Source organism: Pseudodesulfovibrio sp. (assembly GCF_028692895.1).
Classification (GTDB): domain Bacteria; phylum Desulfobacterota; class Desulfovibrionia; order Desulfovibrionales; family Desulfovibrionaceae; genus Pseudodesulfovibrio.
In genome coordinates, this window is sequence record NZ_JAQUWN010000028.1 from 1 (window position 1) to 42,875 (window position 42,875).

36 protein-coding genes are annotated in these 42,875 nt (G+C 66.0%); 18 read left to right on the forward strand and 18 right to left on the reverse strand.

Features of this window, described 5'->3' with window-relative positions; all coding sequences use genetic code 11:
• Positions 1 to 56 precede the first annotated feature (56 nt).
• Positions 57 to 1,667 carry a LysM peptidoglycan-binding domain-containing protein gene (locus tag PHP91_RS08820; protein ID WP_300139663.1) on the reverse strand — a complete coding sequence of 537 codons (1,611 nt, stop codon included), beginning with the start codon at positions 1,665 to 1,667 and terminating at the stop codon, positions 57 to 59.
• A gap of 249 nt (positions 1,668 to 1,916) precedes the next feature.
• On the opposite strand from PHP91_RS08820, the gene PHP91_RS08825 reads away from it, so the two are divergent.
• From PHP91_RS08825 to PHP91_RS08840, 4 genes are read left to right on the forward strand one after another with little or no spacing between them, the layout of a single operon-like run.
• Positions 1,917 to 2,639 carry an RNA methyltransferase gene (locus PHP91_RS08825; protein WP_366141555.1) on the forward strand — a complete coding sequence of 241 codons (723 nt, stop codon included), beginning with the start codon at positions 1,917 to 1,919 and terminating at the stop codon, positions 2,637 to 2,639.
• A gap of 8 nt (positions 2,640 to 2,647) precedes the next feature.
• On the forward strand, positions 2,648 to 3,760 hold the full coding sequence (locus PHP91_RS08830; RefSeq protein ID WP_300139667.1) for a glycosyltransferase family 4 protein: 1,113 nt from the start codon (positions 2,648 to 2,650) through the stop codon (positions 3,758 to 3,760).
• The gene (locus PHP91_RS08835) at positions 3,757 to 4,350 is read left to right on the forward strand and encodes a histidine phosphatase family protein (RefSeq protein WP_300139669.1); all 594 of its coding nucleotides are present in this window, start codon (positions 3,757 to 3,759) and stop codon (positions 4,348 to 4,350) included. The genes PHP91_RS08830 and PHP91_RS08835 overlap by 4 nt, the downstream gene beginning before the upstream one ends.
• Positions 4,350 to 5,513, forward strand: a complete 1,164-nt coding sequence (locus tag PHP91_RS08840; RefSeq protein WP_300139671.1) for a glycosyltransferase — start codon at positions 4,350 to 4,352, stop codon at positions 5,511 to 5,513. Before PHP91_RS08835 ends, PHP91_RS08840 begins: the two co-directional genes overlap by 1 nt.
• A 31-nt stretch (positions 5,514 to 5,544) precedes the next feature.
• Here PHP91_RS08840 and PHP91_RS08845 read toward each other — a convergent pair whose 3' ends face one another.
• Positions 5,545 to 6,030: a hypothetical protein gene (locus PHP91_RS08845; protein ID WP_300139673.1), complete on the reverse strand. Its 486-nt coding sequence runs from the start codon at positions 6,028 to 6,030 to the stop codon at positions 5,545 to 5,547.
• 157 nt (positions 6,031 to 6,187) lie between these two features.
• Here PHP91_RS08845 and PHP91_RS08850 point away from each other — a divergent pair, with 157 nt between their 5' ends.
• Positions 6,188 to 7,342, forward strand: coding sequence for a geranylgeranyl reductase family protein (locus PHP91_RS08850; RefSeq protein WP_300139675.1), 1,155 nt, complete (start codon positions 6,188 to 6,190; stop codon positions 7,340 to 7,342).
• Between the two features lie 642 nt (positions 7,343 to 7,984).
• Here PHP91_RS08850 and PHP91_RS08855 read toward each other — a convergent pair.
• Genes PHP91_RS08855 through PHP91_RS08865 form a run of 3 tightly spaced genes read right to left on the reverse strand, consistent with a single transcriptional unit; the run spans position 7,985 to position 9,799 of the window.
• Positions 7,985 to 8,653 carry an HAD-IA family hydrolase gene (locus PHP91_RS08855; protein WP_300139677.1) on the reverse strand — a complete coding sequence of 223 codons (669 nt, stop codon included), beginning with the start codon at positions 8,651 to 8,653 and terminating at the stop codon, positions 7,985 to 7,987.
• Positions 8,654 to 8,661: 8 nt separating this feature from the next.
• Entirely contained in the window at positions 8,662 to 9,507 is an 846-nt protein-coding gene (locus tag PHP91_RS08860; RefSeq protein WP_300139679.1) for a deoxyribonuclease IV, read from the reverse strand.
• A gap of 10 nt (positions 9,508 to 9,517) precedes the next feature.
• Entirely contained in the window at positions 9,518 to 9,799 is a 282-nt protein-coding gene (locus tag PHP91_RS08865; protein WP_300139681.1) for a hypothetical protein, read from the reverse strand.
• A gap of 345 nt (positions 9,800 to 10,144) precedes the next feature.
• Here PHP91_RS08865 and PHP91_RS08870 point away from each other — a divergent pair, with 345 nt between their 5' ends.
• A complete protein-coding gene (locus PHP91_RS08870; protein ID WP_300139683.1) occupies positions 10,145 to 10,405 on the forward strand; it encodes an RNA-binding protein in 261 nt (86 codons plus the stop codon).
• 297 nt (positions 10,406 to 10,702) lie between these two features.
• Here the strand turns inward: PHP91_RS08870 and PHP91_RS08875 are convergent, their stop codons facing one another.
• Positions 10,703 to 12,109 carry a lytic transglycosylase F gene (locus tag PHP91_RS08875; RefSeq protein WP_300139685.1) on the reverse strand — a complete coding sequence of 469 codons (1,407 nt, stop codon included), beginning with the start codon at positions 12,107 to 12,109 and terminating at the stop codon, positions 10,703 to 10,705.
• A gap of 126 nt (positions 12,110 to 12,235) precedes the next feature.
• Here PHP91_RS08875 and PHP91_RS08880 point away from each other — a divergent pair, with 126 nt between their 5' ends.
• Together PHP91_RS08880 and PHP91_RS08885 are read left to right on the forward strand one after the other, a co-directional pair.
• Complete coding sequence (locus tag PHP91_RS08880) at positions 12,236 to 13,741, forward strand: serine hydrolase (RefSeq protein WP_300139687.1); 1,506 nt, start codon at positions 12,236 to 12,238, stop codon at positions 13,739 to 13,741.
• A 334-nt stretch (positions 13,742 to 14,075) separates the two neighbouring features.
• Positions 14,076 to 14,246, forward strand: a complete 171-nt coding sequence (locus PHP91_RS08885; protein WP_300139689.1) for a transcriptional regulator — start codon at positions 14,076 to 14,078, stop codon at positions 14,244 to 14,246.
• 208 nt (positions 14,247 to 14,454) lie between these two features.
• Here the strand turns inward: PHP91_RS08885 and cydB are convergent, their stop codons facing one another.
• The 3 genes from cydB to PHP91_RS08900 all read right to left on the reverse strand — a co-directional run bounded on the left by cydB (position 14,455) and on the right by PHP91_RS08900 (position 18,295).
• A complete protein-coding gene (gene cydB / locus PHP91_RS08890; protein WP_300139691.1) occupies positions 14,455 to 15,504 on the reverse strand; it encodes a cytochrome d ubiquinol oxidase subunit II in 1,050 nt (349 codons plus the stop codon).
• Positions 15,505 to 15,535: 31 nt separating this feature from the next.
• Complete coding sequence (locus PHP91_RS08895) at positions 15,536 to 16,849, reverse strand: cytochrome ubiquinol oxidase subunit I (protein ID WP_300139693.1); 1,314 nt, start codon at positions 16,847 to 16,849, stop codon at positions 15,536 to 15,538.
• A 108-nt stretch (positions 16,850 to 16,957) separates the two neighbouring features.
• Complete coding sequence (locus PHP91_RS08900; RefSeq protein ID WP_300139695.1) at positions 16,958 to 18,295, reverse strand: ATP-dependent 6-phosphofructokinase; 1,338 nt, start codon at positions 18,293 to 18,295, stop codon at positions 16,958 to 16,960.
• 109 nt (positions 18,296 to 18,404) lie between these two features.
• Here PHP91_RS08900 and PHP91_RS08905 point away from each other — a divergent pair, with 109 nt between their 5' ends.
• The 4 genes from PHP91_RS08905 (at position 18,405) to PHP91_RS08920 (ending at position 21,751) form a co-directional block, all read left to right on the forward strand.
• Entirely contained in the window at positions 18,405 to 18,806 is a 402-nt protein-coding gene (locus PHP91_RS08905) for an Hsp20/alpha crystallin family protein (protein ID WP_300139697.1), read from the forward strand.
• 85 nt (positions 18,807 to 18,891) lie between these two features.
• A complete protein-coding gene (locus tag PHP91_RS08910) occupies positions 18,892 to 19,749 on the forward strand; it encodes a zinc metalloprotease HtpX (protein ID WP_300139699.1) in 858 nt (285 codons plus the stop codon).
• A 7-nt stretch (positions 19,750 to 19,756) separates the two neighbouring features.
• Positions 19,757 to 21,100 carry a trypsin-like peptidase domain-containing protein gene (locus tag PHP91_RS08915; RefSeq protein WP_300139701.1) on the forward strand — a complete coding sequence of 448 codons (1,344 nt, stop codon included), beginning with the start codon at positions 19,757 to 19,759 and terminating at the stop codon, positions 21,098 to 21,100.
• A gap of 12 nt (positions 21,101 to 21,112) precedes the next feature.
• Positions 21,113 to 21,751 carry a class I SAM-dependent methyltransferase gene (locus PHP91_RS08920; RefSeq protein ID WP_300139703.1) on the forward strand — a complete coding sequence of 213 codons (639 nt, stop codon included), beginning with the start codon at positions 21,113 to 21,115 and terminating at the stop codon, positions 21,749 to 21,751.
• A 226-nt stretch (positions 21,752 to 21,977) separates the two neighbouring features.
• On the opposite strand, the gene PHP91_RS08925 is transcribed toward PHP91_RS08920, so the two are convergent.
• The 9 genes from PHP91_RS08925 to sat form a co-directional block, all read right to left on the reverse strand.
• Positions 21,978 to 22,643, reverse strand: coding sequence for an ABC transporter ATP-binding protein (locus tag PHP91_RS08925; protein WP_300139705.1), 666 nt, complete (start codon positions 22,641 to 22,643; stop codon positions 21,978 to 21,980).
• A 9-nt stretch (positions 22,644 to 22,652) separates the two neighbouring features.
• Positions 22,653 to 23,816, reverse strand: a complete 1,164-nt coding sequence (locus PHP91_RS08930; RefSeq protein ID WP_300139707.1) for an ABC transporter permease — start codon at positions 23,814 to 23,816, stop codon at positions 22,653 to 22,655.
• Positions 23,813 to 24,265, reverse strand: a complete 453-nt coding sequence (locus PHP91_RS08935; RefSeq protein WP_300139709.1) for a DUF2318 domain-containing protein — start codon at positions 24,263 to 24,265, stop codon at positions 23,813 to 23,815. Before PHP91_RS08935 ends, PHP91_RS08930 begins: the two co-directional genes overlap by 4 nt.
• Before the next feature lie 320 nt (positions 24,266 to 24,585).
• On the reverse strand, positions 24,586 to 26,481 hold the full coding sequence (locus PHP91_RS08940; RefSeq protein ID WP_300139711.1) for a SurA N-terminal domain-containing protein: 1,896 nt from the start codon (positions 26,479 to 26,481) through the stop codon (positions 24,586 to 24,588).
• A 67-nt stretch (positions 26,482 to 26,548) separates the two neighbouring features.
• Entirely contained in the window at positions 26,549 to 28,468 is a 1,920-nt protein-coding gene (locus PHP91_RS08945) for an aconitate hydratase (RefSeq protein WP_300139713.1), read from the reverse strand.
• 111 nt (positions 28,469 to 28,579) lie between these two features.
• Positions 28,580 to 28,900 carry a hypothetical protein gene (locus tag PHP91_RS08950; protein WP_300139715.1) on the reverse strand — a complete coding sequence of 107 codons (321 nt, stop codon included), beginning with the start codon at positions 28,898 to 28,900 and terminating at the stop codon, positions 28,580 to 28,582.
• Positions 28,869 to 30,608, reverse strand: coding sequence for a chorismate mutase (locus PHP91_RS08955; RefSeq protein ID WP_300139716.1), 1,740 nt, complete (start codon positions 30,606 to 30,608; stop codon positions 28,869 to 28,871). Before PHP91_RS08955 ends, PHP91_RS08950 begins: the two co-directional genes overlap by 32 nt.
• A gap of 459 nt (positions 30,609 to 31,067) precedes the next feature.
• Entirely contained in the window at positions 31,068 to 31,904 is an 837-nt protein-coding gene (locus PHP91_RS08960) for a DMT family transporter (protein ID WP_300139718.1), read from the reverse strand.
• A 263-nt stretch (positions 31,905 to 32,167) separates the two neighbouring features.
• Positions 32,168 to 33,454 carry a sulfate adenylyltransferase gene (sat, locus tag PHP91_RS08965; RefSeq protein WP_300139720.1) on the reverse strand — a complete coding sequence of 429 codons (1,287 nt, stop codon included), beginning with the start codon at positions 33,452 to 33,454 and terminating at the stop codon, positions 32,168 to 32,170.
• 612 nt (positions 33,455 to 34,066) lie between these two features.
• On the opposite strand from sat, the gene aprB reads away from it, so the two are divergent.
• The 6 genes from aprB to PHP91_RS08995 all read left to right on the forward strand — a co-directional run bounded on the left by aprB (position 34,067) and on the right by PHP91_RS08995 (position 42,301).
• Complete coding sequence (gene aprB / locus PHP91_RS08970; RefSeq protein WP_300139722.1) at positions 34,067 to 34,567, forward strand: adenylyl-sulfate reductase subunit beta; 501 nt, start codon at positions 34,067 to 34,069, stop codon at positions 34,565 to 34,567.
• Positions 34,568 to 34,630: 63 nt separating this feature from the next.
• Positions 34,631 to 36,628 carry an adenylyl-sulfate reductase subunit alpha gene (gene aprA, locus PHP91_RS08975; protein ID WP_300139724.1) on the forward strand — a complete coding sequence of 666 codons (1,998 nt, stop codon included), beginning with the start codon at positions 34,631 to 34,633 and terminating at the stop codon, positions 36,626 to 36,628.
• Between the two features lie 127 nt (positions 36,629 to 36,755).
• Positions 36,756 to 38,030 (forward strand): CoB--CoM heterodisulfide reductase iron-sulfur subunit A family protein, encoded by a 1,275-nt coding sequence (locus PHP91_RS08980; RefSeq protein WP_300139726.1) that lies wholly within the window; start codon positions 36,756 to 36,758, stop codon positions 38,028 to 38,030.
• Between the two features lie 3 nt (positions 38,031 to 38,033).
• The gene (locus tag PHP91_RS08985; protein ID WP_300139728.1) at positions 38,034 to 40,313 is read left to right on the forward strand and encodes an FAD-dependent oxidoreductase; all 2,280 of its coding nucleotides are present in this window, start codon (positions 38,034 to 38,036) and stop codon (positions 40,311 to 40,313) included.
• A 10-nt stretch (positions 40,314 to 40,323) separates the two neighbouring features.
• Positions 40,324 to 41,595: a quinone-interacting membrane-bound oxidoreductase complex subunit QmoC gene (gene qmoC, locus PHP91_RS08990; RefSeq protein ID WP_300139730.1), complete on the forward strand. Its 1,272-nt coding sequence runs from the start codon at positions 40,324 to 40,326 to the stop codon at positions 41,593 to 41,595.
• Positions 41,596 to 41,647: 52 nt separating this feature from the next.
• Positions 41,648 to 42,301, forward strand: a complete 654-nt coding sequence (locus PHP91_RS08995; RefSeq protein ID WP_300139732.1) for a hypothetical protein — start codon at positions 41,648 to 41,650, stop codon at positions 42,299 to 42,301.
• Positions 42,302 to 42,875 lie beyond the last annotated feature (574 nt).

A 42,875-nucleotide genomic window follows, 5' to 3' on the forward strand; every position in this document is an offset into this window, starting at 1 on the left:
AAGAAAAGCCCCGTCCCCTTGCGGGGGCGGGGCCGGAATGGACGGTGCTGTGCGGGCTACTGGACGTAGACCTTGAGGCGCTGGCCCGCGTAGATGGTGCTGCGCGAGCTCAGGGCGTTCCAGCGTTGCAGGTCCTGGACCGAGACGCCGAACTTGCGGGCGATGGATGTCAGGTTGTCGCCGCTGCGGACCTTGTAGCGGACCATCTGGCTCTTGGTGGCCTGGGCGTCCTTGGCGGCCTGCTTGGTGGCCACGTCGGAGTTGTTCGGGATGTAGAGTTTCTGGCCGGCCTTGAGGGCGCTCGAGCGCAGTCCGTTGGCTTTCTTGATGGTGGAGACCGTGGTCCCGAAGCGCTGGGAGATGTTCCACAGGGTATCGCCGTCGCGGACCACGTAGTTGCCGCGCTGGGCCGCGATGGCCCTGGTCTTGGCCGACGATCCCGCCTTGGCGAAGTCGGCGGCGGGCACGGAGTCGCTGGACCCGTTGCCGGGAACCATGACGTACTCGCCGGGGTGCAGGGTGTTGGAGCGCTGGTCGTTGACCTTCTTGAGCACGGCCACGGGCACGCCGTAGCGGCGGGAGATGCTCCACCAGGACTCGCCGGAGCGGACACGGTGGCGGGCGTATCCCGCATAGGGGCGGGAACCGGGATTGGCCAGGTAGGCCATCATCTTGTCCGCGCGATCCGTGGGCAGGTAGGCCGTGGCCTCCATGTTCGGCGGGCTGACCTGGCGGCGGAAGGCCGGGTTCAGGTCGTGAAAGTCGTTCCAGGTCATGCCGCCGGACCGGGCCAGGGCGAGGAGGTCCGTGCCGCCCGGCACCTTGACGGAGACCACCTCGAGCCCCATGTCCCAGGAGACCGGCTCAAAGCCCAGGGTGTCGAGGTTCTGGAAGATCTTGGAAATGGCGATGAACTTGGGCACGTAGTGCTTGGTTTCGGTCCGCAGGCGCGCCCGGCGGGAGAGCTGCGTGTTCTTTTTGGTCAGCTCGAAGAAGTCGTTGCACCCGGCCTGTTGCAGGGCGCGGGCTATCTTGCCCTCGCCAGCGTTGTAGGCGGCCAGGGCGAGGTACCAGTCCCCGAATTTGTCATAGAGGTCGCGCAGGTGGCGCGCGGCGGCGTCCGTTGACTTGAACGGGTCGCGCCGCTCGTCGATCCACCAGTCGGACTTGAGGCCGTAGAGGCTGCCCGTGCCGCGCATGAACTGCCACATGCCGCCCGCACCGGCCCAGGAATAGGCCCGGACGTTGTAGCCGGACTCCGTGAAGGGCAGGAGCACCAGGTCCTGCGGCAGGCCGTACTTGGTGAAGACCCGGCGTACGTAGGGCAGGTAGGGCTGGGAGCGTTCCAGCCACCGCTCCATGGTCTTGCGGGCCTTGTGGGTGAAGTAGTTGAAATAGATCTCGACGTCTTGGTTCTCGTGGGCTTCAAGGTCGAAGAGCAGACCGAAGCGGGAGTTCAGGACCGCCTGTTCGGTGGTGGTCAACTGGTCGCCCTTGACGTCGGGCTCGGCCTTGACCTCGGGCTCCAGGGGCACGGCGTCAGTGGGCACCTCGGCCTCGGAGGATTCGGCGACCATGGCGTCCATGGGCTTTTTGGCGCAACCGAAGAGCAGTCCCACGGCGAGCAGGACCGGCAGAAATTGACGCAGGGATTTGAATATGTCCAAATTTTCCTCCGGCTTCCCGAACCCCATTATCAGATAAGTTAACGTGTGGGAAGTCTAGAAAATATCTTAAACGTAACAAAAGCGGTGTCAGAGAGCTATCCCACCTTGCGGGGAATTGCAATACCGCGATAAACCTCCTACATAGTCGGCGCAAGGGAATCAACCTTGTGCAACAAAATTTGCCGGGGAAAACGGCCGAAAACATCAATGCAAGAAAACGATCGAGACAAAAAAGATTCGAAAACCTACGTGGTTGGCAACAAACCGGTGAAGGAATTGCTGGAGAGCGAACCTTCCCGGGTGGACTTTGTGGCCTTTCGCAAGGGTCGGCGGGACGGAGGCATGGAGGAGATCCTGGAGCTGTGCCGCAAGGCGGGCGTGCCTTTCCGCTCCGTGACGCCCAAGGAGCTGGACTTCATGTACCGGGGCAACCACCAGGGCGTGGCCGCACGCTGCGCCGCCCTGTCCTACGTCTCCCTGGAGTCTCTGCTGGAGTCCGCGCCGTCCGCGCCCCTGCCGCTCATCGTGGCCCTGGACCAGGTCCAGGACACGGGCAACGTGGGCGCCATCGCCCGGACGGTCTACGCCATGGGCGGGGCCGGACTCATCGTCTGCCAGCACCACGGGGCCTACCTGGGGGCCGGTGCGGTGCGCGCCAGCGCCGGGGCGCTGAACCTGCTTCCCGTGGCCAAGGCGGGCAACCTGGCCGCCGCCATCAAGGACTGCGTCAACTACGACTATACCGTGTACTGCGCCCAGGCCTGCGAGGGCGCGCTGGACGCCTTCCGGGCCGAGCTGCGCACCCCGGCCGTGCTGATCCTCGGCAACGAGGAGAAGGGCGTCCGGCCCGGCGTGTCCAAGCTCTGCCACGAAAGCCTGCGCATCCCGCTGTTGCGCGATTTCGACTCCCTGAACGTGTCCAACGCTGGCGCGGTGCTCGTCGCGGAATTCGCGCGGCGGCTGGCCGGGTAGGAGCCCGCGTGAACATAGCCCTGTGCACCCCGTTCAAGCCCCTGAACCATCCCAAGATTTCGGGCGATGTGACCATCGCCCGCGACCTGGCCGCCGGGCTGGCCGGGCTGGGCCATACCGTGAACGTGCTGCCGCACTTCCCGGCGCGGCTCATCTGGGAGCGGCCGAGCCTTTGGCCGGGCGCGTTCCTGGCCCTGGGCCGCATGGTCCGGGCCGCGCGCGGGGCGGACTGCTGGCTGACCTACGGCAGCTACTACAAGGTCCCGGACGTGTTCGGGCCCGGCGGGGCCCGCCGCCTGGGCATCCCCTATTTCATCTTTCAGGCCAGCTATGCGCAAAAGCGCGGCCAGCGGCCGGCCACCTGGCCCGGCTACCGGCTCAACCGTCGGGCCATGCTCCGGGCGGACCACGTTTTCCTGAATCGCGCGGCCGACGGGGAGGGATGCGCCAAGCTGCTCCCCGCCCACCGCTTTTCCCTGGTCCGGCCCGGCCTCCCCGCCGGGCTCTTTGCGCGCGACGAGGCGGCCCGCGACCGGCTGCGCGCCGAGTGGGCGGCCGGGGACGCGCTGGTGGTGGCCACGGTGGCCATGATGCGGCCGGGGGTCAAGGTCGAGGGGCTGCGCTGGGTCGTGGAGACCTGCGCCGAGCTGGTCGGCCGGGGGCGCGACCTGCGCCTCGTGGTGGCGGGCGACGGCCCCTGTCGGGCCGAGGCCGAGTCCGCGGCCCGCGAGCGGCTCGGGGACCGGGTCCGTTTCCTGGGCCGGATGGCCCGGGCCGAGCTGGCCGGATTTTTCAGCGCGGCCGACCTTTTCGCCTTTCCCGGCCTGCGCGAGAGCGTGGGCATGGCCTACCTGGAGGCCCAGGCCTGCGGCCTGCCCGTGGTCGCCACGGACGACGAGGGCGCGCCCCAGGTCGTGGCCCACGAGCGCTCCGGGCTGATCTGCCCGGCGGACCCGGCGGCCTTCACCGAGGCCGTGGACCGGCTGGCCGGGAGCCCGGACCTGCTGGCCCGGCTGGCTGCCCAGGCCCCGCGCTACGTCGTCGAACGGCACGACCTGGAGGCCAACTACCGGGTCATGGCCGAAACCATGCAATCCATCGTCGCCGGAGGGCGCCAATGACCACCTTTTTCCTTCTGCGCCACGGCCCCACGGCCTGGAACGCCGAAAAACGCATCCAGGGCCGCACCGACACCGAACTGAGCCCCGAGGGCCGCGCCCTGGCCGGGACCTGGGCCCAGGCCCTGGCCGACCTGGAGGTCGACGCCGTGCTGACCAGCGACCTCGTCCGGGCCGTGGAGACGGCGGACCTGGTCACGGCCGGGCGGGACCTGCCGACGCATCGCGACCCCCGGCTGGCCGAGCAGGACTGGGGCGAGTGGACCGGCCTGGTCAAGCCCGAACTCAAGAAACTGGGCAAGGAGCTGACCCGCCGGGAGAAGCAGGGCTTCGACTTCCGCCCGCCGGGAGGCGAAAGCCGCGAGGAGGTCCTGTGCCGGGCCTGCGACGCGCTCATGGACTTTGCGGCCGAGCACCCGCACGGCCGGGTCCTGGTGGTCACACACAACGGGGTGCTCAAGGCGCTGCTTGCCGCCCTGTCCGGCCTGGAATTCCTGCCGAACGACCCGCCGCTGCCGCAGGGCTACCGGCTGCACCGCATCGAGTGCCTGGACGGCGAGCTGGCCCTGGGGGGCAGCGGCCCGGAGCTCTGATGCGCGTCGTCTTCTACTGCCAGCACGTCCTGGGCGTGGGCCACGTCTTCCGCAGCCTGGAGATCGCCCGTTGCCTGGCCCCGCACGAGGTCGTCCTGGTCACCGGCGGGGGCGGGGTGGAGTTCGACCCGCCCGCCAACGTGGTCCGCGAGCAGTTGCCCGGCCTGATGATGAGCCCGGACTTCAAGGCCTTCATCCCCCTGGAGCCCGGCGCACGGGACGTGGACGAGGTTCTGGCTCGGCGGCTGGAGCGCTTCGAGGCGATCATGGACCGCTGGCGGCCCGACGTTTTCCTGGTGGAGCTCTATCCCTTCGGCCGCCGCAAGTTCCGCTTCGAGCTGCTGCCCATCCTGCGCGGGGTGCGCGAGGGGCGGTGGGGGCGGTGCAAGTCCGTCTGCTCGGTGCGGGACATCCTGGTGGAGAAGGACGACCCGGTCAAATACGCCGGGCGGGTCAATCCGGTGCTCAACGAGTGGTTCGACGCCGTGCTCTGCCACGCGGACCCGGCCGTGGTCCGGCTGGAGGAGACATACCCCGGCGCGGCGGGCGTCCGCATCCCGGTGCGCTACACCGGCTACGTGGCGCGCGGCCCGGAACCCGGCGCGGGCGCGGCCCTGGCGCGGGAGCTGGGCCTGGCCCCCGGCGAGCGGCTGGTGGTGGCCAGCGCGGGCGGCGGCGGAGTTGGCGGCGAGCTCATTGCGGGCGCGCTCGCGGCCTCGCCCCTGGTCCGGGACCGCTACCCGCACCGGCTGGCCGCCTTTGCCGGACCCTATTGCCCGGACGACGAATTTTCGCGCCTGGCCGAGCTGGCCGGGGATGACCCCTGGATCAGGCTGCGCCGCTTCACCTCCCGCTTCCCGGCCTACCTGGACGCGGCGGCCCTGTCCCTCTCCCTGGCGGGCTACAACACGACCATGAACCTGCTGGCCGCCCACACCTACGGCCTGGTCCTGCCCTTTGCCCAGAACCGGGAGCAGCGCATGCGGGCCGAGCGGATGGAGCGGCGGGGGGCGCTGGGCGTCCTCGACCCGGCCGACCTCGCGTCGGAGCGGCTGGCCCGACGCATGGCCGAAGCCCTGGAGCGGCCCGTGGCCGACCACGGCGTGGACCTGGACGGCGGGCGGAACAGCGCCCGTGCTCTGGAGGCGCTGGCGGCCGGCTGACCCGGCGCGTCGGCCCGGAAGGAAGCCCGCGTCACATGACGTTGAGGAGGGTGTCCACGTCCTTGCCCCGCTTTTTCAGCGAAAGATAGGCCTTCATGTCCTTGTTCAGCTTTTCCAGGATGGCGGAGACGAGCTGGCCGCGCGGTGAGCGGCGCACCGGCGTGTCGATGGTCGCGCCGTCGGCCATGACCATCTGCAGCTCGAAGAGGATGGACGTGTCGCGGTCGATCTTGCCGTAGGCGTCCTGGGTGGAGGCGCGGACGGTCAGGGACTCGATGTCCTTGTCGTACCGTCGGATGAAGGCGAGGAGCCGGTCGATCTCCGGCGCGGCGTAGGATTTGCGGGCCAGTTGCCCGGCGAAGCGCAGCTTGCGGTCCGCGTTCTTGCTGAACACGGACTCGCCCTTGCGCATGACGTCCAGGTTGAAGAAGATGACCACCAGGCCCACGGCCAGGATGACGAGGAAGATGTTGCGCGCCCGCTCCTTGGCGCGGTCGCGATGATGGCGGGACTTCATGGGGGCTCCTTGGTCGTTTCGCGGCGATGATTTGCCCCTATCCCAGATTCGCGCGATTGGCAAAGGTTGGCGGCCCCGCGTGAACGCCGGGCCGGGCGGGGTCGCCCCTTGCGCTGACCGGGGCCGAGCGTGTATGCAAGTCGACCGGGAAGACCACATGACACAGCGATACGACGCCATTATCTGCGGCGGCGGCCCTGCGGGGTCGGCGGCCGCCCTGGCCCTGGCCCGGCGCGGCCATGCCGTGGCCGTGCTCGACCGGGCGCGGTTCCCGCGCCCCAAGCTCTGCGGCGGCCTGCTGACCTGGAAGACCGTCCGCCTGTTGGAAACGGCCCTGGGCGAGACCGTGGACTGCCTGGCCCGCGCCGGGGCCGTCATCCACCGCTCGGACCGCTACGTCATTCGCACCTTCGACAAGCCCCTGGCCGAGGGGGCGCTGCCGTTCCCCTTCCACTTCGTGGACCGCGCGGCATTCGACAACCATCTGCTACGAAAAGCCGAGGCAGAAGGCGCCAGCGTCATCCAGGGAGTCGAAGCGGCAAGCGTAGACACTGAAAAAGGTGTCGTTATGGCCGTTGACGGCAGGACATGGGCGGGCGACTGGATCATCGGGGCCGACGGGGCCAACTCGGTCGTGCGCAAGGCCTTCGCCGGGGTGGACCGGGAGCGGATGCGGCGGCTCATGGCCCCGGCCCTGGAGATCGCGCTGCCTGCGGCGGAGTTCCGGCCCGTGGCGTGCCCGGAGCTGTATGTCGGATTCCTGGACGCGGGCTACGGCTGGGTATTCCCCCACGGCGAGGCCGTGGTGGCGGGTATCTGCGGCCTCAGGCGGGAAAAAATCAATTTTTCCGCCATGTTTAAAGAATATCTCGAATTTCTCGGGGTCGATCCGGCGGCGGTCCGGCCGTTCCGGGGGCACCCGCTGCCTTACGGCAACTATCTGGAGGAGCCGGTCGAGGGGCGGGCGCTGCTGGCCGGGGACGCGGCCGGGCTGGTGGAGCCGCTTTTTGGCGAAGGCATCTTTTTTTCCCTGTGCTCGGGCTGGTACGCGGGGGAGGCCGTGGCCCACGGTCTGGCCCGGCGGGGCGATCCCGGCCCGGTCTACCTGCGGCGGCTGCACCGACAGATCCTGCCCGAGCTGCGCGCTTCCGACCGACTGCGCTGGCTGATCTTCCGGGCCATGCGCCACACGGGGCCGGGCTCGCTCGGATTCTTCGTCAACGCGGCGGCTCGTCCCCTGGCCGAGATGGTCCACGGCATGCGCTCCTACGCCTGGCTGCGCAGAAAACGCTGGGATTTCCTGGAGGGATAGCCGCGCGACTGCCCGGCGGGACGGAGTGTCTCGCTGCCTTATGCGGGGAGAGGGCCCTCCCCCGGAGTTGTTCCCTTCGTGAACTCCGGCGGTTGCGCAGTCCATGGCGGCGCGCCCCGTCCATCCCGCCAGCAGCCCCGTCGTTCATCCGCCAAGCGGCAAAGTGGCCCCAAGAACGTTGCTTGTACATACAACTATCGTTTTATCTCGGCCGTAGCGACGGTTGACCGTCTCGTGGAGGCGTCCCCTCGGGCCTTCTGCCGGCTCTCTGCCGTTCCTTCTGTTGGTCTCCCCAGCATCGGGAATTCGTCATGCAATCCAAAATGTCACTCTCAAAAAAAAGTTGCTTGTACATACAAGTGTCATCCTCTTTGGTCGATCGACAAGGTCAGTTGCATGCCAGCGGTTGTGCGCGGGACCGGGCAATGCGGTTCTCACTTCTGGTATCGAAGGGGGAAAGGTTGCTTGTACATACAAACGATTGGCGGACTTGGGAGGCGGGCAAAGGCAGGGGGGGCGGGTGCTGGAAGCCAGGGTGGCCCGGCGGTCGGGCGTGGCGAGGATGCTAAGGACCGGGGTGGCGGGTCGGCTGCGGTTTGGGGAGGGCTTCGGCGGTTCTGCGGCGGCCCGGTCCCGGCCCGGCTAGAGTCGGCCGTCGGCCTGGAGGCGGGCCATGAGCTCGCCCACGTCCGGGACCACGTAGGTCGGGTTGAGGGGGGCGAAGGCGGCCGCAGTCATTCGGCCGGTGGTCACTCCGGCGGTCAGGGAGCCAGCGTTCAGGCCGGTTTGCACGTCCATGGGGTGGTCGCCGACCATGAGCGAGCGCTCGGGCCGCGCGCCCAGGCGCTTGAGCGCGGCGAGCAGGTGGTCCGGGTGCGGCTTGACCCGTGCGGCCTCCTCGCGCGGGATGAGTACGTCGACGAGCCCGTCCACGTCCGGGAACACGGCGCGCACGGCGGCCGAGATGTTGCGGGTGATGATCCCGGTGGCCACGCCGTGCTGGCGCAGCAGGGTCAGGGACGGGCGGGTGAAATCGAAGAGGCGGCCGGTGCGGGCCGCGTCCAGCTCCATGGCCGCGATGACCAGCCGCCCGCGCGTGCGGAACTCCTTGCCCTCGGCCTCGTCCACGGCCATGACCCGGTCCACCAGCTCGGCCAGCCATTCCAGGGCCGGGGTCTCGCCCGGCGTGGGCCGCTCGCCCAGGAAGACCTCGCCCAGGGCCGCGATCTTGGTCTTCATCAGCGCGAAGTCCAGGGGCACGTCGGCCAGGGTGCCGTCGAAATCGAAGATGACCGCGTCCAGTCCGGGCATGGGGCCTCCTAGGCGGCCAGCTCACGCAGGAGGCCGAGGTTGCGGACGTCGTCCTTCAGGTCCGCGTCCTTGGGCGTCTCCAGGGTCTTGGGCACGTCGGCGAAGCGCGGGTCGCGCATCAGGTTGCGGAAGCCGTCCAGGCCGATCATGCCCTGGCCGATGTGCTCGTGCCGGTCCTTGCGCGAGCCGAGTTCGTTCTTGGTGTCGTTGACGTGGAAGAAGCGCAGCCGGTCCAGGCCGATGGTCCGGTCGAAGGCCTCGAAGGTGGCGGCATAGGCCTCGGCCGTGCGGATGTCGTAGCCGGCGGCGAAGGCGTGGCAGGTGTCGAAGCAGACGCCGAGCCGGTCCGGGTGGGCCGAGCCCTCGATGATCCGGGCTAGCTCCTCGAAGGTGGAGCCCAGGTTGGTCCCCTGGCCCGCCGTGGTCTCGAGCAGGACCATGGCCCTTTTCGCGTCGGATTCGGCGATGGCCCGGTCCAGGTTGGCCACGTAGCGGCGGATGCCCGCGTCCACGCCCTCTCCGAGGTGGGAGCCGGGGTGGGTGACCAGGAAGGGGATGCCCAGGGTCTCCACGCGGGAGAGCTCCGAGGCGAAGGCCGCCAGGGAGCGGCGGGAGAGTTCGGGTTCGGGCGAGGCGAGGTTGATGAGGTAGGAGTCGTGGGCGGCCACCGGATAGTCGCCCCACTGGCGCCAGGCCATGGCGAAGAGTTCGGCGTCGTAGCCGGTCAGCGCCGGGACCTTCCACTGCCGCTGGTTGCGCGTGAAGATCTGGAGCGCGGTGCCGTCCACGGCCCGGATGCGCTCGAAGGCCATGTGCAGGCCTCCGGCGATGGACATATGCGCGCCCAGGAACATGGAAGGAGCGCTAGCCGATCCAGGAGGAGAGGGCCTCCACGATCTTCTGGGCCTGGGACTGGCTGGAGATGTTGAACTTGGACTTGGGCCGGTAGGTGCCGTCAACCTTCTGGTAGCGGCGGATGGAGTACTTCTCCGGGCCGTAGTCGCCCGAGGCGCGGTTGAGCTCCTGGTAGCGGAAGAGGATGGTGGTCCAGGCGCCCTTGGAGAGCACGACCTTGTCCAGCTCCTTGACGATGAGCTGGTTGTCTTCGGAATAATTGATGGTGATTTCGTCCACGTTGGATGCCATTGATTGCTCCTTCTCTATGTAGTCCGCGCTGGGCGGCAGGCCACTCCCTTACATAGGTAATGCACAAAGGGCAAGACCGGGTTTGCGCCCCGGCAACCCGGGTTTTACCGGCCGAAAATGTGCCAAATGCATTGAAGCGGCCATCTAACCGCTGAATTTGGTTGACCATGCGTTGCCGATGACGTAACGGCAAAATTGAGTCGTCACACACGGCGTCGTTGCGGACGCCGGGGACGGCCTTGTGGGTAACGTGCGGATAACCCGGCACCGGGCCCGCCGGAAACGTGCTCCGGCGGCGCCAGGCCCGGCAGCTCCGCGAACAGGTAGTTTGGAGTGTTGGTCGCAATGAAGAGCATTTACGTTGGCAACATCCCGTTCAGCGCGTCCGAGGACGATCTGCGGAATCTTTTTTCCGAATACGGCGCGGTGCAGTCCCTGAAGTTCGTCAATGATCGCGAGACCGGCCGTTTCCGCGGCTTCGCCTTCGTGGAAATGGAGGATGCGGACGCCCTGGCCGCCATCGAGGCCCTCGACGGCAGCCCCTTGGCGGGACGCACCCTCAAGGTGAACGAAGCCAAGCCCCGCGCTCCCCGGCCGAGGTACTAGCCTCCCCGAAAAGCGCAGCGTTTTGCGACGGCCCGGCCGCTGACCGGGTCGGGGGCTTTGTCGCGCCCTGCTTGTCCGGGGTGGCGCGGGCCGCAAGACGCAAATGAGGCTCATGCCCCGCGCGCCGTTCGTGCACGGGGGCTCATCCGTTGCGCAGTCGCGGATGGCCGTTTTTACCCGTCAGCCAGCGTCTCTGGCGTGGGCCGGGGCTTCGGGCCTCGGTCGGGCATGGGCGGTGGGCCATGGTTTCGCGTCTGATCCGGTGCTTTGGCCGTGCGTCGGCGTTTTGACCGTCGGCTAGGGTTTCGGGCTGCGCTTGCCCAGGGTTTCGCTGATGGACTTGTAGGCCGCGTAGTACATCTGGACGTTGGCCACGTAAGTGGGCGTCTCCCGGCCGATGTCGCGGTAGGCCGCCCATTCCACGTTGGCGAACCAGCGGTTCGGGTCCAGGCCCATGGACCGGGCCGTCTTGCGTAGCTGCTGAACCCGCGCCGGGCCCGCGTTGTAGGCCGCCAGGGCGAAATCGACCTTGGCGTCTTCCTCCACGTCCTGGAAATAATTGTCGCGCAGGAAGCGCAGGTACTTGGTCCCGGCGTGGATGTTGCCGTCCAGGCTGGTGATGTCCGGCACGTCCACGTTGGGATCGGCCGCCGTGGCGGGCCGGACCTGCATGACGCCCAGCGCTCCCGCCGAGCTTTTGCAGCGCATGTCCAGCCGCGATTCCTGGAAACCCACTGCCGCCAGCTTGAGCCAGTCGAAGTCGTAGAGGTCGGCGTACTTGATGAACACGTCGGCCATGTTGGCCAGGGCCTGGCGCGCCGTCGGGTCGTGCGGGTTCTTCACCCAGGTCTCGTTGACGAAGTAGCGCTTGTAGACCATGTTGCCCAGGAGCGTGCCCTGGCGCGCCGTGGCCACGAAGTCGTCCAGGCTCCGCCGCAGCGCCTTGGCCCCCGGCCGCACGGCCCAGGCCAGGGAGCCGCCCGCGTGCAGGGGCGCGTCCGCGTAGGGGCGCAGGTCGGGCAGGGCACGGCCCCAGATGGACGCCAGGTGCGAGTCGGCGGCCGCGTATTCGATCATGCCCGCGTTGGCCATCTCCAGCAGGTCCTCGGTGACCAGGTGCGGGTCCGCCTCCAGGATCTTGACCGGCTTTTTGCCGCTCCTCTTCAGCTTTGCGTTGACCTCGCGCAGATGATCCGCGTAGCTCGCCCCGCGCATGACGTAGACCGTCCGGCCGGACAGGTCCGCGAGCTCGTTTACGGGCCGCGACCTTGGCGAGCCGACCACGATCTCGTCCACGCCGGTGCGGTAGGGGGCGGAGAAGGCCACCTGCCGGGAGCGCTCCGGGGTGACGGTCAGCCCGGCGGCCGCGATGTCGCCCTCGCCGCGCAACAGGGCGGGGAGCAGCTCGTCGAAGGGCGTCGCCACGAAGACCATGCGCACCGGTCCGTTGCTCGTCTTGCCCAGATACTCCTTGTAGGCGTTCATCAGGTCGTACTCCATGCCGCGCATGGCGCCCTTTTCCAGGAAGAAGTTGGTCCGGTTGTAGCTGACCAGGACGCGGATGGCGCGGTGCTCCTCGTAGAGCTTGGGCAGGTCGCCCTTCCAGGGCGTGATGACGCGGGCCAGGTTGTCGGCCGCCGCCGGGCGCGGCAGGGTCAGCAGGAGCAGGAGCAGGACGAAGGTTAGGTGTCGTGGACGCGGCATAAACCCTCCGGTGAACGTTTTCCCGCAGGTTAGCCCAGGCCGGGGGGCCGAGGCAACCCGTGGTTTCCCCTTGAGATGCCTGGGAAGAAGAGGCTATGTTGCTGCAAACGTTTCCCGGAGGTTTTCATGACAAGACGGTGGTTTTCGGTCCTGGTCCTGTGCTGCCTGCTTCTGCCCGCCTCGGCGCGGGCCGACCGGCTGGACGAGGTGATCGCGCGGCTCGCCCCCAATGCGGAGCAGAATATGCGCGAGGCGCATGTGCCGGGCATGGCCATCGCCGTGGTCCGGGGCGGCCGGACGGTCTGGGCCAAGGGGTTCGGCACGCGCCGGGCCGGGGCGGACCTGCCGGTGACGCCGGACACGGTCTTTCAGGTGGGCTCCACCACCAAGGCCTTTACCGTGGCCATCATGGCCACCCTGGTGGACACCGACGACACGGACTGGGACGACCCGGTCTCGGACCTCTATCCCCCCTTCGCTCTGTACGACCCCTGGGTCACGCGCGAGTTCCTGGTCCACGACCTCTTCGCCCAGCACAGCGGGCTGCCGCCCTACGCGGGCGACCTCCAGCTTTTCATCGGCTATGACCGGGACCACGTCCTGCGCGCCCTGCGCGACATTCCCCCGGTCTATTCCTTCCGCGACAAGTTCTCCTACGTGAACAACCTGTTCATGATGGCGGGCCGGGTGGAGGAGGAGCTGACCGGCAAGAGCTGGGAGACGCTCATGCAAGAGCGCATCCTCGCCCCCCTGGGCATGACCCGCTCCTCGGCGGACGCCGACGGGCTGGCCAAGGCCGCCGACGGTTCGGAGCTGCACCGGCTGGTGGGCGGCAAGGCCGTGCCCATCCGGCACGACTCCATCCTCTACACCTGGCCCTACGTGGCCGGGGCGGCGGGCGGGCTGAACTCCACGGCCAACGACATGGCCCGGTGGATCGCCCTCCAGCTCGGGCGCGGCCAGGCGGGCGGAGTCCGCATCTTCAGCGAGGAATCGGCCGACTACATGCGCGAGCCGCGCACCCCGATCATGATGGGCGAGCAGCACGGGGCCTACTGCCAGGGCTGGATGCGCACCGAGATGCGCAAGACCGACGTGATCTGGCACAACGGCGGCACCTCGGGCATCTGCTCCTTTGTCGGCTTTTCCCCGGCCCTGGACGCCGGGATCGTCATCCTGACCAACCTGAGCGACCACCAGGTGGCCGACGCCGTGGGCTTCGAGTTCTTCGACCTGCTTTCGGGCGTGGACGACGCGGACTGGATCGCCGAATTCCGCAAGGAAGCGGCCCTGGACGGGGGCGCCGCGGCGGGCGAGGCCCCGGCCGAACCGGCCCTGCCCGGCCTGGCTCCGGGCCGCTACGCGGGCGACTACGACAACGCGGTCCTGGGCCCGCTCACAGTGCGCGAGAACAAGGACGGCCTGACCATCCGCTTCGGCGAGGGCGGCCGGTGCCGGGTCATGGCCCGGCACGAGACCATGCATTCCTTTGTGGGCGACTGGCCCGAGCTCTCGCCCGAAGACCCGGCGGTCCACTTCGACTTCCAGGTGGACGGCGAGGGCGTGGTTACGGGAGTGCTGCTGCGCGAATACGACGACGACGGCTGCGCCCTGTTCACCCGCTACCAGTAAACACGGACTGGTCCGTCCCAGAACCCTTTTCGCGGGGCGGGGGAGGCGTTCCCCCGCCCCGCGCCCTGTTTTCGCCCGTACGGTAGCCCGTCCCTGGTGCGTCGGCCGCCCGATTCGCCCGCAGCGGCCGTCCCTGAGTCGTGCCGTTCCCGCCTTGGCTGGGCGGCAGGCTGCTGTCTCGCGTCGCCACGCCGTGAGGCGGGCTCGCAGCCCCTGGGGATTAACGGGCCGAATGAAGGAAAGATAATAAACCGAAAAAGTGGTTGACAACGAAAGCTATTTTAGGAATAGTTCTTATTAACAACACACTCTCACTTCGGCAAAGGACGACGACATGAAAGACCAGGTATACAAAGCCATGCTGGATGCGGGAAAGCCGGTTCGCCCCGGCGACGTCGCCAAGGCCCTGGGTGCGGACGCCAAAGAGGTGTCCAAGGCCATCAAGGACCTGCGCGAAGAAGGCCGGATCATCTCGCCCAAGCGGTGCTTTTACGAACCCGCCTAGAAAATTGACGAGAGCATAACAACCTCACTCCTCCTTCAACCTCTGCAACCCCCGAAGCCCGGTCTCACGCCCCCGAGACCGGGCTTCACCCTTTCCCGGGGCGGGATAGGTCCATCCCGGCCCGGCCTCCCGGCCGCATGACCTGGCAAAAAAAGGAGCGCCCGTCCTTTCGGCCGGGCGCTCGCGCTTTTGCTGAGGTTCTTGCGGTCTAGTAGTGGATGTCCGTCTCGGCCATGGGCGTGGCGAACTTCTTGTAGACCCAGAACTGGTAGGCGATGACCGTGGGCACGAAGATCAGGGCCACCACGAGCATGATCTCCAGGGTCAGGACGCTGGAGGAGGAGTTCATGATGGTCAGGCTGTTGCCAGGGTTCGGGTTGGACGGGATGATGGCCGGGAAGATGCCGACCACGCCGAACAGCGCCGTGCCCACGATGTAGACGCAGGACGAGGCCCAGGCCATCCAGTACTTCTTGGCTCCCAGGTAGGTGCGCATCAGGACCAGCCCGCCTACGGGCAGGAGCAGGATGACGAACAGGACCGGGTAGAGGAAGTAGTTGCTGAACAGTTGGGTGGCCACGGCCGTGTAGGCCAGGAAGAGGACCGTCAGCACCACCAGGACGGGCCAGATCCGGGTGGCCATGGACTCGGCCCTCGCCTTGAGGTCGCCCGTGGTGCGGATGGTCAGCCACAGCGCGCCGTGCATCAGGAAGATGACCACGAACAGGACGCCGCCCGCCAGGCCGTAGGGGTTGAGCAGGCCGAAGAGCCCGGCCTGGCTGAACCCGGTCTCGTCGAGCGGGATGCCCTGGAAGATGTTGCCGAAGGCCACGCCCAGCAGCAGGGCGGGCAGGAACGAGCCCAGGATGTGGCACCAGTCCCAGACCTTGCGCCAGGTCTCGCTGGCGACCTTGGACCGGAACTCGAAGGACACGCCGCGCACGATGAGCGCGAAGAGCAGCAGCATCAGGGCCATGTAAAGGCCGCTGAACATCTGGGCGTAGGCATAGGGGAAGGCCGCGAAGGTGACGCCGCCCGCCGCGATGAGCCAGACCTCGTTGCCGTCCCAGAAGGGACCCGTGGCGTTGAGGATGGCCCGGCGGTCGGCCTCGTTTTTGGCCAGCACCGGCATGAGCGAGCCCGCGCCGAGGTCAAAGCCGTCCAGCATGAAGTAGACGGCCCACAGCACACCCCAGAGTACAAACCAGATCGTCGCCAGATAGAAGTGAAGCGAACCGGTTTCCATCAACGTAACCATAGATTTTCTCCTTTCAATTCGCTCACGCAGGTTAGACTTCGATGGGGCTGTTGTCCTCGGGGCCCTTCTTGGCCAGACGGACCATCAGCCAGATGCCCGCCGCGCCCAGCAGGGCGTAGAGCACGCACATCAGAACCAGGGTGAAGCCCACCGCGCCGGAGGACACGGGGGAAACCGCATCGGACGTGCGCATCAGGCCGTAGACGATCCAGGGCTGGCGGCCGACCTCGGCCAGGACCCAGCCCGCCTGCATGGCGATGTAGGGCAGCGGGATCGCGAATATCATCGCCTTGAGGTAGAGCGGATAGTTCTCCAGCTTGTTGCGCATGACCCAGCCGAACAGGGCGAGCAGCGGCATCAAGGTGCCGATGCCGACCATGAGCCGGAAGGAGACGAAGGTGATGGCCACGGGCGGACGGTCCGCCTCGGGGAAGTCGTTCAGGCCCTTCACCTCGGCGTTGAAGTCGTTGTAGGCCAGAAAGCTCAGCGCGCCGGGCACGGGCAGGGCCTGGACGACGTTGCCGTCCTTGCCGGGCCAGGCGAGCAGGTAGATGGGCACGTTGGTGCCGGTGTCCCAGTGGGATTCCATGGCCGCCAGCTTGGCGGGCTGGACCAGGGACATGTGGTTGCCGTGCAGGTGTCCTTCCACGGCGGTGAAGATGGAGAAGATCAGGGCCACGGTGGCCCCCAGGGCGAAGGACTTCTTGAAGAAGCCCTCATTGGATTTGCGCAGCAGGTGCCAGGCGGACACGCCCATGATCAGGAAGGCGGCCAGACACAGCGCGCCCGGCACGATGTGGAAAAACTCCAGCCAGGCGAACTTGTTGGTGATGACCGCCACGAAGTCCGTCAGTTCGGCCCGGCCGTTGCGCAGGGTGAACCCGGTGGGGTCCTGCATGAACCCGTTGGCGATGAGAATCCAGATCGCCGAAAGGTTGGAGGCGCCGGCCACGAGCCAGGCGGTGATGGCGTGAGCCTTGGGCGAGAGCTTGTCCCAGCCGAAGTGCCACACGCCGATGAAGGTGGATTCCAGGAAGAACGCCGCAGTGGCTTCGATGGCCAGCAGCGAGCCGAAGATGTCGCCAACAAAGGCCGAGTATCTCGACCAGTTGGTGCCGAACTGGAACTCCAGCGTGATGCCGGTCACCACTCCCACGGCGAAGTTGACCAGGAAGATTTTCCCCCAGAATTTCGCCATCTTCAGATACGTTTCATCCCCGGTTTGCACGAACCGGGTTTCCATCCAGGCGACGAGGACGGACAACCCGAGCGTCAGCGGGACGAAGATGAAATGGAACATGGTGGCCGCTGCGAATTGCAGCCGCGAAAGCATGAGCACATCCATACAAACCCCCTTGTGGATATGTCTTGAATAACTTGTAAACAATCCTTGAATAGGCCAGTGTTCGGTCAACCTACGCCCGTCGTTGAAGAATTTCAAGAATAATTATTATTATGATGTAACCGAATCGTCGTTTTTCATGTCCGGCGGCTGGCCAGTGGATTCCAGCACGGCGCGCCAATAGTTGGAGCTGGGGTCGATCCGCTTCTTGCCCCTGGTGACCAGCTCCATGGGGATGTGCACGTACCGTCCGTTCCAGCGCGAGATGACCATGCCCGTGCGCCCGGACATGCCCGCGTGCACGGCGTTGATGCCCAGAAAGGAGCAGTAGATGCGGTCGTTGGCGTTGGCCGGGACCGAGCGGATGATGTAGCTCGGGTCGATGTACTTGAGCGCGGGGTCGACGCCCTGGGCCCGGTAGTGGGCCAGGATCTCCTGCTTGAGCAGGGCTGCGATGTCGCTGAGGCGCGTATTGCCCGAGGCGTCCTTGTTGCCGGTGGCCTCCAGCAGGCTCTGGCCCGCACCCTCGGCCACCACGATGACGGCGTTGCCGCGCCGCTTCATGCGGTGGTCCAGGGCGGCCAGGAACCCTTTCTCGCCCCCTATGTCGAAGTCCACCTCCGGGATGAGCACGAAGTTGACCTCCTGGCAGGACAGGGCGGACTGGGCCGCGATGAACCCGGCGTCGCGCCCCATGACCTTGACCAGGCCGATGCCCCAGGGCGCGCCCGTGGCCTCCACGTGGGCCCCCTTGATGGCCATGGCCGCGGTCTCCACCGAGGTGTCGAACCCGAAGGAGGGCGAGGCGAAATTGATGTCGTTGTCGATGGTCTTGGGCAGGCCGACGATGGCGATGGACAGCTTGCGCCGGGCAACCTCGGCCACCACCTTGCTGGCCGCGCGCATGGTGCCGTCGCCGCCGATCATGAACAGGATGGAGACGTTCATCCGCTCCAGGGCGTCCACGATGACCTCCGGGTCCTGCGGCCCGCGCGAGGAGCCGAGCACCGTGCCGCCGAACTCGTGGATGCGGCTGACGAAGTCCGGGGTCAGCTCGATGACGTCGTACCCCAGTTCGGGCACGAACCCGGCCAGGCCGTAGCGGATGCCCAGGACCGAGGGGACCCGGTACTCGTGGTGGCAGGTCATGACGATGGCCCGGATGACGTCGTTCAGCCCGGGGCAGAGCCCGCCGCAGGTGACTACGGCGCACTTGGTCTTGCTCGGGTCGAAGTAGATCTTCCGCCTCGGCCCGGCCGCCTCGAAGAAGATTCGGGCCGGCTCCTTCTTCCGCCCGCCCTTTTCCACCCGCTTGCGCGAGATGTGGACCAGCACGTCCTCGTCGTCCTCGACGAAACGCCCGAACCGGATGGGGTTGGTGATCTTGGCCTCGCCCACGGCCGAAATGGCCGCGTCCTTGGGGACCTCGATGGTTTCGTACGCTTTCATGGTCGTCCTCGCCGCTTGATCCTGTTGAGATATTGTCCGCATTGTTATATGGAATCGTAGCCTGGGGCAAATTATAAATGCGTTTTTTCACCGCGTTACGGAGAAAGCAATGGGAAAGTACAACCGAGTCTCCTGGATGGACGCGGCCGATTTCGACGACACGGCGGGTCGTCTGAACCGTCCGGCCATCCTCTGGCAGCCCACGGCCGACGTCCTGGAATCCGAGGACGGCTTCATCCTTCTGGTGGAGCTGCCCGGCATGACCCTAGCCGACGTGACCGTGGAACTCAAAGGAAACCAGTTGATTGTCTTCGGCCACAAGCCCGAGGAAAAACAGCGCGGACCGGTCCGCCACCACGTGGTGGAGCGGCCGTCCGGCCCCTTTGCCCGCGCCTTCACCCTGGGCTCCGGCGTGCGTGCCGAGGAGATCGCCGCCACCCTCAAGGACGGGCTGCTGACCATCACCCTGAAGAAGGCCGCGCCGCGCCGTCGCTCCATCCCGGTGGGCTGATTCCGCCTCCTCCCTTGTGCGATAGCCATTTCCGCCTTGACGTCCCGAGCCGAATTCCTATCTACTCGGTTCGGAGGACGACTTCATGACAAGTCAGTTGAAAACCGTGTTTCTTCTCGGCCTGCTCACCGGGCTGCTTATGCTCCTGGGCGGCCTTTTCGGCGGCAGGGCCGGGCTCTTCCTCGCTTTCGGGCTGGCCATGGTCATGAACGTGGGCAGCTATTGGTATTCCGACAAGCTGGTCCTGCGCATGTATCGCGCCCGCGAGCTTTCGCCCGGCGACGCCCCGCACATCCACCGCGTGGTGGAGGAAATGGCAGCCCGCGCGGGCATCCCCAAGCCGCGCATCGTGCTCATCCCCCAGGACGCGCCCAACGCCTTCGCCACCGGCCGCAACCCCGAGAACGCCGTGGTCGCGGTGACGCGCGGCATCGTCTCCATCCTCGACCCCGATGAACTTCGGGGCGTGCTGGGCCACGAACTCGGCCACATCGTCAACCGCGACATCCTGATCCAGACCGTGGCCGCGGTCCTGGCCGGGGCCATCGTCTTCATCGCCAACATGCTCCAGTGGTCGGCCATCTTCGGCATCGGCGGCTCGCGTGACGAGGAGGGAGGCGGCAACCCGCTGGCCGCCCTGGCCATGGCCTTCCTGGCCCCGGTGGCCGCCACCCTGATCCAGATGGCCATCTCCCGCTCGCGCGAGTTCCTGGCCGACGCCACGGGCGCGCGCCTGGCGGGCGACCCCCTGCCGCTGGCCGGGGCCCTCGGCAAGCTGGAGGCCGCCGCCGGGCGGGTTCCCATGCAGGGCAGCCCGGCCACCGAGAACCTGTTCATCGTCAGCCCGTTCCGTGGCCGTGGCCCGGTTTCGCTCTTCTCCACCCATCCGCCGGTGGAGGAGCGCATCGCCCGGCTGCGGGCCATGCCCCGAACCAACAGCTAAGAGCCCCATGCAACGCATTCTTCCGCACCTTCTCGTCCTGGCCCTGCTCCTTTCCCTTCCCCTCCCGGCGGCCGCCCGCGTCGCCAACCCGGACGACGACCGGCGCAGTCCGGTGGTCCGGGCCGTGGAGGCCGTCTCCCCCTCGGTGGTCAACATCACCGTGCTCAAGCAGGCCCAGGGAGGCGGCCGCGCGCCCTTCGGCGACACGTTCTTCGACCAGTTCTTCAAGGAGTTCTACGGCCAGCGCCAGTACCAGGCCCAGAGCCTGGGATCGGGCGTCATCATCGACGGCGAAAAGGCCCTGGTCCTGACCAACTCCCACGTCATCTCCGGCTCCGCCACCATCGCCGTGCGCCTCAAGGACGGCCGGGAGTTCAAGGCCGACCTGGTGGGCTCGGACCCGGACTTCGACCTGGCCGTGCTGAGGCTGCGCGGCGTCAAGGAGAAGCTGCCCGAGATGGCCATGGGCGACTCGGACGACATCTACATCGGTGAGACGGCCATCGCCATCGGCAACCCCTTCGGCTACTCCAACACGGTCACCACCGGCGTCATCTCGGCCCTGAACCGGCCCATGAAAACCAACCAGGGCTCCTTCGGCTCCTTCATCCAGACCGACGCGGCCATCAACCCCGGCAACTCCGGCGGGCCGCTGCTCAACATCCACGGCGAGCTCATCGGCATCAATACCGCCATCCGGGCCCAGGCCGAGGGCATCGGCTTCGCCATCCCCATCAACAAGGCCAAGCACGTCATCGACGAGTTGATCCACACCGGCCACGTCGCGCCCATCTGGCTCGGCCTTTTTGGCCAGGACATCGATCAGCCCACGGCCCACTATTTCCGGCTCAAGAACCTCAAGGGCATGCTCGTGGCCGAGGTCATGGCCGACACCCCGGCCCGGGCCGCCGGGCTGCGGCCCGGCGACGTCGTCCTCGGATTCAACGGCCAGGCCATCCAGGACAAGAACGACTACATGAGCCGCCTCTTCAACATCACCCGGGCCGAAAAGGCGACCCTGGCCGTGCTGCGCGACGGCAAGCGGTTCACCGTCTCCCTGGAGCCCAAGGTCCTGGACGCCGCCTCGGCCCAGGCCCTGGTCCTCTCGCGCTGGGGCTTCGGCCTGGGCGACAACGGCGGCCGGGGCGCCCTCGTGACCCGGATTACGCCCGGCAGCCCGGCCGACAAGCTCGGGCTGCGCAACGGCGACATCATCCACCAGATAGGCAACCGGGTCGTGGGCGGCAGCTCCGACCTCATCAACGCCTTTCTGCGCAACCGGATGCAGAACACGGTCATCATGCGCGTGCAGCGGGGCAACAACCTCTACTACGTTCGGCTGTCCCTCTAACCAGGAAGAACAATGGAAGACCAACGAAGATACTGGACCGAGCAAGGCGCGACCAAGACCTTCACCACCCCCCTGGCCCTCGACCTCTTCGCCAGGCATGTCCCCGCCTCGGCCCGCATCCTGGACTTCGGTTGCGGCTACGGCCGGACCCTGGCCGAACTGCGCGACGCAGGGTACGAAAACCTGACCGGCATCGACTTCTCCGAAACCCTTGTGGAGCGCGGCCGGGCCGAGAACCCGAGCCTGGAAATTCTGTCCTGGCCCGGCGGCAGGCTGCCCTTTGAGGACGGCAGCTTCGACGCCGCCGTCATGCTGGCCGTGCTGACCTGCCTGCCCGAGACCCCGTCCCAGGCCGAGGTCCTGCTGGAGCTCAGGCGCGTGCTCAAGCCCGGCGGCCTGCTCTACGTCACCGACTTCCTGCTCAACCGCGACCGCTACAACCTGGACCGCTACAAGATCGGGCAGGAGAAGTACGGCATCTACGGCATCTTCGACGTTCCGGACGGCGGCGTGCTGCGCCACCACGACGTCAACCACATGCAGGCCCTGTTCTCGGACTTCGAGACCCTCGCCTTCGAGGAGCGGGTCTTCCAGACCATGCACGGCCACGAGTCCAATGCCTTTTTCGCCCTGCTGCGTATGCCCGAATAGCGAACTGTTCAAAAACGGCGATCTGCGTCGTTGCTGCAAAAAGTTCAAACCCTCGCGTACGGGGAGTACGCTTCGGGCTTGAACTTTTTTTGCGCCTGGCATCTCACCATTTTGGGATAGTCCGCGGTATCCGTTGTAGGCGGCGAGGTGGTCGAAAGAAACAGGCCCCCGCGCATCGTGGGCGCTCGGGGGCCTGAGCGTTTGTTGCGGCCGGGGGCGGGGCGGGTCAGCCGACCACCGCGCCGTCGGCCATGCGGACCACGCGGTCGGCCCGGGCGGCGAAGCCGTCGTCGTGGGTGACCATGACCACGGCCAACCCGTCGCCGCCCAGCCCGGAGAGCAGCTCCATGACCGATTCGCCCGTGGCCCGATCCAGGTTGCCGGTGGGCTCGTCGGCGAAGAGCACGGCCGTCTCCTTGGCCAGGGCGCGGGCGATGGCCACGCGCTGCTGCTCGCCGCCCGAGAGGTGGCCTGGCAGCATGTTTCCCTTGTCCGCCAGGCCGACGCGGGCCAGGCAGGCGTCCGCCCGCTCGCGCACGGCCGGGGTGACCCGGCCCAGGCCGCGCAGGTAGGGCAGGAGCACGTTCTCGCGCGCGGAGAGGTAGGGCAGGAGGTAGTGGAACTGGAAGACCACGGAGAAGTCCTTGCGCCGCAGGCTGTTGAGCCGGGCCGGGGAAAAGGCCGTGACGTCCTCGCCGTGGTAGAGGAGCTCGCCCGCGTCGGGCGCCAGCAGGGTGGAGAGGACGTTGAGCAAGGTGGTCTTGCCCGAGCCCGAGCGGCCGACGATGGCCACGAACTCGCCGGGCCGGACGGTCAGGCCGACGTCGCGCAGGGCGGGCGTCTCGCCGCCCTCGGAGTGGAAGGTCTTGCGGATGTTTCTGGCTTCAAGCATGGGCGCCTCCTAGAGCGAAACGAGGGCCCGCGAGGGCTCCACCGCCGAGGCCTTCCAGGCCGGGAAGAAGGCGGAGAGCACGGACACGGCCAGGATGAGCAGGCAGGTCATGGCCATGTGCGCGGGGTCGAAGGTGATGGCCGCGCCCTTGGCCATGTCCAGGACGCCCAGGATGCGGCCGCTGAGCAGGAATCCGGCCCCGTATCCAGCCACTCCGGCGAACAGGCCGATGAGCAGGGCCTCGTAGCAGAAGATGGAGAAGATGCCCGCGCGGGAGAATCCGAGGGAGCGGAGCAGGCCGATCTCGCGGATGCGCTCGTTGACCGAGGAGAGCATGGTCACGCCGACCATGCAGCAGGCGATGAACAGGATGACCAGGCTGACGGTCAGGACCAGCCGGCGGACGAAGTCCACGGAGAGCATCCGCTGCTTGACCACGGACTGTAGGGCCTTGACCTCCGTGCCGGGCAGCGCGGACCGGAGCTGGCCCACGATCTCCTCGATGGGGCAACCTGCGCACAGGGCGGCCACCTCCACGAAGCTGACGCGGTCCGGGGTTCCGGCCAGGGCCTGGCAGAACGCCATGCCCGAAAAGAGGACCGCGTCGTCGTCGCCCCCGGTGGGCGCGAGGACCCCGGTGACCACGGCCTCCCGGCCGTCCAGCGTTACCTTGGAACCGGGCGAGAGCCCGAGCCGCGCCGCGGCAGCGGCCCCGGCCACCAGCCCGTTTTCCGTGTCCGGGAAAGCGCCGTTTAAGGCCCAGTAGCCCTTGAGGACCTTCTCCCTGTCCCAGCGCACGCCCACGAGTCCCACGGGCGCGCCGTCCGCGTGGGCCACGGCCACCAGCTTGGGGGCCACCACGCTGATCCGCTCGGACAGGCCGATGGAGCGCACGCGCGCCTCGGTGGCCGCTTCGGGCAGGGAGGTTTCGCCCAGGGACATCTCGCCCAGGGAGAACCCGCCGTAGCCCAGGTGGAGCTTCTCGGCCCCCGGCATGACCAGGATATTCGCGCCGAAGGCGGTCAGCTTTTTCTCCAGCGAGTGGCCGACCACGGTGGAGACGTAGTCCAGGGCCACGATGGAGGTGACTCCCAGTCCGAAGACCAGCGCCAGCAGGGCGGATTTGAGCCACTTGCGGCGCAGGTTTCGCAGGGGGATGGTCAGGAGGTTCATCGGAAATATCCGGCCCCGGCCAGGATGTCCGCCTCGGAGATGACCACGTCGCCGTGTTCGACGGCGCGGTCGAGGGGCGCGGGATTGCAGCCGCCCCGGACCTCGTTGATGCGCGCGGAGTGGAAGCGCTGGCCGCAGTTGTTGCAGACCATGAAGTCGCCCTCCTGGGAGTAGCCCTTGCCCTCTCGCCAGCACACGTCGCAGGCGTCGAAGGCCGCGCGGATCACCCCGTCGCTCGACTTGAGGACGAAGAACTTCACGTCCCGGCCGTCCTTTTTATAATGGTAATAGTGGGCCGCGCCGTCCGACACGTCGTCCGCCGGGATGACCACCCGGCCGTTTTCCGGTTCCACGGCCGCGTACTTGCCGAATCCGAGCCAGGCATGGGCCGTGCCCGCCGCCAGCACCAGGGCCGCCATCAGCCCCAACATCCAGGGTGCGCCTTTCATGCGGTTCCCTCCCTCGTTTGATTCCATACCGCATAAGTATAGAATACGTGCAAATGGACCGCGCATCCTGCACGGAATGTGCCATCTAGTAACGCTTATCATCCCGTTGGGTTGCCATTTCCGGCTTGTGCATCCGGCCACCGCATGTGCAGCAATCTGCGCATCCGCCCGCTACATCTTGCACAGCCTCCCATGCCAAGTGATCCATTCCCTCAGTGCATGAATCCCGCCCTTCCCCCGGCCGCCGGAGGCGACAAAAAAAGGGCCGGTCGGCATCAAGCCGACCGGGCCCTGTGGTATCGTCGTCGACGACGTCCGGCCTAGTTGAGCAGGTCGGGACGGGTGATCTCGATCTTGGCGGACTTGCGCAACTTGGCCATGAAGGCGTTGAGCGCCTCGCCCTCGTAGTTCTGGTTGGCCTGGGCGATCCAGGCGTCCTTGTGCTGGTTCCAGGCTTCTTCCGGGGCGGGGATGATCGCGTTCCGGCGCACGACAAGGGTGCCCGCCGGGACGGCGAAGGGCTGGGGCAGCCAGCCGTTGTCCTTGGCCTGGAAGATGGCGGTGGCCAGGTTCGGGTTGGCGCCGAGGTCCGGGATGTCGCCCTTGCGGCTGAAGGGCTGGGAGGTCTTGATCTCCTTGGCGTAGAGGTCGGCCCCATCCTTGGCGGCGGTGATGGCGGCCAGGATCTCCTCGCCCTTCTTGGCGGCCATTTCGCGGGCCTTTTCCTGCTTGATGGCCTTGACGATGACGTCCTTGACCTTCTCGACCGGCAGCGGGGCGGAGGGGATGTCCTCCACCTTTTCCACGAGCATGTAGCCGCCGTCGATGGCCAGCGGGGTGCTGTGGGCCTCGCCCACGGGGAGCTTCATGACCACCTTGGCGGCCTCGGGGGTGAGCCCGAAGGCCTGGGGCAGCATGTTCTCCGGCACGGGCCGGGAGGTGACGGCCAGCAGGCCGAGCTCGTCGGCCACGGCTTCCAGCTTCATGCCCGAGACGAGGCGGTCCATGGCCTGGTCGAGCATGTCGGAGCTCTTCTCGGACGCCTTTTCCTCGGCGATGGTGCGGGAGATTTCGTCCTTGACCTCGTCGAGGGACTTGTCCTTGGCGTCCTTGCGATCCTCGACGTAAATGATGTGCCAGCCGAACTGGGTCTTGACCGGCTCGCTGACCCCGCCCTTGGGCGTGGCGAAGGCGGCTTCCTCGAACTCGGGGACCATGTCGCCCTTGCCGAACCAGCCGAGCTCGCCGCCGCGCGGGGCGCTGGGGCCTTCGGAATACTTCGCGGCCAGGGCGGCGAAGTCCGCGCCGGGCTTGACGGCCTGGGCGTATATCTCGTCTATCTTTTCCTTGGCCTTCCGTTTGGTCTCGTCGGAGTCGGCGTCCTTGGACAGGACCAGGATATGGCGGGCCTGGACCTGCTCCTTCTGGACCAGCTCGTCCTTGTGGGCGGCGTAGTAGTCCTCGATCTCCTTCTCGTCCACCTTCTGGAAGGCGGCCAGGTCCTTGGGGGTGAAGGAGAGGTAGCGGACCCGGACCTGGGCCGGGACCATGAAGCGGGCCTCGTTCTTGGTGTAGAACTCCTCGACCTGGGCGTCGGTGACCGGAATCTGGTCAACGAACCGGGCGGGGCTGACCAGGATGTAGTCCATGGTCGCGCGCTCGCCGATCCAGTCATAGATCTGCCGGGCCTGGGCAGGGGTGACCTCGCCGGTGGTCCGGACCATGCCCATGATCTTGTCGGCGATCATTTCCTTCTTGAAATTGGCCTCGAACTGGGGCGGGGTCATGCGGATGGAGCGGAGCGCCATCTGGTAGATGGTGCGGTCGAACTCGCCCTGCTGGTTCCAAAAGATGGACTGGCGGGTGATGGCCGCGAACACTTCCTTGTCGCTGACCGAGACGCCCAGGCGGGCGGCCTCGTCCATGAGCAGGCGGGAGTTGATGAGCTCGCCGAGGATCATCTGCTTGAACTGCGGGTCCTGCAACTGGGCCGGGGTGATGTTGGGGTTGGACTTGCGCAGCCCCTCGGCGGCGCGCTGGAAGGCGTCCTCGAATTCCGCGCGGGTGATGATGCGGTCGTTGACCGTGGCCAGGGTCGGGTCCTGCCCGTTGTCCATGCGGCCCATGCCGAAGGTCAGGACAAAGGCGAGGATGATGATGGCGAAGAGAATCTTGATGATCCAGCCGGACGCGTTTTCACGCATGATCTCTAACATCGCTACTCCAGGAAAAAGCTTGTCCGGCCGCCCCGTCGCGGGGCGGCCGGTTTTTCTCGAATGAGGGTTACGACTCGTTGCGGACCGCGTTGAGCAGGCCACCTGCCTGGATAATCTCCAGTTCCTTTTTGGTCAAATCATTTGTGACCGCGACGGGCTTGCCGCCCGCGACGGCGATCTCGATGGTCCCGCCGGGGGTCATCGCGCCCGCCGGGATGGTCAGGTCCGCGCCCTCGGCGAGCCGGTCGTAGTCCGCCGGGTCGGCCAGCAGGAGCGGCAGGATGCCGAAGTTGACCAGGTTGGCGCGGTGGATGCGCGCGAGCGACTTGACGATGACGGCCTTGACGCCCAGGTGGCGCGGGCCGAGCGCCGCGTGCTCGCGGCTGGAGCCCTGGCCGTAGTTCTCGCCGCCCAGGATGACGCCCTTGCCGTGCTCCTTCATGCGGGCCACGAAACCGGCGTCCACGCGGCTGAAGATGTACTGGCTGATGGCCGGGATGTTGGAGCGGAGCGCCGTGATCTCGGCCCCGGCGGGCAGGATGTGGTCGGTGGTGATGTCGTCGCCCACCTTGAGCAGGACCTTGGCCTCGATGGTCTCGGGCAGGGCGTCGAAGTCCTCCAGGGCCACGATGTTCGGGCCGCGCTTGATCTCCACCTTGGAGCCGTCCGCGGGCGGGAAGAGGAACAGGTCGCGGATGGAGGGCACGTCGTCGGGCAGGGAGACGCGCTCCGGGGCCGGGCCCCAGGTGGCCGGGTCGGTGAATTCGCCCTCCAGGGCCAGGCGCGCGGCGGTCTGGGCGGAGACCAGGTAGACCTGGCCGTCCAGGGTGCCGGAGCGTCCCTCGAAGTTTCGGTTGAAGGTGCGCACGGACACGCCGCCCGAGGTGGGCGAGCCGCCCATGCCGATGCACGGGCCGCAGGTGCATTCCAGGACGCGCGCTCCGGCGTCGAGCAGCGGCTCGATCAGCCCCTCGCGGGCGAGCATCTTCATGACCTGCTTGGAGCCCGGGGAGATCATCAGGTCGGTGTCGGCCGGAGTCTGCCTGCCGCGCAGGATCTGGGCGGTGTTCTTGAGGTCGGAATAGGAGGAGTTGGTGCAGGAGCCGATGGCTACCTGGTCGATCTTCTTGCCCGCGAGGTCCTTCACCTTGCAGACGCGGTCGGGCATGTGCGGCTGGGCCACCAGGGGCTCCAGCTCGGAGAGGTTGATCTCGATGATCTCGTCGTACTCGGCGTCGGCGTCGGCGACCAGCTCGGTGAAGTCGGCCGCGCGGCCCATTCTGGCCAGGAAGTCCCTGGTCTTTTCATCGGCCGGAAAGATGGAGGTGGTGGCCCCCAGCTCCGCGCCCATGTTGGTGACGGTGGCGCGGTCGGGCACGGAGAGCGTGGCCACGCCGGGACCGGCGTACTCGAAAACCTTGCCCACGCCGCCCTTGACGGTCAGGCGGCGCAGCAGCTCCAGGATGACGTCCTTGCCCTGGGCCCAGCCGGTCAGCTCGCCGGTCAGGTGGACCTTGACCACCTTGGGCATGGGGATGAAGTAGGGCTGCCCGGCCATGGCCAGGGCCACGGAGAGCCCGCCCGCGCCCATGGCCATGGCGCCGATGCCGCCGGCCGTGGGGGTGTGGGAGTCGGAGCCGATCAGCGTCGCGCCGGGCTTGGCGAAATTCTCCAGGTGGAGCTGGTGGCAGATGCCGGTGCCGGGGGCCGAGAACACGGCGCCGGACTTGGCGGCCACGGTGCGCAGGTAGCGGTGGTCGTCCGGGTTGCGGAAGCCCATCTGCAGGGTGTTGTGGTCCACGTAGGAGACCGAAAGGTCGGTGCGGACCTTGCCGATGCCGATGGCCTCGAACTGGAGCCAGGCCATGGTGCCGGTCGCGTCCTGGGTCAGGGTCTGGTCGATGCGAAGGCCGATTTCGCGGCCGGGGATCATCTCGCCGGAGACGAGGTGCTTCTCGATGATCTTGCGGGTGATGGATTTGCCCATTGCTGCTCCTGCGTTTTGAACGTTATCGGTGGACTCTCGGGCCGCCGGAGGGCGTGCAGGCGGGGCCGGGCCTCTCAACTCCCGTCCCCGCGCTCCCGGCGGGATCATCTGCTAAAACAGAAAGCCGCTTTTCACGCCGCTGCTGACCCCGGCCTCGTCCTGCATGCCAAGGCGGATGCGGTTGATCTTGTTGGTGCGGAACTTGATGTCCACATCGAGGCGCAGCTTGAGCTGCTGCGCCTCGAAGATCTCGGCCGGGTGGAACACGCCGTTTTGCGGGTCCTCGCTTTCGCGAAGCTCGCGGATCAGGCGCATGGTCTTCTCGCGCTCCAGGCTCAGCCGCGCCACCTCGGCCTCCAGGGTCGGGATGTCGTCGCTGAGCCGTTTTTCCACGGGCTCGCTAGCGGATCTTGATTCGTCTGCGTGAGTCATCTTTCTTCTCCGGCACCGGCTTGGGCTTCATCTTGCCGGTGGGCAGGGAGTTGTAGAAGTTCCAGAATTCCGGCCAGGTGGCGGTCACCTCGCCGTGGTTCTCCAGGACGATGCCGGGCACGGCGTAGGCGGCCAGGGCGCAACCCATGGACCAGGCCGGTTCCGGGCTGAACCAGGTGCCGTCCCAGGTCCGGCCGCCGGGCTTGACCTCAAGCCCATCCTCCGTGACCTCGTAGGGCACGCCCATGCGGTCCAGGAGCTCGGTCAGGGTCTCGTCCGCCTCGCCCTTGAGGGTGGCGGCTCCCGCCTTGAGGGCGGCGGCCAGGGCCAGGGGGCGCAGCTCCGGAAACTCGGCCAGGCTGATGACCGGGTTTTCGGGCATCTCGCCCGCCTTGGTGGCGATGACGTTCTCGGTGGCCACGTCGATCTTGAGCCCGAGGTTGCGGAGCTCGGCCACCACGCGGTCGGCGGCCTCGCCGCGCGGCCAGGTCCCCTCGATGTTGATGGAACCGCCCGAAAGCAGGGGCAGCCCCATGAGCAGGGCGTTGAGGCGCACGGACAGGGGCAGGGCGGGCCGCGCCTCCATGGCCGGGACGGCGCTCTTCACGCGCACGGCGTCCTTGTCCAGGCTGGCCTCGATGCCGCAGGCGGTCAGGACCGCCACGGATTCGGCCGCCCGGGTCCGGGCCGCGCCGGACAGCCCCTTGATGGTCAGGCCGCCCGCGAAGGACCAGGCGGCCAGGGTCAGGGCCCCGGCGAAATCCGGGTCCATGCCGCCGGGCAGGGTGATCTCCTCGTCCATGACGCCGCCGCACTCCAGGCGGGCGGGCAGGCCGGGGTTGTTCGGGTTCATGGCCACCAGGCGCGCGCCCAGGGAGGGCAGGACCTTGTTCAGGGCGGCCACGTCCAGCAGTTGGAGCGCGGGTTTGCCAGTGAACTTGCACCGCCCGGCGTGGCCCAGGGCCAGGCAGAGCAGCAGGTAGAAGTTGAACGGGTCCTCGCCCACGAAGATCATGTTGCCCTCGAACCGGAGCAACTCGCCGCCCTGGCTGCGGATCTCCTGGTCGTCCCAGGAGATGGGCGCGCCCGCCTGCTTGAGGGCCTTGGCCAGGTCCTTGTTGGGCGCGTTCATGGTCACCGGGGAGAGGACCACGGGCAGCCCGGCGGCCGCGGCCGTGGCCAGCATCATCCGGGTGACGCGGAAGGAGCGCGGCCCGGCGATGGACGCGCCGACGGCCTCCACGCGCGGGGCGAGCTTGTAGCCCTCGCCGGTGAACTTTTCGCGCGCGTCGGCCAGGGAGAACTGGTTGAGCAGGGTGAAGAGCTGCTTGGCCAGCTTGGCGTCCAGGCCGAGCTCGCCAGCCTTCTTGTCAAAGGCGGCGCGCATCAGCTTTTCGAGCTTGGGGTCCACCAGGGACTTCTGCCGGGACTTGCGCCAGGCCCCTTCCTTGCGGATGAGGTAGGAGCGCTTCTCCAGCAGGTCCAGGACCTGGTTGTCGAGTTCGGAAATGTCGTTCAGGCGCCGGCCGGCCACCTTGGCGGCACGGTCCTCCTCTTCGTCCTCGTTGCGTTCGGGGAGGTTGCCGAAGAAGTCGCGCTTGGGGCGGCCGCCGGAGCGGGGGCCGCGCTTGTCGAACTTGCGGGGGGGGCGTCCGCCGTCGCGCTCGGGGCGGCGGGGGGCGTCGTCATCTTTGCGGATCTTGATCATGGTCTTTCCGTCTTCCTTATAGTGATTTTGATCCCCGCCTTGGCGGGAACCGCTTTCTAGCCTGAAAGCGCGTGGGATGCAAGAGGGGCGGCATCCCCTTCGCTGGCGGGAAGCGGCCCGGTGCGTCGGCTTGCCCCCCGCGCATTTGTTGCATCTTGTCGGAATGATCGAAGAACAACCGCAAGCATCTTTTGGAAAGTACATAATTATATATTCGGCGGCGTTGCATCGACGGCTATGGATTTGCTTTTTCGAATTTGTCAATTCCGGGGCGAAACGACATTTCGGAGCGACCTGGGCGAGGAACGTCGGCATCCCCGGGGCGCGGTCAACCACATGCCGATGTCGGGGGGCGGGAGGCGCTCCGCAAACTCGGTATCCGGTAGGTCTTGTTGCCCGCGCCAGGACCGATGTCCGGCACGGGCGGGAGCGGACGGGGCCGGACCGAACGGGCCGGAGCTAGGGCCTGGCGCGCAGGGCGGACCGCACCCCGCGCAGGGTCACCGCGCCGATGACCAGCACGCCGCCCGCCACGGCGAAAGGTCCGGGCAGCTCGCCGTAGCCCAGGGCCACCCAGATCGGGTTGAAGATCGGCTCAAGCATCATGACCAGGATGGCCTCCAGCGCGCCCAGCCGCTTGATGGCCCAGACGTAGAGCGCCAGGGAGACGCCCTGCTGGAGCGCCCCGAGGTAGAGCAGTCCGGCCCATCCCGCGGCGTCGGGCAGGGAGCCGAAAAGGAAGGGCAGGCCACAGAGGGCGGTCAGGCCATGGCCCAGGATGACCGACTCCACGGGCGAGGCGTCCTTTTGCGCGCGCATGGACAGGGTGAAGGCGGCGTATGACAGGCCGGTGCCCACGGCCAGGATGTTGCCGAGCAGCCCGGCGGGGGTCAGCCTGTCCAGGAAGAAGAGGGCCATGCCGCCCACGGTTGCCGCGATGAAGGCCCAGTCGGAGGGGCGGGTCCGCTCCCCGAGGAGCCGGGGGGCAAGCAGCGCCCCGTACACGGGCGCGGTGTAGGCCAGGAGGATGGCGTTGGCCGAGGTGGTCCACTTGGTGGCCGCCACGTTGGTGACGAGCAGTCCGGCATATCCGGCGGCCGCCGCCCACTGGACGGGAGAGAGCCGGAAGCGCAGCCGGCCCCGGAAAAGGCAGAGGAGGGTGAGGGCGGCCAGGGCGCTGCGCGCCCCGGTGATGGCCATGGGCCCGAGGGGGACCAGCTTGATGGCCAGCCCGCCCGAGCTCCAGATGAGCGCGGTGGCGGCCATGAGCAGCAGCGCCTTGGTGCGTTCGTTCACGTGTGCCTCGCGGGAGCGGTTTTCAGGTGCGGGCAGGGTACGGCCATCCAGCCGGGATTTCAACGGAATATCGTATGCTACGGGGCGAAATCGGGACGTCGGCCTCCGTCCAGCCGGTCGAACCGCCGAGATTGCGCAATTTTGCACAAGCTTGTGCCGGGCGGGAGGCCGGGCCGCCTGCCGCGGCCGCGAGGCAAATGAAAAGGGGGCCGGCGCGAACGCCAGCCCCCTCGTATAGTCGGCAGTATGCCCGACCGGCGGACTTACTTCATGTCCTGACCGGAAGCGGCCTTCTGCATTTTGACCTCGACCTTCTCGGTGAGGTTCTCGTAGTAGTCGCGGAGGATGACCAGGACTTCGTCACGACCGAAGTGATCCGGAACCTCGGCGCCTTCGGACAGGGCCTTGCGCAGCTTGGTGCCGGACAGGATGACGCGGTCTTCCTTGGTGTGCGGGCAGGTGCGCATGGAGGCCATGCCGTCGCACTTGTAGCAGTAGAAGGTCCAGTCGATCTTCATCGGCTTGCAGAGCAGGGCCTTGCCGGGCTCCGGGCACGCCTCGGTGGCGTAGGGGATCCGGTCGAAGATTTCCTGGGCCTCGAACAGGCCGTAGAAGTCGCCGACGCCAGCGTGGTCACGGCCGATCAGCATGTTGTTGATGCCGTAGTTCTGGCGGAAGGTGGCGTGGATCAGGGCCTCGCGGGGACCGGCGTAGCGCATGTCGAGCGGGTAACCGGCGTTGATGACGTTGTCGGCCACGAAGTAACCGTCGATCAGGGCCTGGATGCATTTGATGCGGACCTGTCCCGGGATGTCGCCCGGCTTCAGGTTGCCGATCAGGGAGTGGATGACGACGCCGTCACACACTTCGATGGCGATCTTGGCCAGGAACTCGTGGGAGCGGTGCATGGGGTTGCGCAGCTGCAGGGCGGCGACGTTGGACCAGCCACGCTTCTCCATCTCGGCGCGGATCTGGGCGGGAGTCAGGTACACGCCGGGGTAACGCTTGGCGTAGTCGCCCTCGGACAGGACCTTGACCGGGCCGGCCAGGTTGTACTTGCCCTGGGCCATGACCATCTGGACGCCCGGGTGATCTTCCATGGCGACGGTCCAGAACTTGTCGTCGGCGGAGTCGGCGCCGGTGCCCTTGTAGACCTTCTCGCACTCCCATTTCTTGTCGGCTTCGGTCAGCTCGTACTTCTCTTCGACCTTCATGGTGGCGTAAACGATGCCATCTTTGGCCTTCAGGGCGACTTCATCGCCGACCTTGACGTCTTCGTCGTTGGTGTCCAGGGTGATGGGGATCGGCCAGAAGGTGCCGTCGGACATCAGGAACTTCTCGCAGACGCCCTTCCAGTCGGCCTTTTTCATGAAGCCGTTCAGCGGAGAGAAGCCGCCGATGCCCATCATGATCAGGTCGCCCTTGGCGCGATCGGAGATTTCCAGGGTCTTCAGGCCAGCGGCCTTCTTGTTTTCAGCTTCGAGAGCAGCCCCTTCGAGCAGACAGCAGACGAGACCTTTACCACCATGAGGGGGTACCAATTTGGACATTTTAGCCTCCTAAAATAATTTAGTCAAAGAAACCATTGCCTTACTTCATGGCGTGCGAATTTAGACGCCTCTATACCATGAGATTTTCCCATATACTAGGGTTTGACCTTTTTGGCCGTTTGTGAAAGTCGTGTCAAGCTGTTTTTTCCGAACATCGGATGACGAATCAATCACCGTAGTGAAACGGGGCGTAAAATAGAGTTTTTCGCAAAAAGGTCTAGAAAAATTGCGTCAATCTCGCGGAATTTTTCGGCGTCATTCCAGTGTGTTGGGCGACCAGGACGATATTTGGGTAACGCGGGCAAAAAAGGCTTGCTAACAGTCGTCTATTTACACTAAAACTGGTGCTGGTTTAGGTGGAGAAAATCCGGTTTCCGCGAGAGCCCGTCGGCAGGCCCGGCAAAAGGGCCCCAGCGAGCTTCCGGGTGCCCCTGAGCACAGAGGGAACGCCTGCACGGACCGCCGCTTGTTAAAAAATTCACTTTCGCATTGACAAGGGGCCCCCGGCTTGTTAATTCCCAAATCCCGCCCTCATCGGTAGGGTGGCATATTTTGTTTTAGGTAGAGGACGTCGGTTTATTTGAATAATAAAACCCTTTAGGAGGAGAAGTTATGCCGACCTTTGTTAACCCGGAAAAATGTGACGGCTGCAAGGGTGGCGAAAAGACCGCTTGCATGTACATTTGCCCCAACGATCTGATGATTCTGGATCCGGCCGAGATGCGCGCCTACAACCAGGAACCGTCCGCTTGCTGGGAATGTTACTCTTGCGTGAAAATTTGCCCCCAGGGCGCTATTGAAGCCCGTCCGTACGCCGACTTCGCCCCCATGGGTGGAACCTCCATCCCGATGCGTTCCGCCGAAGACATCATGTGGACCGTCAAATTCCGTAGCGGCAACGTGAAGCGCTTCAAGTTCCCCATCCGCACCACCGCTGAAGGTTCCATCAAGCCCTACGATGGCAAGCCCGAGCCCACCGATCTGGACAACGAACTCCTGTTCACCGAGACCGAGCTGAAGGCCCCCAAGGCGGCCATCATGGAGCAGGCCTCCGTTACGGATGCCGACCTGAAGAAAGAGTGGAAGTTGGAAGACTACGCCAGCCTGGTCTAGTCCCGGCTGTTCGTCTGTCTGGTCCATCAACTTGAATTCACGTTAAATCCTAGGAGAAATATTATGCCTCTGCTTCCGATCAAAGAAGCTTCCAAGGGTGTCACTCTCGCCGAGCCGGAAATCATCGAAAAACACGTTGATATCCTTCTGGTAGGCGGCGGTATGGGCAACTGCGGCGTCGCCTTCGAGGCCTGCCGCTGGATCGAGAAGGTCGATCCTTCCATGAGCATCATGCTTTGCGACAAGGCTGCCCTCGAGCGTTCCGGCGCCGTTGCGCAGGGTCTGTCCGCCATCAACACCTACATGGGTGAAAACGATCCCGACGACTACGTCCGCATGGTCCGCACCGACCTGATGGGCATCGTCCGCGAAGACCTGATCTTCGACCTGGGCCGTCACGTTGATGATTCCGTCCACCTCTTCGAAGAGTGGGGCCTCCCCGTTTGGGTCAAGAAAGACGGCAAGAACCTGGACGGCGCCAAGGCCAAGTCCGAAGGTTTCGCCATCCGCAAGGGTGACGCCCCGGTCCGTTCCGGCCGCTGGCAGATCATGATCAACGGTGAGTCCTACAAGTGCATCGTGGCCGAGGCCGCGAAGAACGCCCTGGGCGACGAGCGCTACATGGAGCGCATCTTCATCGTGAAGATGCTGCTGGACGCCAACGAGCCCAACCGCATCGCCGGTGCCGTCGGCTTCTCCACCCGTGAGAACAAAGTGTACGTCTTCACCTGCAACGCCGCTGTCGTGGCTTGCGGTGGCGCCGTCAACGTGTACCGCCCCCGCTCCACCGGTGAGGGTATGGGCCGCGCCTGGTACCCCGTGTGGAACGCCGGTTCCACCTACACCATGGTCGCCCAGGTTGGTGGCGAAATGACCATGATGGAAAACCGCTTCGTGCCCGCCCGCTTCAAGGACGGTTACGGCCCGGTCGGCGCCTGGTTCCTGCTCTTCAAGGCCAAGGCGACCAACTACAAGGGCGAGGACTACTGCGAGACCAACCGCGCCATGCTGAAGCCCTACGAGGATCGCGGCTACGCCAAGGGTCACATCATCCCGACCTGCCTGCGTAACCACATGATGCTCCGTGAAATGCGCGAAGGCCGCGGCCCGATCTTCATGGACACCAAGACCGCCCTGCTCAAGACCGTCAACAACGATCTGACCGGTCCCGAGTGGAAGCACCTGGAGTCCGAGGCTTGGGAAGACTTCCTCGACATGTGCGTCGGCCAGGCCAACCTGTGGGCCGCCACCAACTGCGCTCCCGAGGATCGCGGTTCCGAGATCATGCCCACCGAGCCGTACCTCCTGGGTTCCCACTCCGGCTGCTGCGGCATCTGGGTTTCCGGTCCGGACGAGCCTTGGGTTCCCGAGATCTACAAAGTCAAGGCCGACAACGGCAAGGTCTACAACCGTATGACCACCGTCAACGGTCTGTTCACCTGCGCTGACGGCGTCGGCGCTTCCGGCCACAAGTTCTCCTCCGGCTCCCACGCTGAAGGCCGCATCGTCGGCAAGCAGATGGTGCGTTGGGTCATGGACCACAAGGGCTTCAAGCCGGTCCTGAAGGAAAAGGCCGCCGACATGGCCAAGGAGATCTACCAGCCCTGGTACACCTTCACCGCCAACAAGGGCGGTTCCACCGACCCGGTCGTGAACCCGGCCTACATCACCCCGCACAACTTCATGATGCGCCTCATCAAGTGCACCGATGAATACGGCGGAGGCGTTGGCACCATGTACATGACCTCCAAGGCCCTGCTGAACACCGGTTTCTGGCTGCTCGGCATGATGGAAGAGGATTCCCAGAAGCTGGCCGCCCGTGACCTGCATGAGCTGATGCGCTGCTGGGAACAGTTCCACCGCCTGTGGACCGTCCGCCTGCACATGCAGCACATCGAGTTCCGCGAGGAGTCCCGTTACCCGGGCTTCTACTACCGCGGCGACTTCATGGGCCTGGACGACAGCAAGTGGAAGTGCTTCTGCAACTCCAAGTACGACCCGGCCACCGGTGTGACCACCGTCTTCAAGAAGCCCTACGTCAAGATCATCCCTGACGCGTAAGCTTCAGCTTAGTTGACCTATCGTGACCGCGGGCCCCCCGGGCCCGCGGTCACTTCCCAATCTGCCGGGGCTAAAATGGTCTGAATCCGGGCCGGGACGGGCTCCCGGTCCGGGTTTAGGCCATTTTTTGGCTGAGCCTCAACTTTATTCGGGAGGAGTTAAGAGAATGTCGAACAACAGTATTCTCGTAGTAGGCGGAGGATTCGCAGGAATCACCGCCGCCCTCGAAGCCGCCGAAGTGGGCTACGAGGTCTACATCGTTGAAACCAATCCCTACCTCGGGGGCAGGGTCGCGCAGCTGAACCAGTACTTCCCCAAGCTGTGCCCCCCCTCCTGCGGTCTGGAGATTCAGTTCCAGCGGATCAAAAACAACCCCAAGGTCAAGGTCATCACCATGGCCGACGTCAAGTCGCTCTCCGGCACCGCCGGGAACTACAACGTCACCATCGCGCAGCGCCCCCGCTTCGTGAACGAGAAGTGCACCGCCTGCGGCAAGTGCGAGGCGGCCACCTCCACCAAGGTGACGAGCGAATTCGACTTCGGGACCGGCAAGCGCGGGCTGGCCTACAAGACCCACCCGTTCATGTTCCCCATGCGCTATGTCGTTGACGCCGGGAACGCGTCAGAGGGCGAGCTGAACGCCATCAAGAACGCCTGTCCCTACGACGCCGTCGACCTGGATGACAAGGGCAAGACTTTCGACCTGGCCGTGGGCGCCATCGTCGTGGCCACCGGCTGGAAGCCCTATGACGCCGCCAAGCTGACCAACCTGGGCGGCGGCAAGCTGAAGAACGTCATCACCAACATGCAGTTCGAGCGGTACTGCGCCCCGAACGGCCCCACCGGCGGCAAGATCATGCGGCCCTCCGACGGCGCAGAGCCCAAGAAGATCGCCTTTGTCCAGTGCGCCGGGTCCCGTGACCAGAACCACCTGAACTACTGTTCGTACATCTGCTGCATGGCTTCGCTCAAGCACGTCCGCTACACCCGCGAGCGCTCCGACGCGGCCGTCACCGTGTACTACATCGACCTGCGCACCCCGGGCCGCTACGCCAAGTTCAAGGACGCCACCGAGGCCGATCCGAAACTGAGCCTGGTCAAGGGCAAGGTCGCCGCCATCGTCGAGGACGCCCAGGGCAACCCGGTCGTCACCGTCGAAAACGCGCTTACCGGCATCAAGACCGACGAGAAGTTCGACATGGTCGTGCTCGCCACCGGCATGGAGCCCAGCTGCGCTGGCCTGCCCGGCGCCGCGGGAGCCACCGATGCCGACGGTTTCGTCATTGACGGCGAGGGCATCTTCGCCGCCGGTTGCGCCAAGCAGCCGCTTGACGTCATGAAGACCGCCCAGTCCGGCACCGCCGCCGCGATGAAGGCGATTCAAACCGTGGTTGGGAGGTAACCAATGGCTGAAAAGCTTGGAGTATATATCTGTGGAGGCTGCGACATCGGGGCCAATCTCGATGTCGATGCGCTGGCCAAGTTCTGCGCGGACGGGAAACACTCCTCCGCCGTCGCAGTCGCCAAGTCCAATCCGGTGCTGTGCAGCCCGGAAGGCAAGGCCATGATCGAGGCCGACATCAAGGAAAACGGCCTGGACGGTGTGGTCTGCTGCGCCTGTTCCCCCCGCGCCAAGTGGGACGTTTTCAAGTTCGGCGACAAGGTTCAGGTGGAACGCGTCTCCCTGCGCGAACACTGCGTGTGGTCCTACCAGGAAGACCCGAAGTTCCCCGGCCAGATGGAAATCATCGCCAAGGATTACTGCAACATGGGAATGACCAAGCTGATCAACAGCCGCATTCCCGCTCCGGAGCTGCCCACCGCCTTCAAGACCGTGCTGGTCATCGGCGGCGGCTTCACCGGCATGAAGGCGGCCCTGAACGCGGCCGCCCTCGGCTACTCCGTGATCCTGGTCGAAAAGCAGGACACCCTGGGCGGCAAGGCCGCCACCATGTACAAGTCCTTCCCCCTGGGCGCTCCCTATTCCGAGCGTGAGCAGGAGATCGGCATCGAGCAGGTCATCAAGGACGTGCAGGCCAACGACAAGATCAAGGTCATCACCGGCGCGACCCTGGAGTCCCTGGCCGGAGCCCCCGCCCAGTACAAGGCCACCATCGCGGGCCAGGAGTACGAGGTCGGCGCGTGCGTCATGGCCACCGGCTGGGTGCCGGGCAAGGGCGAGTTCCTGAAGCCGCTCGGCTACGGCTCCATCAAGAACGTGGTCACCGCCGCCGAGTTCGAGGCCATGGCCAAGAAGGGCGGCATCAAGACCGCCGACGGCAAGACCCCGACCTCCGTGGCCTTCATCGTGGACACCAGCCTGCTGATGAAGGGCGTCTCCTTCGGCGCTTGCGGCGAAGCCTGCGAAGGCCCCGAGGAAATGCCCTGCAAGGAAGGCGAGGCAGCCGAAGAGGGCGAGTGCGAATCCTACGTCTACCCGGACAAGGAATCCGCCAAGCACCTGGCCTACAGCTCCGAGCTGACCTCCCTGGTCGCCCTGAAGCAGGCCAACTACGTCCGCGAGCTCGCTCCCGACGCCCTGGCCTACATCATCTACGACCACATGATGGTGCCGGGCATCAACGAGAAGTACTACAAGGCCGCCCAGGACGATCCGGGCATCATGCTGACCAAGGGCACCGTCGCCTCCGTTTCCGAGGCGGGCAGCGCCGTGGTCATCAACGCCAAGAACACCCTGCTGGGCGAGAACGTGGCCATCTCCGCCGACCTGGTGGTCGTGCCCACGGCCATCGTGCCCACCACCGCGGCCGACCCGACCATGAACTTCGTCTACCGCCAGGGCCCGGCCTTCCCGGACCTGGAGCTCTTCGACGGGTTCGCTGATTCCAACTACATCTGCTTCCCCTACGAGACCCGCCGCACCGGCGTGTACGCCGCAGGCTGCGTTCGCCAGCCCATGGGCCTGGGCCTCGCGGCCGAAGACGCCGCCGGCGCCGCCCTCAAGGCGATCCAGTGCATCGAGTCCGCCAACCGCGGCGTGTCGGTCCATCCCCGCTCCGGCGACCTGAGCTTCCCCGAGTTCAACTTCACCCGCTGCACCCAGTGCAAACGGTGCACCGAGGAATGCCCGTTCGGCGCGCTCGACGACGACGCCAAGGGCACCCCGCTGCCGAACCCGACCCGCTGCCGTCGCTGCGGCACCTGCATGGGCGCGTGCCCGGAGCGCGTCATCAGCTTCGCCAACTACGGCATCAGCCAGATGGGCCAGGCGATCAAGGAAGTGAAGGTTCCCGATACCCTGGACAAGGGCGGACCCCGCATCATCGTGCTCTGCTGCGAGAACGACGCCTACCCGGCGCTCGACATGGCCGCCATGCGCGGCAAGAGCTGGAGCCCGTACGTACGCTTCCTGCCCGTGCGCTGCCTCGGCTCGGTCAACGCCATCTGGGTCGCCGACGCCATGAGCAAGGGCATCGACGGCGTCATGATGCTGGGCTGCAAGTTCGGCGACGACTACCAGTGCCACTTCGTCAAGGGTTCCGAGCTGTGCAACCGCCGCAAGGAAAACATCGCCGAATCCCTGGGCCGCCTGGGCGTCGAGCCCGAGCGCGTCGAACAGTTCGAGGTCTCCATCGACATGTACGACAAGGTCCCGGGCCTGATCGACGAATTCGTCAGGAACATCACCACCAACTTTGGCCCCAACCCGTTCAAGGGTTACTAGGAGGTACGGAATGTCTACTACCGTGAAGGTACAACCGGACCTTAAGTTCGTGAAGGAGTTGCAGGCCGTGGGCGGCGACTCCCTGAAGAAATGCTACCAGTGCGCCACCTGCTCGGTGGTCTGTCCCCTGTCCCCGTCCGACAGCCCGTACCCCCGCAAGGAGATGGTCTGGGCGCAGTGGGGCCTCAAGGACCGCCTGGTCAACGATATCGACATCTGGCTCTGCCACAACTGCGGCACCTGCTCCACGCTGTGCCCGCGCGGCGCCAAGCCGGGCGACCTGCTGGCCGCCCTGCGCAACATGGCCTACCGCAACCTGGCCCCGCTGCCGATCATCGGCAAGCTGATGTCCAGCTCCGCCGGCCTGCTGCCCCTGGCCGCCGTCCCGGCGCTGATCTACGGCATCATCTGGATCATCATGGCCGGCAAGCTCGGCTCCTTCCTGCCCACCTTCGAGTGGGACGAAGCCGCACACGGCTGGAAAGCGGTCTCCGACGGCATGGTCGTCTTCGGCGGCCTGTTCCCCGGCGACTACACCATCGACCCCATCTTCATCCTGGTCTTCCTGTTCATGCTCTGGGGCTTCTTCGCGGGCGTCCGCAACATGCTCAAGGCCTTTGAGGCGCAGCCCAAGACCTTCATCGTGGGCCGCAAGAAGGAACCCTGCTTCATCGCCTGCCTGATCGACACCTTCAAGTACGAGATCCTGCAGCACACCCAGTTCAACGAGTGCAACGACGAGGAGTCCGACGAACTCGACCAGAAGCGCGCCGGTGGGCACAAAATGCTCATGTACGCCTTCATCTGCCTGATGGTCGTCACCGGCGTCGTGGCCTCCGGCCACTGGGGCGGCTGGTTCCTGACCGCCATCGGCATCGAGTCCCTGGGCCACATCGTGTCCGCCATCGGTCACACCCCGATGCCGCTGTACCACCCGATCAAGCTGCTGGCCTTCGTCGGCGCGGGTCTGGGCGTCTACGGCCTCATCGCCCTGACCAAGCGGCGCGTGAACCTGGACCAGGAAAAACAGTCCTCCAGTTGGTACGACTGGTACCTGCTGACCCTGATCTGGACCATCTTCCTGACCGGCCTGGGCGCCTTCGTGTTCCGTATCCTGGGCGTGGCCCTGCTGGCCTACCCCCTGTACTACGTGCACCTGATCGGCGTGTTCATGCTGCTGGCGTACCTGCCGTGGTCCAAGTTGGGTCACCTGGTCTACCGTACCGTGGCTTTGTCCTATGCCAAGAAGATTGGCCGCATTCCCATGGGTGACGCGAAATAGTCGCCTGGGTGAACATACAAAAACGAAGCTTACTTAGTTAAGGAGGCATCAAATGGCTGAAGCTAAGGTTTTCCCCATGAACGCTTTCGTGTCTGTTCTTCGCGGCGAAGCCGCCGATCAGACTCAGCTCGATATGCTGGCTTACATCACCCAGGCCGAAACTCTGGACGTGGACGTCGCCCCCGTGGCGCAGGCCCTCTCCAAGGCCTGGATCTATGAGCAGGAGCCCGGCCTGACCAAATACGCCGAGGGCGACATCGCCAAGCTCGGCAACCAGGTCAAGATCGAGGCCCTGCCCGAGGCCGAGGCCACCCGCGCCAAGGCCGTCCTGGAAATCATGGCCGCCCTCAAGGCCGAGAACGCCGCCCTCAAGGCCGAGGTCGAGAAACTGACCGCCGAGAAGGCCGAACTCAACGCCAAGCTCGATCCGCTGGTCGCCAAGGTCAAGACCATCGACGCCGCCAACAAGGCCGGTGAGCAGCAGGTCTCCGTGGCCACCACCAAGCTCAACGAGATGACCGCCAAACTCAACGAGCTCATGGAAGAAGTGGACAAGGTCAAGAAGCAGGGTGTCGTTGTCGCCGGTGTTGCCGGTGGCGCCGACGCCGGTGCCGCCGCCGGCGGCATGGCCGACGGCCCCGCCGTCGGCGGCGAGCCCGAGCCCGACTTCGGCCTCGGTAGCGACGCGTTCGGCGGCGACTGGTAAGTCGCGAGCCGTTTTTGCGCAAAAATGCGGGGCCGCTCCTTGGGGAGCGGCCCCTTTTTTTGCGCAAAAACGGCTCGGGCGGCGGCTTCGGATAGCGGCGCGTCTGCACATTTTTCGAGGGGGGATTTGATCCTCACGTAGACCGACTACGCTGCGGTCAAATCCCCCCTCGAAAAATGCACATCCACACCACTCTCCAAAGCCTCGGTGCGTCGGAAAGGCCAGTGCGTGGGCGGGGGATGGCGAAGGGCGCTGCGCTGCTTCGCCGTTGTGCGGGGGCTGGGGATGAGGGAAGAAGGCTGGCATGAGGTTGGAGCGGGGAATGGGCAGGAGATTGAACGGGTTGGATTCGAGGCGTCGGAAAGGCCAGTGCGTGGGTGGGGAATGGCGAAGGGCGCTGCGCTGCTTCGCCGTTGTGCGGGGGCGGGGGATGAGGGAAGAAGGCGGGCATGAGGTTGGAGCGGGGAATGGGCAGGAGATTGAACGGGTTGGATTCGAGGCGTCGGAAAGGCCAGTGCGTGGGCGGGGGATGGCGAAGGGCGCTGCGCTGCTTCGCCGTTGTGCGGGGGCGGGG

Excerpts from the sequence above, each read along its gene's own strand:
- PHP91_RS08955 (WP_300139716.1), bottom strand. The coding sequence starts at position 30,608 with ATGATCAAGATCCGCAAAGATGACGACGCCCCCCGCCGCCCCGAGCGC.
- PHP91_RS08845 (WP_300139673.1), bottom strand. The coding sequence starts at position 6,030 with ATGAAGTCCCGCCATCATCGCGACCGCGCCAAGGAGCGGGCGCGCAAC.
- PHP91_RS08885 (WP_300139689.1), top strand. The coding sequence starts at position 14,076 with ATGAAAGACCAGGTATACAAAGCCATGCTGGATGCGGGAAAGCCGGTT.
- PHP91_RS08985 (WP_300139728.1), top strand. The coding sequence starts at position 38,034 with ATGGCTGAAAAGCTTGGAGTATATATCTGTGGAGGCTGCGACATCGGG.
- PHP91_RS08930 (WP_300139707.1), bottom strand. The coding sequence starts at position 23,816 with ATGAACCTCCTGACCATCCCCCTGCGAAACCTGCGCCGCAAGTGGCTC.
- sat (WP_300139720.1), bottom strand. The coding sequence starts at position 33,454 with ATGTCCAAATTGGTACCCCCTCATGGTGGTAAAGGTCTCGTCTGCTGT.
- PHP91_RS08900 (WP_300139695.1), bottom strand. The coding sequence starts at position 18,295 with ATGAAAGCGTACGAAACCATCGAGGTCCCCAAGGACGCGGCCATTTCG.
- PHP91_RS08860 (WP_300139679.1), bottom strand. The coding sequence starts at position 9,507 with ATGTTCCTGGGCGCGCATATGTCCATCGCCGGAGGCCTGCACATGGCC.
- aprB (WP_300139722.1), top strand. The coding sequence starts at position 34,067 with ATGCCGACCTTTGTTAACCCGGAAAAATGTGACGGCTGCAAGGGTGGC.
- PHP91_RS08915 (WP_300139701.1), top strand. The coding sequence starts at position 19,757 with ATGCAACGCATTCTTCCGCACCTTCTCGTCCTGGCCCTGCTCCTTTCC.
- PHP91_RS08895 (WP_300139693.1), bottom strand. The coding sequence starts at position 16,849 with ATGGATGTGCTCATGCTTTCGCGGCTGCAATTCGCAGCGGCCACCATG.
- PHP91_RS08835 (WP_300139669.1), top strand. The coding sequence starts at position 3,757 with ATGACCACCTTTTTCCTTCTGCGCCACGGCCCCACGGCCTGGAACGCC.
- PHP91_RS08875 (WP_300139685.1), bottom strand. The coding sequence starts at position 12,109 with ATGCCGCGTCCACGACACCTAACCTTCGTCCTGCTCCTGCTCCTGCTG.
- PHP91_RS08950 (WP_300139715.1), bottom strand. The coding sequence starts at position 28,900 with ATGACTCACGCAGACGAATCAAGATCCGCTAGCGAGCCCGTGGAAAAA.
- PHP91_RS08940 (WP_300139711.1), bottom strand. The coding sequence starts at position 26,481 with ATGTTAGAGATCATGCGTGAAAACGCGTCCGGCTGGATCATCAAGATT.
- PHP91_RS08870 (WP_300139683.1), top strand. The coding sequence starts at position 10,145 with ATGAAGAGCATTTACGTTGGCAACATCCCGTTCAGCGCGTCCGAGGAC.
- aprA (WP_300139724.1), top strand. The coding sequence starts at position 34,631 with ATGCCTCTGCTTCCGATCAAAGAAGCTTCCAAGGGTGTCACTCTCGCC.
- cydB (WP_300139691.1), bottom strand. The coding sequence starts at position 15,504 with ATGGTTACGTTGATGGAAACCGGTTCGCTTCACTTCTATCTGGCGACG.
- PHP91_RS08925 (WP_300139705.1), bottom strand. The coding sequence starts at position 22,643 with ATGCTTGAAGCCAGAAACATCCGCAAGACCTTCCACTCCGAGGGCGGC.
- qmoC (WP_300139730.1), top strand. The coding sequence starts at position 40,324 with ATGTCTACTACCGTGAAGGTACAACCGGACCTTAAGTTCGTGAAGGAG.
- PHP91_RS08905 (WP_300139697.1), top strand. The coding sequence starts at position 18,405 with ATGGGAAAGTACAACCGAGTCTCCTGGATGGACGCGGCCGATTTCGAC.
- PHP91_RS08995 (WP_300139732.1), top strand. The coding sequence starts at position 41,648 with ATGGCTGAAGCTAAGGTTTTCCCCATGAACGCTTTCGTGTCTGTTCTT.
- PHP91_RS08910 (WP_300139699.1), top strand. The coding sequence starts at position 18,892 with ATGACAAGTCAGTTGAAAACCGTGTTTCTTCTCGGCCTGCTCACCGGG.
- PHP91_RS08920 (WP_300139703.1), top strand. The coding sequence starts at position 21,113 with ATGGAAGACCAACGAAGATACTGGACCGAGCAAGGCGCGACCAAGACC.
- PHP91_RS08840 (WP_300139671.1), top strand. The coding sequence starts at position 4,350 with ATGCGCGTCGTCTTCTACTGCCAGCACGTCCTGGGCGTGGGCCACGTC.
- PHP91_RS08945 (WP_300139713.1), bottom strand. The coding sequence starts at position 28,468 with ATGGGCAAATCCATCACCCGCAAGATCATCGAGAAGCACCTCGTCTCC.
- PHP91_RS08935 (WP_300139709.1), bottom strand. The coding sequence starts at position 24,265 with ATGAAAGGCGCACCCTGGATGTTGGGGCTGATGGCGGCCCTGGTGCTG.
- PHP91_RS08855 (WP_300139677.1), bottom strand. The coding sequence starts at position 8,653 with ATGCCCGGACTGGACGCGGTCATCTTCGATTTCGACGGCACCCTGGCC.
- PHP91_RS08850 (WP_300139675.1), top strand. The coding sequence starts at position 6,188 with ATGACACAGCGATACGACGCCATTATCTGCGGCGGCGGCCCTGCGGGG.
- PHP91_RS08865 (WP_300139681.1), bottom strand. The coding sequence starts at position 9,799 with ATGGCATCCAACGTGGACGAAATCACCATCAATTATTCCGAAGACAAC.
- PHP91_RS08880 (WP_300139687.1), top strand. The coding sequence starts at position 12,236 with ATGACAAGACGGTGGTTTTCGGTCCTGGTCCTGTGCTGCCTGCTTCTG.